At 63.4% G+C, this 57671-nt stretch carries 48 protein-coding genes, 2 tRNA genes and 8 pseudogenes (1 of these 58 running past the window's edge); 39 read left to right on the forward strand and 19 right to left on the reverse strand.

Features of this window, described 5'->3' with window-relative positions; translation table 11 throughout:
* Positions 1-543 precede the first annotated feature (543 nt).
* The 4 genes from HALKA_RS0100010 to HALKA_RS0100020 form a co-directional block, all read right to left on the reverse strand.
* Positions 544-2382 carry a DUF8148 domain-containing protein gene (locus HALKA_RS0100010; protein WP_026190079.1) on the reverse strand — a complete coding sequence of 613 codons (1839 nt, stop codon included), beginning with the start codon at positions 2380-2382 and terminating at the stop codon, positions 544-546.
* Between the two features lie 608 nt (positions 2383-2990).
* A tRNA-Trp gene (locus HALKA_RS20610) sits at positions 2991-3171 on the reverse strand.
* Between the two features lie 53 nt (positions 3172-3224).
* Entirely contained in the window at positions 3225-3455 is a 231-nt protein-coding gene (locus tag HALKA_RS0100015; RefSeq protein ID WP_018256059.1) for a DUF5795 family protein, read from the reverse strand.
* Positions 3456-3515: 60 nt separating this feature from the next.
* Entirely contained in the window at positions 3516-4394 is an 879-nt protein-coding gene (locus HALKA_RS0100020; protein WP_018256060.1) for a DUF5794 domain-containing protein, read from the reverse strand.
* A gap of 25 nt (positions 4395-4419) precedes the next feature.
* On the opposite strand from HALKA_RS0100020, the gene HALKA_RS0100025 reads away from it, so the two are divergent.
* The 6 genes from HALKA_RS0100025 (at position 4420) to HALKA_RS0100050 (ending at position 10156) form a co-directional block, all read left to right on the forward strand.
* Positions 4420-4659, forward strand: coding sequence for a hypothetical protein (locus HALKA_RS0100025; RefSeq protein ID WP_018256061.1), 240 nt, complete (start codon positions 4420-4422; stop codon positions 4657-4659).
* 185 nt (positions 4660-4844) lie between these two features.
* Entirely contained in the window at positions 4845-6329 is a 1485-nt protein-coding gene (guaB, locus tag HALKA_RS0100030) for an IMP dehydrogenase (protein WP_018256062.1), read from the forward strand.
* A 64-nt stretch (positions 6330-6393) separates the two neighbouring features.
* A complete protein-coding gene (locus tag HALKA_RS0100035) occupies positions 6394-7125 on the forward strand; it encodes a prephenate dehydrogenase/arogenate dehydrogenase family protein (RefSeq protein WP_018256063.1) in 732 nt (243 codons plus the stop codon).
* Positions 7122-8534, forward strand: a complete 1413-nt coding sequence (locus HALKA_RS0100040; RefSeq protein ID WP_018256064.1) for a small ribosomal subunit Rsm22 family protein — start codon at positions 7122-7124, stop codon at positions 8532-8534. The genes HALKA_RS0100035 and HALKA_RS0100040 overlap by 4 nt, the downstream gene beginning before the upstream one ends.
* A 62-nt stretch (positions 8535-8596) precedes the next feature.
* Positions 8597-9388, forward strand: coding sequence for a 5'/3'-nucleotidase SurE (gene surE, locus HALKA_RS0100045; RefSeq protein WP_018256065.1), 792 nt, complete (start codon positions 8597-8599; stop codon positions 9386-9388).
* Positions 9389-9565: 177 nt separating this feature from the next.
* Positions 9566-10156 (forward strand): GNAT family N-acetyltransferase, encoded by a 591-nt coding sequence (locus tag HALKA_RS0100050; protein WP_018256066.1) that lies wholly within the window; start codon positions 9566-9568, stop codon positions 10154-10156.
* A gap of 81 nt (positions 10157-10237) precedes the next feature.
* Here HALKA_RS0100050 and HALKA_RS0100055 read toward each other — a convergent pair whose 3' ends face one another.
* Complete coding sequence (locus tag HALKA_RS0100055) at positions 10238-11011, reverse strand: HFX_2341 family transcriptional regulator domain-containing protein (RefSeq protein ID WP_026190080.1); 774 nt, start codon at positions 11009-11011, stop codon at positions 10238-10240.
* A 137-nt stretch (positions 11012-11148) separates the two neighbouring features.
* Here HALKA_RS0100055 and HALKA_RS0100060 point away from each other — a divergent pair, with 137 nt between their 5' ends.
* Complete coding sequence (locus HALKA_RS0100060) at positions 11149-11535, forward strand: winged helix-turn-helix domain-containing protein (RefSeq protein ID WP_018256068.1); 387 nt, start codon at positions 11149-11151, stop codon at positions 11533-11535.
* A gap of 704 nt (positions 11536-12239) precedes the next feature.
* Here the strand turns inward: HALKA_RS0100060 and HALKA_RS0100065 are convergent.
* Complete coding sequence (locus tag HALKA_RS0100065) at positions 12240-12551, reverse strand: cyclin family protein (RefSeq protein WP_018256069.1); 312 nt, start codon at positions 12549-12551, stop codon at positions 12240-12242.
* A 25-nt stretch (positions 12552-12576) separates the two neighbouring features.
* Positions 12577-12732 (reverse strand): hypothetical protein, encoded by a 156-nt coding sequence (locus HALKA_RS20615; protein WP_155119334.1) that lies wholly within the window; start codon positions 12730-12732, stop codon positions 12577-12579.
* On the opposite strand from HALKA_RS20615, the gene HALKA_RS0100075 reads away from it, so the two are divergent.
* Positions 12715-12798: transfer RNA gene (locus HALKA_RS0100075), tRNA-Leu, on the forward strand. The two genes, HALKA_RS20615 and HALKA_RS0100075, sit on opposite strands and share 18 nt — an antisense overlap.
* A 388-nt stretch (positions 12799-13186) precedes the next feature.
* Here HALKA_RS0100075 and HALKA_RS0100080 read toward each other — a convergent pair.
* Entirely contained in the window at positions 13187-13414 is a 228-nt protein-coding gene (locus HALKA_RS0100080; RefSeq protein ID WP_018256071.1) for a DUF7385 family protein, read from the reverse strand.
* 96 nt (positions 13415-13510) lie between these two features.
* Here HALKA_RS0100080 and cobT point away from each other — a divergent pair, with 96 nt between their 5' ends.
* The 3 genes from cobT to HALKA_RS0100095 all read left to right on the forward strand — a co-directional run bounded on the left by cobT (position 13511) and on the right by HALKA_RS0100095 (position 16191).
* Positions 13511-14521, forward strand: a complete 1011-nt coding sequence (gene cobT / locus HALKA_RS0100085) for a nicotinate mononucleotide-dependent phosphoribosyltransferase CobT (protein ID WP_018256072.1) — start codon at positions 13511-13513, stop codon at positions 14519-14521.
* A 72-nt stretch (positions 14522-14593) separates the two neighbouring features.
* Positions 14594-15403 (forward strand): diadenylate cyclase DacZ, encoded by an 810-nt coding sequence (gene dacZ / locus HALKA_RS0100090; protein ID WP_018256073.1) that lies wholly within the window; start codon positions 14594-14596, stop codon positions 15401-15403.
* Positions 15403-16191, forward strand: a complete 789-nt coding sequence (locus HALKA_RS0100095; RefSeq protein WP_018256074.1) for a mechanosensitive ion channel domain-containing protein — start codon at positions 15403-15405, stop codon at positions 16189-16191. Before dacZ ends, HALKA_RS0100095 begins: the two co-directional genes overlap by 1 nt.
* On the opposite strand, the gene HALKA_RS0100100 is transcribed toward HALKA_RS0100095, so the two are convergent.
* From HALKA_RS0100100 to HALKA_RS0100110, 3 genes are read right to left on the reverse strand one after another with little or no spacing between them, the layout of a single operon-like run.
* The gene (locus HALKA_RS0100100) at positions 16188-17729 is read right to left on the reverse strand and encodes a class I adenylate-forming enzyme family protein (protein ID WP_018256075.1); all 1542 of its coding nucleotides are present in this window, start codon (positions 17727-17729) and stop codon (positions 16188-16190) included. The two genes, HALKA_RS0100095 and HALKA_RS0100100, sit on opposite strands and share 4 nt — an antisense overlap.
* Entirely contained in the window at positions 17723-18760 is a 1038-nt protein-coding gene (locus HALKA_RS0100105; RefSeq protein ID WP_018256076.1) for a mandelate racemase/muconate lactonizing enzyme family protein, read from the reverse strand. The genes HALKA_RS0100100 and HALKA_RS0100105 overlap by 7 nt, the downstream gene beginning before the upstream one ends.
* Positions 18757-19707 carry a 1,4-dihydroxy-2-naphthoate polyprenyltransferase gene (locus HALKA_RS0100110; RefSeq protein WP_018256077.1) on the reverse strand — a complete coding sequence of 317 codons (951 nt, stop codon included), beginning with the start codon at positions 19705-19707 and terminating at the stop codon, positions 18757-18759. The genes HALKA_RS0100105 and HALKA_RS0100110 overlap by 4 nt, the downstream gene beginning before the upstream one ends.
* A 212-nt stretch (positions 19708-19919) precedes the next feature.
* On the opposite strand from HALKA_RS0100110, the gene HALKA_RS0100115 reads away from it, so the two are divergent.
* Complete coding sequence (locus HALKA_RS0100115) at positions 19920-20360, forward strand: DoxX family protein (protein WP_018256078.1); 441 nt, start codon at positions 19920-19922, stop codon at positions 20358-20360.
* A 54-nt stretch (positions 20361-20414) separates the two neighbouring features.
* Here HALKA_RS0100115 and HALKA_RS0100120 read toward each other — a convergent pair whose 3' ends face one another.
* Together HALKA_RS0100120 and HALKA_RS20620 are read right to left on the reverse strand one after the other, a co-directional pair.
* Positions 20415-21371, reverse strand: coding sequence for a 1,4-dihydroxy-2-naphthoyl-CoA synthase (locus HALKA_RS0100120; RefSeq protein WP_018256079.1), 957 nt, complete (start codon positions 21369-21371; stop codon positions 20415-20417).
* Between the two features lie 207 nt (positions 21372-21578).
* Positions 21579-22163: a hypothetical protein gene (locus HALKA_RS20620; protein ID WP_155119335.1), complete on the reverse strand. Its 585-nt coding sequence runs from the start codon at positions 22161-22163 to the stop codon at positions 21579-21581.
* Between the two features lie 394 nt (positions 22164-22557).
* Here HALKA_RS20620 and HALKA_RS20055 point away from each other — a divergent pair, with 394 nt between their 5' ends.
* The 18 genes and pseudogenes from HALKA_RS20055 (at position 22558) to HALKA_RS0100225 (ending at position 43751) form a co-directional block, all read left to right on the forward strand.
* Complete coding sequence (locus HALKA_RS20055) at positions 22558-23067, forward strand: helix-turn-helix domain-containing protein (RefSeq protein ID WP_080505769.1); 510 nt, start codon at positions 22558-22560, stop codon at positions 23065-23067.
* Positions 23068-23276: 209 nt separating this feature from the next.
* Positions 23277-23498, forward strand: a complete 222-nt coding sequence (locus HALKA_RS0100135; RefSeq protein WP_018256082.1) for a hypothetical protein — start codon at positions 23277-23279, stop codon at positions 23496-23498.
* A 108-nt stretch (positions 23499-23606) separates the two neighbouring features.
* Positions 23607-24553, forward strand: a pseudogene (locus HALKA_RS18795) (IS1595 family transposase).
* 106 nt (positions 24554-24659) lie between these two features.
* Positions 24660-25607 carry an IS1595 family transposase gene (locus HALKA_RS20625; RefSeq protein WP_018256085.1) on the forward strand — a complete coding sequence of 316 codons (948 nt, stop codon included), beginning with the start codon at positions 24660-24662 and terminating at the stop codon, positions 25605-25607.
* A gap of 6 nt (positions 25608-25613) precedes the next feature.
* Positions 25614-26737: pseudogene (locus tag HALKA_RS20630) on the forward strand (IS4 family transposase); the annotation flags it as partial.
* Positions 26738-26758: 21 nt separating this feature from the next.
* Positions 26759-27019, forward strand: a pseudogene (locus HALKA_RS22295) (outer membrane protein assembly factor BamB family protein); the annotation flags it as partial.
* Positions 27020-28555: 1536 nt separating this feature from the next.
* The gene (locus HALKA_RS0100160) at positions 28556-28873 is read left to right on the forward strand and encodes an SHOCT domain-containing protein (protein WP_018256088.1); all 318 of its coding nucleotides are present in this window, start codon (positions 28556-28558) and stop codon (positions 28871-28873) included.
* A gap of 228 nt (positions 28874-29101) precedes the next feature.
* Entirely contained in the window at positions 29102-29542 is a 441-nt protein-coding gene (locus tag HALKA_RS0100165) for a DUF302 domain-containing protein (RefSeq protein ID WP_018256089.1), read from the forward strand.
* 1 nt (position 29543) lies between these two features.
* The gene (locus tag HALKA_RS0100170) at positions 29544-30104 is read left to right on the forward strand and encodes a class I SAM-dependent methyltransferase (RefSeq protein ID WP_018256090.1); all 561 of its coding nucleotides are present in this window, start codon (positions 29544-29546) and stop codon (positions 30102-30104) included.
* A gap of 514 nt (positions 30105-30618) precedes the next feature.
* The gene (locus tag HALKA_RS0100185) at positions 30619-32463 is read left to right on the forward strand and encodes an IucA/IucC family protein (protein ID WP_018256093.1); all 1845 of its coding nucleotides are present in this window, start codon (positions 30619-30621) and stop codon (positions 32461-32463) included.
* 288 nt (positions 32464-32751) lie between these two features.
* Positions 32752-34122 carry a diaminobutyrate--2-oxoglutarate transaminase gene (locus HALKA_RS0100190; RefSeq protein WP_018256094.1) on the forward strand — a complete coding sequence of 457 codons (1371 nt, stop codon included), beginning with the start codon at positions 32752-32754 and terminating at the stop codon, positions 34120-34122.
* Entirely contained in the window at positions 34119-35630 is a 1512-nt protein-coding gene (locus tag HALKA_RS0100195; protein ID WP_018256095.1) for a pyridoxal phosphate-dependent decarboxylase family protein, read from the forward strand. Before HALKA_RS0100190 ends, HALKA_RS0100195 begins: the two co-directional genes overlap by 4 nt.
* Positions 35627-37432, forward strand: coding sequence for an IucA/IucC family protein (locus tag HALKA_RS0100200; RefSeq protein ID WP_018256096.1), 1806 nt, complete (start codon positions 35627-35629; stop codon positions 37430-37432). Before HALKA_RS0100195 ends, HALKA_RS0100200 begins: the two co-directional genes overlap by 4 nt.
* Entirely contained in the window at positions 37429-38058 is a 630-nt protein-coding gene (locus HALKA_RS0100205; protein WP_018256097.1) for a GNAT family N-acetyltransferase, read from the forward strand. The genes HALKA_RS0100200 and HALKA_RS0100205 overlap by 4 nt, the downstream gene beginning before the upstream one ends.
* Positions 38051-39400 carry a lysine N(6)-hydroxylase/L-ornithine N(5)-oxygenase family protein gene (locus HALKA_RS0100210; protein WP_018256098.1) on the forward strand — a complete coding sequence of 450 codons (1350 nt, stop codon included), beginning with the start codon at positions 38051-38053 and terminating at the stop codon, positions 39398-39400. The genes HALKA_RS0100205 and HALKA_RS0100210 overlap by 8 nt, the downstream gene beginning before the upstream one ends.
* Positions 39397-41172: an IucA/IucC family protein gene (locus HALKA_RS0100215; RefSeq protein WP_018256099.1), complete on the forward strand. Its 1776-nt coding sequence runs from the start codon at positions 39397-39399 to the stop codon at positions 41170-41172. The genes HALKA_RS0100210 and HALKA_RS0100215 overlap by 4 nt, the downstream gene beginning before the upstream one ends.
* A 59-nt stretch (positions 41173-41231) precedes the next feature.
* On the forward strand, positions 41232-42128 hold the full coding sequence (locus tag HALKA_RS0100220) for a polysaccharide deacetylase family protein (protein WP_018256100.1): 897 nt from the start codon (positions 41232-41234) through the stop codon (positions 42126-42128).
* A gap of 210 nt (positions 42129-42338) precedes the next feature.
* Positions 42339-43751, forward strand: coding sequence for an MATE family efflux transporter (locus HALKA_RS0100225; RefSeq protein ID WP_018256101.1), 1413 nt, complete (start codon positions 42339-42341; stop codon positions 43749-43751).
* A gap of 79 nt (positions 43752-43830) precedes the next feature.
* Here HALKA_RS0100225 and HALKA_RS18805 read toward each other — a convergent pair.
* Positions 43831-44406, reverse strand: a pseudogene (locus tag HALKA_RS18805) (ABC transporter substrate-binding protein); the annotation flags it as partial.
* A 90-nt stretch (positions 44407-44496) separates the two neighbouring features.
* Here HALKA_RS18805 and HALKA_RS22415 point away from each other — a divergent pair.
* A pseudogene (locus HALKA_RS22415) lies at positions 44497-44829 on the forward strand (ISH6 family transposase); the annotation flags it as partial.
* A gap of 73 nt (positions 44830-44902) precedes the next feature.
* A pseudogene (locus HALKA_RS22420) lies at positions 44903-45109 on the forward strand (ISH6 family transposase); the annotation flags it as partial.
* 104 nt (positions 45110-45213) lie between these two features.
* Here HALKA_RS22420 and HALKA_RS18810 read toward each other — a convergent pair.
* A complete protein-coding gene (locus HALKA_RS18810) occupies positions 45214-46131 on the reverse strand; it encodes a YndJ family protein (protein ID WP_018256103.1) in 918 nt (305 codons plus the stop codon).
* Positions 46128-46790 carry a DUF4166 domain-containing protein gene (locus HALKA_RS0100250; protein ID WP_018256104.1) on the reverse strand — a complete coding sequence of 221 codons (663 nt, stop codon included), beginning with the start codon at positions 46788-46790 and terminating at the stop codon, positions 46128-46130. The genes HALKA_RS18810 and HALKA_RS0100250 overlap by 4 nt, the downstream gene beginning before the upstream one ends.
* A gap of 249 nt (positions 46791-47039) precedes the next feature.
* Between HALKA_RS0100250 and HALKA_RS0100255 the strand changes: the two genes are divergently transcribed.
* The 6 genes and pseudogenes from HALKA_RS0100255 to HALKA_RS21730 all read left to right on the forward strand — a co-directional run.
* Entirely contained in the window at positions 47040-47912 is an 873-nt protein-coding gene (locus HALKA_RS0100255; RefSeq protein ID WP_018256105.1) for a ParA family protein, read from the forward strand.
* Positions 47912-48307: a DUF7970 domain-containing protein gene (locus tag HALKA_RS0100260; protein ID WP_018256106.1), complete on the forward strand. Its 396-nt coding sequence runs from the start codon at positions 47912-47914 to the stop codon at positions 48305-48307. Before HALKA_RS0100255 ends, HALKA_RS0100260 begins: the two co-directional genes overlap by 1 nt.
* 230 nt (positions 48308-48537) lie before the next feature.
* Positions 48538-49668, forward strand: a complete 1131-nt coding sequence (locus HALKA_RS0100265) for a tyrosine-type recombinase/integrase (protein ID WP_018256107.1) — start codon at positions 48538-48540, stop codon at positions 49666-49668.
* A 375-nt stretch (positions 49669-50043) separates the two neighbouring features.
* Entirely contained in the window at positions 50044-51459 is a 1416-nt protein-coding gene (gene tnpC / locus HALKA_RS0100270; RefSeq protein WP_026190087.1) for an IS66 family transposase, read from the forward strand.
* 71 nt (positions 51460-51530) lie between these two features.
* Positions 51531-52007, forward strand: a pseudogene (locus HALKA_RS18815) (IS6 family transposase); the annotation flags it as partial.
* 150 nt (positions 52008-52157) lie between these two features.
* Positions 52158-52289, forward strand: a pseudogene (locus HALKA_RS21730) (IS6 family transposase); the annotation flags it as partial.
* 462 nt (positions 52290-52751) lie between these two features.
* On the opposite strand, the gene HALKA_RS0100280 reads toward HALKA_RS21730, so the two are convergent.
* Positions 52752-54446 carry a glutamate synthase-related protein gene (locus HALKA_RS0100280; RefSeq protein ID WP_018256109.1) on the reverse strand — a complete coding sequence of 565 codons (1695 nt, stop codon included), beginning with the start codon at positions 54444-54446 and terminating at the stop codon, positions 52752-52754.
* Between the two features lie 90 nt (positions 54447-54536).
* On the opposite strand from HALKA_RS0100280, the gene HALKA_RS18820 reads away from it, so the two are divergent.
* Positions 54537-56033 (forward strand): potassium channel family protein, encoded by a 1497-nt coding sequence (locus HALKA_RS18820; protein ID WP_018256110.1) that lies wholly within the window; start codon positions 54537-54539, stop codon positions 56031-56033.
* 6 nt (positions 56034-56039) lie between these two features.
* On the opposite strand, the gene HALKA_RS0100290 is transcribed toward HALKA_RS18820, so the two are convergent.
* Positions 56040-57287, reverse strand: coding sequence for a cation:proton antiporter domain-containing protein (locus tag HALKA_RS0100290; protein WP_018256111.1), 1248 nt, complete (start codon positions 57285-57287; stop codon positions 56040-56042).
* A gap of 37 nt (positions 57288-57324) precedes the next feature.
* On the reverse strand, positions 57325-57671 hold the final stretch of the coding sequence (locus HALKA_RS0100295) for a thiamine pyrophosphate-binding protein (protein ID WP_044956449.1). It continues 1642 nt past the right edge of the window; only the last 347 of its 1989 coding nucleotides appear in the window; its start codon lies beyond the right edge, outside the window; it ends in the stop codon at positions 57325-57327.

The following is a 57671-nucleotide window of genomic DNA, read 5'->3' on the forward strand; positions in this document are numbered from 1 at the left end:
GCAGACTCTGCCCAGTCGTCGATCGCTTTTTCTTGCTTGGGAACTGTCCACTCGTCTTCGTGCCAGCTTTCGATAATTACCCAGTTTTCTGATTTCGGAGAGTATCCCACGACGTGGGCTTTCTCATTCCGTTCATTAGCCATAGAGATGGCGACACAAACGGGTTCTCCCTCGAGCATCAGAATAGAAAGCGGAGGGCCTTGTTTAGACGCAGTACAAATCGGCTCTTGCAGCGTATGCTCCGCGAACAGATCGACACGATGAGGCACTCAGGACAGGTTTTAGATCAACCGCAACGGCCCGTGACTCGCCGGTTGAGGAGCGTCTAAACACGGCCAAAGCGGAGTCAGTATAGCACCGTCCATTTCAGAATTAGCAAGAACATCTGCTTCTTCTAACGACAGTGGCCGTGAAGGTAGGGAATCAATGGTTCTTGAATTTGAATCTGACATATTCAATCGATCAATCGATAGGATCTATCTTAAAGATGATTCTATGCGTGGTGGAAGTAGAACTATAAGGTAGAACCGTACAGCGTTCGGTTCAGCCCCAGACATCAACGATAGGAGGATCGTTTTCTCGATCTACTACAGACATATCATCACTGTCGTCGGTACAATCCTCGAAAGCCTCGAGGTCCCGTTGACCGTCACCCAGCTGGTCGCTGGGGAGGTCCCAGTACGCATAGGCACCGATGTAGTCGACGACGCAGCGGAACGTGGCTTCCTCGGGAAGCGTTGAACGCACCTGCGGCTGTTCCACGTCGGAGATCACCCGCTCAACGGCAGCGTCGAGATCGTCGAGATTGTCCCACTGCCGACGCGCGAGGTCGTCGCGTATTTCGCTCTCACTTGCCGCTTGTACGGAGTCGAGCGAACACCAGCGGACGGCTTCGCGCACGTCGGGGTCCTCTGTATGGTCGTTCGGATCGATCCCTTCGGTGATCGACTCCGAACAGGACCAGAAGCGCCGGTTCGTCGCCCAGTACAGCGCGAGCTTCCACGTCGCCGCTTTGTCGGCGTACGACTCTCTGCCGTCGTTGCCCGCCTCGAAGGACTCCGTGGCGTCGAGCAACGAGCCGAACGTCGCGCTGAGGTACTTCCCGAGGTACGCGCCAGCTGTAGATTCCATTTCGTGGCCGTCGTCACCGAACTCAATCAGCTCGTGCGACCGAGTGCGTTCGCGCACCCAGTCTTCGCTGTGATCGTGGTCGCCGAAGCGGTACCAGTCGACGAAGCCCTCGTCGCTCTGGAACTCGGGTTCTAGGTCGTCGAGGTCGTCGCGGTAGGTCAGCGGATACACGTCAACAATCTCGCCTTGGCCGTAGTCGGCCCACTTCGCTGCCAGCTCGGGCTTGTCGCACAGCCACGGCATTCCGTTGGACTCGCGGGTGGGTACATCGAAAAACAGCACATGGACGTGGGGATAGCCCTTCTCGGTGAACTCTAAGGCCTTGATGTAGTCCGGGCGCTCTCGCGGTCGCCCGGTCACATCGTCGGCGAGATCGGGCCGCCAGCCGGATACGTCCTCATTTCGCGTGTCGGCTTTCGTCGACGGGTCCGAATCCAGATACGACAGCAGACGGTTGAAATTCGGATTGATCGTGTCGATACCATCGAGTAGGGACGCCTGCCGTTTGGGATCAGTCGTGAACGTGGCGACAGCGGCGTTGGCGGCGTGTTCGTAGGCCCATTCGAGCGCGTCGTTGAAGCGCGCGAACTGCTTCGAGACTCGGCCCTGGTCATTGAAACGGGTCTTGTAGTCCTTCGTCATCCGGCGGTTGGTCTCGCCACCAGTCCGACCCACGAAGTGAACGTCGAACAGCAGTCGGTAGTCTTTGATCCGATTCAGGTAGGATGTAAAACCGTCTTTCAGCAACTCCCGCAGGTCATCGTCTACAGAATCGACACGAGAGAGGTAGTTACGTAGAAACTCACGGTCATACGTTAGGCCCTCTGTCTGAGCCGTTTGAGTAATGCCTTCTGTAATCAAGTCAAGAAGGCGGAGGGTTGGTGTCACCATCAGAACGCCAGAGGAACGGGATTTTCGCACGTACGGCTGTTCGGGAGCTACGAGGTCATCGATAAACCGATATACAAACTGGTAGTCGGAATCAGAGCCGTCGACACGCTCGCAGGCCTCTGGCGAGACGCCTTTGATTACATACGAAACGACATGTGAGAGTGGCGTACCCTCTGGATGAGCCGCTATGAACTTCGCAACGCGAACTCGGTCAGTATCGCGTTCTGTAAGTGTACCGTCGATCAGTGGTCCGTGACCGAGGAGATCGCGTTCGTCAAGAAAGTCTGCCAGTACGGGAGTGTTACATCTATCGGCGAGGTCGAGGCCACCCAAATGTCCGGGCGGCTCGACAACGCTCATTTTCGACCATCGGGCTGAGCTGCGTGATCAGTGTCGTACTGCGCATCCCGCTGACGATACCCCTCACCCTCCGGGTTCGGGGAGAACGCTTGGGCTTCCGGGTCGACCCGCGAGGGGTCGCTTCCAGTTGGTCGAGCTGGTGCAGAGGTCGATTGGCGCTCGACCTCTGTTCCGGGATGCTCGCTTCGCTGCGCTTCCGGGCGGACCAGCTCTCCCGCGCCCTCGCTCGTGTTGTCGATCGAGGGTACGCGGTAACAGCTCTTGCACCGATTCGCTCTCGTCGCTGGATGGTCCTTCCTGTTGATGCAATTCGAGTTGCAGAGAGGACACCGATACTGGATATAAGAGGACCAGTCGATCACTGTTGACCACCTTCCTCAACCGCCTCGACCGCTCGTCGAACTTCGTCGTCAGTTGCTTCGAGGAGTCGGGACGCTCGAACGAACTCATCACGAGGATAGGGCCACTCGTCGGGGGAGAGCTGACGCTCTCTAGTCACCGACGATCACCCGAATTACCAGAAATTTGACTATGATTTTCGGCCTTTCTGAGAGTGCCGAAAACAGCGCCTACATGTCTGCTACCTTTAGAAAACTTGAAGGACGCTATGGGGTCGGAGGGATTTGAACCCCCGATCGGCTGATATCTCCGGTGTGTGCCTCGGAACTCCAGAGGGTCATCAACGCGAGCCGATGATCAGTCGGCCGCTCAGTATATCAACCCTGGAGTGTCGTCACCGGGCACGTTGCCTCTGGAGTCAGCCGCCTTCCCGGACTAGGCCACGACCCCGCACTCCGGCGTAAGCCCACCTGTATGAAAGGGGTTACGGTTGCGTCCGGAGGTTAGTCGTCGCGATCGGTCTCGCTCCAGTCGCAGTTCTGACACTTGAAGCCGGTGACGAACTCCGTGATACCGGGCATGTAGCCGACCGAGAGCACGTCTCCGCCGCAGTCGGGGCACGATCGGTCGGCGTCATCGATCGCTTCGGCGTCCATGACGTCGTCGTCTTCGATCAACTCGGCGAGCGACTCGGGTGTGACCATGCGGCCCTGCACGACGCGGTTGTCAGCCATAGCAACAACGGGGGCGCTGAGCAACCTAAGGGTTGTCACTTCGTGTCGCGCCGAGCGCGGTCAGAGCCAGGGCGCGCGGTCGTCGTCGTCGTCGACCGTCGGGTGGGAGCTGGCGTCGGTGGTGTCATGGTCGACCCCCTGGGACGCGCCGCCGTCGGCGAAGGCAGCGGTCACGTCGACGGCGTCGGGCTCGTAGTGCTCGTCGCGTTCGCGAGCGCGCTGTGGGTCCAGCGAGAGCAGCGTCGTGACCGCGAGGACGGCCAGTGAGACCGGTGCCTCGACCGACGTGAGGATGCTGATCGGCAGCACGCCCAGTGCGACGGCACTCCCGAAGCGGAAACGATCGATGTCGACGGCGTTGCGGAGCCACGGCGCGCCGACGGCGGCGGCGAGTGCGAACGCGACGCCGACGCCGGCAGCGGCGGCGGCTCTGAGCATGAGTTCGGGATCGGTCTGGACCACCAGCGAGAAGCCGGAGGCGTTGACGCTGGCGACGAAGCCGATGAGCAGGATCATCGACGGGCGCGGGAGCCAGTCGCCGATCTTCGCGCTGGCGGTCCGGCCGGCGATAGCGAGGATGATGATCGCCGCGAAGCGCTCGAAGACGACGGGATCGAGGACCGTCTGGATCGTCGGCGCGAGGGCGGCGACCACGACGGAGCCTGCGATCACGATCGCACCGACCGCGAGGATCGGAGTGGCGACCTCCCTGGGAGAGCCTTCCATCTCGGCGAGGATCACGGCGAGGGTGGCAGAGCCACCGAAGACCAGCAGGCCGACTTCGATGATGCCGGTCACCGACGCGAGTCCGCCAGCGAGGACGACGGCGGCGAAGACGCCGTCCAGCAGCGGGAGCAACATGACCGTCGCGAGCAGGCGGGTGGTACCACCGACGCGTCGCTCCAGCGCGAGCGCGACCGGATGTTGGGAGCTACTCATTTCGTGCTACAGTCTGCCCTCACCCGTGGGCGTCGGGTACTCGCTGCGTGGGGACGGTACTGCCGACGGCTGGAACGGCATCGTCCAACCGTTCGGGGACCGCATATTCCACCCCTTCGAGAACCCCTCGAAGCCTGTGTCTCCCATAAACCAGTTTGTGACAACCACGGAGTCGGTGGTCTGTCGACGAACGGAACCAGCGCTGGGAGACACAGCACAGTTCATGTTCATCATTATCTTTTGTCAGCGGATAAACGTTGTGTGAGATTGCGACTCATACACAACGGACGATAGGAGATGTCAGCGTCTGGATGGAGATTGTCCACGTTTCACACTCGATAGTTTCCATTTTTAGAGTGGGGCTCTCGTCGCGCCGTCTGCGTGTGACACCGATCGGCACTCGGGAGCAAATCTCGGAACGTTTTTCAGCACACGTCTGCCACCCTTGACATGGCGAACGAGTCCGAACCCTTCTCGGAGAAGCTCCGCGTTCCGGAAGCCCTGACGTTCGACGACGTACTGCTACGGCCCAAAGAGTCCCGCGTCGAGCCGGACGAGGCCGACACGGCCACACGCGTCTCGACGAACGTGGAACTGAACGTTCCGGTCCTCTCGGCGGCGATGGACACGGTCACCGAGGGCGACATGGGCATCGCGATGGCCCGACACGGTGGCCTCGGCGTCCTCCACCGCAACATGGACATCGAGACGATGTTCGAAGAGATCGAGCGCATCAAGCGCGCCGACGAGCTGATCATCCGCGACGTGGTCACGGCCTCGCCGGACCAGACCGTCCGCGAGGTCGACGAGATGATGGACCGACGCGGCGTCTCGGGCGCGCCGGTCGTCGGCGACGACGACGAGGTGCTGGGGATCATCTCCGCCACCGACATCCGCCCCTACCTCGAAGTCGGCGAGGATGATCTCGTCAGCGAGGCCATGACCGACGAGGTCGTCACCGCACCCGAAGACGTGACGGCGCGCGAGGCCCTGGAGCTGATGTACGAGCACAAGATCGAGCGCGTCCCAATCGTCGAAGACGGCGACCGCCTCATCGGCCTCGTGACGATGCAGGGCATCCTCCAGCGCCGCGAGTACGATCAGGCCGCTCGCGACGGCGACGGCGCACTGGTCGCCGGGACGGCAGTTGGCCCGTTCGAACTCGATCGTGCGCGCGCCGCAGACGAGGCTGGCGTCGACGTGCTCTTTATCGACTGTGCTCACGCGCACAACCGCAACGTCATCGACAGCGCTCGCGAGATCGAGGCGGAGGTCGACGCCGACGTGGTCGTGGGCAACATCGGGACCCGCGAGGCCGCCCAAGATGTCGTCGACTTCGCCGACGGCGTCAAGGTCGGCATCGGTCCGGGATCGATCTGTACGACCCGCGTCGTCACCGGTGCGGGCATGCCCCAGATCACCGCCGTCTCGCAGGTCGCCGACGTGGCCAGTCAGCACGACGTGCCGGTGATCGCCGACGGCGGTATCCGCTACTCCGGGGACGCGATCAAGGCGATCGCCGCCGGTGCGGACGCGGTGATGCTCGGTTCCTACTTCGCAGGCACCGACGAGGCCCCCGGCCGCGTCATCACGATGAACGGCAAGAAGTACAAGCAGTACCGCGGCATGGGATCGGTCGGCGCGATGAACGAGGGCGGCGGCGAGCGCTACCTCAAGGAAGAGGAAGAAGGCGAGGAGTTCGTCCCAGAGGGCGTCGAGGCCGCGACGCCGTACAAGGGATCGGTCCAGTCGGAGCTCCACCAGCTCGTCGGCGGGATGCGCTCTGGCATGGGGTACGTCGGCGCGGAGACGATTCCGGAGTTCAAGGACCGCTCGGAGTTCGTCCGCGTCTCCGCGGCGGGCCAGCAGGAGAGTCACCCCCACGACGTGATGATCACGGACGAAGCGCCCAACTACAGCCCCGACAGCAACTGATCGACGCGCCCGGCGATGTAGCGGACCGAACTGCTTTTGAGCGGTCGTTGGCTACCCCGTGCCAATGAGAGTCCTCGTCGTCGGCGCGGGAGCGATGGGACGGTGGTTCGCTGACAGCGTCGCGACGGCCGACGACGAGATCGCGTTCGTCGACGCCGACGAGACGGCGGCGACGGCGGCGGCCGACGCGCTCGGCGGTCGCGCGCTGACACCGCCCGTCGAAGAGCGCTTCGACCTCGTCTGTGTCGCCGTCCCGCTCCCGGCGGCTGCGAGCGTGATCGAGGAGTACGCCGATCGCGCGGACCGGGCGATCTGTGACGTGACTGGAAGCATGCGCGATCCGATCGACGCGATGCGAGCACACGCCCCCGAGATCGAACGCGTCAGCCTCCACCCGCTGTTTGCGCCGGAGAATGCGCCCGGCAACCTCGCAGTGGTGACCGACGCCGACGGTCCCATCGCCGAGACGATCCGCGATCGGCTCACGGCGCGGGGCAACGAACTGGTCGCGACGACGCCGGCCGAGCACGACGAGGCGATGGAGACGGTGCAGGCACGCGCCCACACGGCCGTGCTGGCGTTCGCGCTCGCGGCCGAGGACGTTCCCGACACGTTCCAGACGCCGATCTCCGAGGCGCTGTTCGACCTCGTCGAGCAGCTGACCGACGGCGAAGCGCGGGTCTACGCCGACATCCAGGCGGCGTTCGAGGGAGCCGACGACGTGGCGGCCGCCGCACGACAGATCGCGCGGGCCGACGACGAGACGTTCACCGAACTGTACGAGAGCCTACAATGAACGACGAGACGAGAGATTCGATCCGCTCGAACGCGAAGTACCTCCGCCAGGTCCGCCCGATCGATCCCGAGGAGATCTGTGAATACGTCGACGGTCGGCCCCACCCCGCCGTGGTTCGACGAGTCCTCCGAGAGGAGGCGTTCGATCTGGGGCTGGTCGAACGCGAGGACGGGACGTTCGAACCGATCGGCGACGAACCGCTGTCGCCCGCCTTCGAGGGAGTCGACGCGCTGCCGGCCGAGCACGTCCGCCGACTGGAGGACCTGCTCGTCGAGCGCGAGGGCGTCGGCTGGCCCGACGGCGAGAGCGGCGACCGGCTCCGCGACCGCATCCGGGCGATCAAAGAGCGGTACCTCCGGCAACAGCCCGTCGAGTACGACGACCTGACGGCGCTGGCGTACGCGATCTACCACCTGCCCGACTACTACGCCGTCACGCAGTACGTGATCGCGGACCTCCTGAGCGACGGGCTCCTCGACAGGCGGATTCGCGTCCTGGACGTGGGTGCCGGCGTCGGCGGCCCGGCGCTGGGGCTGCTCGACCTGCTGGGCGAGGAGTGTCTCGTCGACTACCACGCCGTCGAGCCGAGCGCGGCGGCGGACGTGCTGGGGGCGATGCTCGAAACGACGCCCCCGAGCGTCCAGACGACGATCCACCGGACGACCGTGGAGTCGTTCGAGCCCGACGACCAGTTCGATCTGGTGGTCTGTGCCAACGTCCTGAACGAACTCGACGAGCCGGCGTCCGTCGTCGAGCGGGCGCTCGACTGGCTGGCTCCGGCGGGGTCGCTGGCGGCGATCGAACCGGCCGACAGGAACACCGCGATCGGGCTCCGCGAGATCGAGCGGGCCGTCGCCGACGACGGGCCGGCGACGGTGTACAGCCCGACAGTCCGGCTCTGGGCCCACGAGTCTCCGACCGGCGAGTCGTGGTCGTTCGACGTACGACCCGACATCGACGTGCCGCCCTTCCAGCGCCGGCTGGACGAGGGTGCGAGCGGCCCGGACTACCAGCCCGGCGAGTTCGTCAACGTCGACGTGCAGTACGCCTACTCGATCCTGCGGACCGACGGACGGACCGCCATCGACGCCCGCGGGAACCGCTCGCGGGTCGCGAAGATGGCCGAGGCCGACTCCTACGTCACCGACCGGATCAACCTGCTGGGCGTGAAGCTGAGCGGCGATCTCACCGAGGCGGGCAATCCCCTCTACCTGATCGGCGACGGGAGCCAGTCGACGGACCACTTCGCCGTCCTCACCGAGGCGTCGATCCTCAACGAGGATCTCCGCGACGCCGACTACGGCGACCTCCTCCTCTTGGAGAACGCGCTGGTGCTCTGGAACGACGACGAGGGCGCGTACAACGTTGTCGTCGACGGCGAGACCGTCGTCGACCGCGTGCCGGCGTAGCCGATCGACCGAGCGGCTGCCGCCGCCGGAGTGTTTTTCCCGCTCTCGGCCCGACGGAACGTATGAACGACGAGCCGTCGATCCTCCTGACCAACGACGACGGGATCGACAGCGTCGGTTTCCGGGCGCTGTACGACGCACTGACCGAGGTGGGATCGGTGACGGCAGTGGCACCGAAGAGCGATCAGAGCGCGGTCGGGCGCGCGATCTCACACGAAGTCCCGGTCCACCAGCACGAACTGGGCTACGCCGTCGAGGGCACGCCGACCGACTGCGTCGTCGCCGGCACCGAGTCGCTGGTCCCCGAAACGGACCTCGTCGTCGCCGGCTGCAACCGGGGTGCGAACCTCGGTGCCTACGTTCTCGGACGGTCGGGAACCGTCAGTGCCGCCGTCGAGGCGACCTTCTTCGACGTGCCCGCGATCGCCGTCTCGATGTACATCCCGGTCCGCGAGGACGCGGCCTTCGCCGATGTCGAGGAGAACTACGACAGCTACGGCGAAGCAACCCGCGCCGCGAGCTATCTCGCCGATCACTCGATGAGCGCGGGCGTCTTCGAACAGTGTGACTATCTCAACGTCAACGCGCCGGTCGCCGACCGTGGTCCCGCAGAGATGGCGATCACCGAGCCGTCACGCGTCTACCAGATGGGAGCCGAGCGAAACGGCGAGACCGTGACCCTCCACGACCGGATCTGGGAGCGGATGGCCGAGGGCGACATCCCCGATCCGGAGGGGACCGACCGCCGGGCCGTCGTCGACGGCAAGGTCAGCGTCTCGCCGCTGACGGCCCCGCACACGACCGAACACCACGAGGCACTGGACGGACTCGCCGAGACCTACGACCGCTCGTGATGCTGCCGGCTGTAAGTCTGTACAGAATTTCGCGATCCCGTGGTCGCGAATATCTTGAAACAGTTACAGCCGGCAGTATGAAACGGGACGCGATCCGCGAGGAACTGACCGCGCTTCGATGACTCGGCGCACTCGATCTGTGGCAATTTAAGCGGCCACGGTCGATAGGGCGACACGATGAGCACCATCCGACGCGCTCGCCCCGACGACGCGACCGCGTGTGCGGACATCTACGCACCGTACGTCCGCGACTCGGCGGTCTCCTTCGAGGAGACGGCACCCGCCAGCGGGGAGATGAGAGATCGTCTCCGTGCGACCCTCGAAACGTACCCGTGGCTGGTGTGTGAACGCGAGGATCGAGTGGTCGGCTTCGCGTACGCCAGCGACCACCGGGACCGAACGGCCTACCAGTGGAGCGTCGAGCTCTCGATCTACGTCGACGGCGATCACCGCCGCGCCGGGATCGCGACCGCCCTCTACGAGTCGCTGTTCGCTGTGCTAGGCGAGCAGGGGTTCTACAACGGGTACGCCGGTGTGACACTACCGAATCGGGCGAGCGTCGAGTTCCACCGGGAGATGGGGTTCGAGCCCGTCGGAACGTACGAGAACGTCGGATACACTGCCGGGGAGTGGCAGGACGTGCAGTGGTGGCGCACACAGCTGCGCCACCCCGAGGACGACCCGGAGCCGCCAGTACCGTTCTCGGCGTTCCCGACCGCGCAGTTCGAGGCAGCCGTCACCGCGGGCGTCGACTCGCTCGACGCCTGATCCCGATTTTGACGACGGATCTGAGCGTCCGCTCTCACCGGGCAGTCCAGCGACCCGCCCAGCGACGAGACCGTCCCGCGCTCACTCGCCGTCCGACTCGGCGGGCAGCTTGTGCCGGAACGCCCGTAACGCGTTCCCCCCCGTCTCCGTCAGCGAGATCCGTTTGGTCCGTCCGACCGACTCGACGGCGACGTAGCCGTCTTCGAGGAGCGGCTCGACGATGCGGTTGTTCAGCAGTGCGAACTTCGCTTTGTCGTTGGCCGGGTCCGAGTCGCTGATGAACGCCAGCCCCTCCCGCTCGGCGAAGTCGATGAGCTCGCTCTTGTTCGGCGTGTGTGCAGCAGTATCGTGCTCGTCGACGTAGTTCAGTATTCGAACCTGGTCCGTCGTCGGCGTCTCCAGGGGATACGACGGGAGCTGCTCGGCCATGATCGTCTCGCCGGTCTGTGGCGTCTCGGCCACCGGGTGGAGGTGCTCGGCCGTCCGAACGTGGTAGCCGCTCGCGTCCGTCGCCATGCACGCCAGTGCAGCGCCGACGGTCGCGAGCTTCGGACCGCTGGAGACGTTCACCCGGACGATGTCTCCCTGGTGCTCGTCGATGAGGGTCGTGATCCGGCCCAGTACGTCGTACACGTCGTCGAGGTCGGTCTCGTGGTACGCCAGCGCGACGCCGTGGTCGGTGAGTTCCCGCTCCAGGCGCTCGTGGTACGCGGTCGTCTCCAGTTCACTGTCGGTCAACAGGTGGAGCGTGTCGACCCCGTACTCGACGACCGGGTCGCCGATGCGGTCGTACTCGTAGCCCAGCGGTGCGATGTGTACCTCCTCGACAGAACGAAGCGAATCCGAGCCGTGCATGTCTGGTACGTGTGTGCCTTCGATCGCTTCGTACAAATAGTTACAATAGTATCGATAGTTCAAATAGTATCGTAATAAACATGAATACGTGTTCGGAGCAACACCGAGTCGGGGCGCACGCGCGCCCGGATACATCGATGAGTAACTTCCCCGCTACCGATTGCCCGCTGTCTGGCCGCCACTCCGAGGAGACGGACGATACAACTCGCCCGACGGTTCCCGACGGGCAGGACCTGCTCGAACTGGTCGGCGATCCGTACACGTTCGACATACTGGACGCGATCGCCGACGAACCGATGGAGGCCCAGGAGATCGCCGAGACCACCGACGTGTCACAGCCGACGGTGTATCGTCGACTGCGACGGCTCTACCGGGCTGGCATCGTCGATACGGAAGTGAGCGTCGACGGGTCGAGCAACCACCCCACGCAGTTCGGGCTGGCCGTCACGCGCGTCACGCTGGTGATCGAGGACGACGGTATCGGTGTCGACGTCGAGTCTGCCGACGAACGGACAGCAGAGTGAACGAGTCCGGTGGTACCGACGCCCTCGCTACTCGACCGTGTTCGGGCCCATAACTTACATTACACGGCCTTGTTTAGACGCAGTACAAATCGGCTCTTGCGGCGTATGCTCCGCGAACAGATCGACACAATGAGGCACTCAGGACAGATTTTAGACAACCGCTACGGTCCGTGACTCGCCGATCGAGGAGCGTCTAAACACGGCCCATTACACTGTTTCGTGTACTTTACCGGTTTCTCGGTACGTGGGCTCATCTTTCCACCGAGCCAATAGGCTTGGTAGTGTTCAGAGGGTGGTGTTCAGATAAGAAATCAGGATCAGAAACCTCGAAGCACCGAAAGCCCTCGCGCAGTTGCGGTCCCGCGACTCGCTGCGCTCCAGTCGGTGCTTGCATCGTCGGGGTTCCCGCAACTGCGCTCGCCCTTTCATCCACCAGAGTCTAGACGGCTCAACGGCCGAATCCTGGCGTCTGTGCGAACAGGGTGAGCACAGGCTCAGGAGAGCGTGCTCTCCTGGCGGATAAAAGGGCGAGTCGTGGTCCGGCATTCTGTGGCGGCACTATCTGAACAAAGTGAAGATATCCGTCACAGAATGCCGGAGCGCGACGAGGGTTTTCGGTGTCTGCACCACTACGCTGACAGTCGCTTCTCTGAACACTACCTTCGTGACCGGCCGAACCTTTCGACGGAGTTCCGACGGCCCGATCACCAGTCCGGAGCGTCCAGCCCGGCGTCTTCGAGCAGTCCTTTCCACCGCTGTTGAATCGTCAACCGAGACACGTCCGCCGCGTCGGCGACGACGCGCTGTGACCGCTCCTGTCCGCTGACCAGCGCACCGACGTAGAGGCTCGCCGCCATCACCGCACGCTTGGAGCGTTCCTCTTCGACCGGCATCGACGAGAGAAACAGGTCGACCGCTCGGGACCGTGCCGTCCCCTCCAGGTCGAGTCGATCTGCCGTCGCTTCGAGATTCTCCAGCCACTCCTCGTGTTCCCGCCGGTCGCTCGCGCGGTACATACACCCGCGTTGGCCCCGATCGAACTTAAACGCTCGTCGATCTGTCGGCGACGATCTCACCGTCGTCGAACGGCTCGACGATCCGGACTCGCTGGCCGACGCCATCCGGGACCGCGCCGGAGAGCGTTAAGTACTTGAAGCGGTCGGGAATAGCCACTCTTGCGCGCGGGTAGCCAAGCACGGAAAAGGCGTAGCGCTTAGGACGCTATCCCGTAGGGGTCCGCCGGTTCAAATCCGGTCCCGCGCATGAGCGAACGGAGTGAGCGAAGAGCAGAATCGGATTTGAGCCCTGGAAGACGATCGAAGCGAGTCTTCGTCCGGTTCAAATCCGGTCCCGCGCATTTCTCTGTGAACGTGCTGGCTGATATAGCAACAATTGAAACGATTTACACACTGATCGCACTGCAGTCGTGCGATTGGGTGTGTATTGATTTTCAATGGCTACTATACTATCGGCTGTCTATCTGTGACCGATTTCCCCACCCCGAGGTGGCGAACCTCGCCGTGCAGTGACAGCAAACAGTATGATACGCGTTATCGTGAGCAGTTCTCCTCATACGGTTTATTGTAGTTGCGTACCGGTGATCGTCTACTCCGTGGCGACGATCACCGGTAAATCGCTACAATAATCCGTATCAGGGTTTGTGCGTGAAGATGACGACGTTGCCGTCGTCGATGGTCGTACAGAGGTCGAGATCCATGTCCAGATTGAGCGACGTGAACTCGTTCTTGCAGACGACCATGTCGTCGAACGGCTCTTCGCAGGCCGGGCACGCGACGGCGGTCGTGTTCTGGTACGACGAGATCGCGTCGTTGTCTTCTCTGGGGGTCAGCGACGAGACGAGTTCCTCGAAATCCTCCATACTGATGCGGGCGGTGGCCGCGACAATAAATTGTGGGGCGAACCGACTCGGTCGTAACCGACGCGTTCAAGTCCGCCTGTGCCGGGAACTGATGCAATGAGTACAGACGGTGGCACGCGACTGATCCTCGTCGCTGGTTCGACACGGACGGCCGAGATCGACGGTATCTCTGCGGCCGGGGCCGACGAATCGCTGCTGGCACACACACCCGCTGCCGACGCCGAGATCCTGCGCTACGGCGATGTCGTGCGAGCGCCGGAGGTCCCCCAGAGCCCGACCGGCTGTTTCACGCCCGCCGTCGTCACGCGTGCGGTCGTCGAGTTACTGGACCTGGACGTGACCGTCGTCGACGGCGGGCTCGCCGAGCCGAGCGGTGCGCCGACGGTGACGGTCGGCGCGAGGCCGGGCCGAGACGTTCGCGAGCAGGACCCGGTCCCGTCGGCACCGGGCGCGTTCGAGGCGGCCCGGCAGTACGGCCGCTCGCTGCCCGCCGACGAGGTCGTAATCGGAGAGACGATTCCGGGCGGGACGACGACGGCACTCGGCGTCTTGCGGGCGCTGGGCGAGCGCGGTGGGGTCTCCTCGTCGCTCCCTGAGAACCCGGTCGACCAGAAGGAGTCGGTCGTCGAGGAGGGGCTGACCGCGAGTGCGATCGAACCCGGCGAGGCGGCCGACCAGCCAAAGCGGGCTGTCCGCCGGATGGGCGATCCGGTGCTGGCCGTCGCCGCAGGGGTCGCGATCGGTGCGATCGAGACCGGGCGAGCGGTGACGCTGGCCGGCGGGACCCAGCTGGCGACCGTGGGCGCGCTCTTGCGCCACGCCGGCATCGAGGGGCCGCTGTCGCTCGCGACTACGTCGTTCGTCGACGACGATCCCTCGGCCGACGTTCGCGGACTGGCGGCGGATCTCGACCTCGACCTGACGGTGACCGATCCGGCGTTCGATCGGGCCGACCACGTCGCGATGGAGCGGTTCGTCGCGGGCGAGGCCAAGGAGGGCGTCGGGATGGGCGGTGCGCTGGCACTGGCCGATCGGGCCGAACTCGATCCGGCGGTGGTTCGTGACCGCGTCGCTGCGATCGCCGACGACCTCGCGTTCGAGCCCTGACGGCGGACAGTCGTCTGACTCGCGTCAGACGGCCAGCAAACCTTTTTGACGCACCCCAGCAAAAGGAAAATGATGAACGCGTTGCGCGAGTTCCTCGACGACATCGTCGCCGACACCGACGCGGTGTTTCTGTTCTCTCCGAGCGCGTCGCTGTACCAGTCGTTCGAGGACGACGACACCGAGGTCGTGGTGATCGCTCCGGAAAACACGGTCGACGCGGGGACGTTCGTCGAGTTGCCCCTGGAGTTCACCAACATGGCCGACCGGATTCGCTTCGGTGTCGAAGGTGCGCTCGAACAGGAGTACGTCGAGGAAGACGCCGACGTGGTCTGTATCGGTGACGTGTTCGACGACACGCCGGATTCGATCGTTCGCGTCCAGGTCGCCGAGTTTTCCCCCTCCGGCGTCTACGGGCTGTTCGTCAACTCCCGAGCGGAGCCGTCGGTCATCAACGACGTACTGGACGTGGCCGTCGAACTCGGGAAGAAAGGACAGAAGGGCAAGCCGGTGGGCGCGCTGTTCGTCGTCGGCGACGCCGGCAAGGTGATGAACAAGTCCCGCCCGCTGTCGTACAATCCCTTCGAGAAGTCCCACGTCCACGTCGGCGATCCGATCGTCAACGTGATGCTCAAGGAGTTCTCCCGGCTCGACGGTGCCTTCGTCATCTCGGACGGCGGCAAGATCGTCTCGGCCTACCGGTACCTCGAACCGTCCGCCGAGGGCGTCGACATTCCGAAGGGGCTGGGCGCTCGCCACATGGCCGCCGGTGCGGTCACCCGAGACACCAACGCCATCGCCATCGTCCTCTCGGAGAGTGACGGACTCGTCCGGGCGTTCAAGAGCGGAGAGTTGATACTCGAGGTCGATCCGGAGGAGTACTGATGCAGTTCGACTGGCCGGCGATCGTCCGCAGCCTGTTCTCGCGTGAGGCCGTGACGGCGGTCGCGATCAGTATCCTCGTCCTCGGGGTGTTACTGGCGTATCTCGCGTGGCGGTACATGCACTACTTCCTCAGCGACGCCGGCATCGACGAGGCCGTCGAGGGGACGGCGTTCGAGCGGACGGCCCAGCGGTTCGGAACGTCGACCGTCGGGCTGATCGCCACCCTCGTCGGCATCTCGCTCTACATCGCCGCGATACTGCTCGCCGGGGCCGTCTCACAGCGATTCCGGGACGTGTCGCTGTGGTCTCCGTTCGTCGCCTACCTGCCGAATCTCTTCGTGGCGCTGTTTGCCCTCATGATCGGGCTCATCGCCGGAGACAAGGCGAAGCTCTCGGTCAGCGAGAAGTTCCGGAGCATCAAGTTACCGGAGGCGGAACTGCTCCCCGAACTGGTCAAGTACAGCATCATCTTTCTGGCCGGACTCGTCGCGCTCGGCCAGCTCGGGGTCGCGACGGAGGCGCTGTTGATCCTGCTCGCCGCCTACGCGTTCGGTCTCGTGTTCCTCGGCGGACTGGCGTTCAAACAGCTGCTGTCGGCCGGGGCTGCGGGCGTGTATCTCGTCCTCAGCCAGCCGTACAGCATCGGCGACGAGGTCCGCATCCAGGGCCAGCAGGGCATCGTCCAGGAGGTCGACGTCTTCGTCACCCACATCGAGAGCGAGGGCGAGGAGTACGTCGTCCCCAACGATCAGGTGTTCGCTGGCGGCATCGTCCGGATCCGCGGCTAGTCGTTCCCCGACCGGCCGAGCAGGGCACGCAGCTGCTGTCTGTCGACCGTCCCCGACTGTGTCCTGGGTAGCGCATCGACCAGCGTGACGGTCTTCGGGACGGCGAAGTCCGCGAGATCGTCTGCGACTGCCTCGATCACCGCAGGGGCCGTGAGTTCGTCCGTCACGGGGACGACCGCTGCGGCCACGCGCTGGCCCCACTCCTCGTCCAGGATGCCGACGACCGCCGCGGTTTCGACGGCCGGCAGTCGCTCGATGGTGCGTGCGACGCGTGCCGGCCGGACGTTCTCGCCGCCCGTCACGATCATGTCGTCGGCGCGGCCGACGACGAAACAGCGACCGTCGTCGTCGCGGTAGCCCAGATCACCCGTCCGGAACCCCCGCTCGTCGAAGGCGTCTGCCGTCTGGCTCTCGTCGAGGTAGCCCGGCGTCACTGTCGGTCCCGAGACGACCAGCTCGCCCACTTCACCGGGCCGGCACGGATCGCCGTCGTTCAGGACGGTGACGGTCGTGCCGTCCAGCGGCCGCCCGACGGTCTCGGGCTGTTCGAAGGCCTCTGACGGCGTCGCGGTCGTGATCTGTGACGCCGTTTCCGTCGTTCCGTAGGTGGGGTACACCGGCACCTCGGCGTCCCTGCAACGCTCGATCAGCGCCGGCCGTGCGGGAGCCCCGCCCAGCAGGACGAACCGGAGCCCGTCAGCCGGCCGCCACCCCTCGTCGAGGAGCCGCGTGAGCATCGTCGGGACCAGCGAGACGCCGGTAATCGACGCCGCCCCGAGGACGCGTGCGGTCTCGGCCGGGTCGAACGAACGCTGTAGCACCGTCGCGGTGCCGTACAGCGTCGAGCGGACGATCGGGGCCAGTCCGCCCATGTGGTACATCGGTAGACAGACGAGCCAGCGGTCGCTCGCAGAGACGCCGAGTCGCTGGGCCGAGCCGACGGCGCTGGCGATGAGGTTCCCCCGCGTCAGCCGGACCCCCTTCGGCGTGCCGGTCGTCCCGGAGGTAAAGAGGACGAGCCGGTCGGTACCGGCGTCGGCTTCGGCGGGCGACCCGGCGGGCTCGGCCGGTTCGAAGCGTGCCACGTCTTCGGCCGACGGCTCCCCGATCGAACAGACGGTGGCCTCCGAAGGGGCGACCGCACGGGCCGTCGACTCGGTGGCGGGCGAACAGAGCACCGCGTCGACACCTGCCGTGGCGGCCTGGCGGGCGACGGTCTCGGTCGCCTCGCGGACGTTCAGGGGCACCGCGACACCGTTCCGGCGGGCGATCGCGAACAGCGCCGTCGCGAACGCCGGTCCCGTCGGGAGTACGAGCCCGATCCGGGGCGCTGGCTCGTCGACCAGCGTCGCCAGCCCGCCACGCCACGCCTCGACTCGGCTGTCGAACTCCGCGTAGGTCCACGTGTCCCCGCCGTCCGCGTCGATCAGTGCCGTCGCGTCGGGGGTCGCGCTGGCACGCTCGCACAATAGGTCGTTCGACCGTTCGGGGAGCGGGTTCTCGACTGGCCACTCCTCGGGCTCGGGCAGCGTCACCATCCGACCTCCTCGGGATCGACGCCGAGGCCGTCGCCGTCCGGGACGGCGATGCGGCCGTCGCTCACCGGGGCCGGATCGTCCGTCAGGTCGTCCGCGAGCGCGTCGGCAGTCGCGAGCCCGCAGGGGTCGACGGCCGGAATCGCGGCCGCGACGTGGACCGCCGCCGCCCGCGCGACGGCGGCGTCGATCGTCGTCGTCACCACCGGCTCGATACCCGACTTTCGGGCCCGCATCGCGATCGTGTGGGCGTTTCCGGGGCCGCCAAGCACCATCGGCTTGAGGATCACGGCGTCGACGTCGGCGGCCAGCACCTCGGCCGCCGTGTGCTCGCAAAAGCCCTCGTCGATGGCAACGCCGACGGCCTCGTTCCCGAGGGCTGCGTGGCCGTCGAGATCGGTGGCCGGCAGCGGCTGCTCGACGTAGGAGACGCCCAGCGGGGCGAACGCCTCGAACGCCCGCCGGGCGCTGTCTCGGTCCCACGCGCCGTTGGCGTCGACTCTGATCGTCACGTCGTCTCCGACGGCAGCACGGACCGACCGCACGCGCTCGACATCGTCTTCGACCGAGCGTACGCCGGCTTTCAGCTTCAGGCAGTCGAACCCGTCGTCGACTGCCGCTCTGGCCGCCCGCGTCGTCTCTGCGATGCTCCCGTCGCCGACCGTCGCGTTCACCGGCACCGAACCGGTCTCGGCGTCCGGATCGAACCACCGGGCGAGGGCCACGCCGTCGGCGCGGGCGTCGGCGTCGAGCAACGCCGTCGCGATGCCGTGGCGCGCCGCCGGCACCGTCGCCGCGTCCAGTTCCAGCAACGCCGCGCTGTGGCCACGCTCCGCGTAGATCTCCAGTGCCGTCGTCAGCGCCGCCTCACACTCGTCGAGTGACTCCGTCCAGTCGGGCAACGGCGTCGCCTCGCCGACGCCGACCGCTCCGCGGTGCTCGAACCCGACGACGAATCCCTCTCGGGACTCGATCCGACCGTGGGCAGTCGACAGCGGCGTCGCGAGCGGGAGCGTGAATCGGTTCAGCGTCATGCTGTCAGTGCGAGGCCGAGGGCGAACAGTACCGAGTGGGCGAACACCGTCTGGCCGACCCGTTCGAGGGCCGGATTGAGCGCCTCTCCGTCGGTGCGACGCAGGACCGTCTTCGACACGGAGACCGCAAGCGGCAGCGAGAGGAGCGGGGCCAGCGCCGGGAGCCCGAACGCGCCGTCGAGAGCGAAGCCGATCGGGACGACGTAGGCCATCCCCACGAGCGCCAGGAACTCCAGTCGGCTGAAGCGGTAGCCGAACATGACCGCGAGCGTTCGCTTGCCGGCCTCGGCGTCGGTCTCGCGGTCGCGGACGTTGTTCACGACGAGGATCGCCGTCGAGAGGCCCGCGGCGGGGAGGCTGGCCACCACCGCCGTCGCGAGGCCGATCTCCGAGGGGAGCCACGTCGGGAACAGACCGGCGTCGCTGGTGGCCACCGCCTGGACGTAGTAGCTACCGGTGACGGCCACGACGCCGAAGTAGACGAACACGAACAGGTCCCCCAGTCCGCGATAGCCGTAGGGGTAGGGCCCGCCAGTGTAGAGGATCCCGGCGGCGATACTCGTCAGGCCGACGACGAGGATCGGCACGCCACCGACCGCGACGAGGTAGACGCCGACGACCACCGCGAGTCCGTACGCGGCGGCCATCGCGTACTTGACCTGTCGTGCGGGGATGAGACCGCCCGCGGTCACTCGCGTAAAGCCCTCCCGGTCGTCCGTATCCGCGCCGTTGACCGCGTCGTAGTAGTCGTTCGCGAAGTTCGTCCCGATCTGGAGGAGCAACGCCCCCGCCAGCGCTGCCAGCCACGGAAGCGGCGCGAACACGCCGTCGTGGAGTGCCAGTCCGGCCCCGACGATCACGGGTGCCGAACCGGCCGGCAACGTCTGCGGGCGGGCGGCCATCACCCAGGCTCTCCGTTTGGACACGTCCGCCGTCGCCGTACTCATTGCTCCGTATTCGGGCTGGGAGGCCCAAAGCGACTGCGGTTCGCCCGGGTCGGGAGCGACACGATCGGACGCGGCGTCGCGGTGGGACGCCCCCGTGACACGGATGTCACCCGGTAACTGCAATGTCGCCAAATCGATATATGCGGCACCGGCGTAGCTGGTAACGTGATGAAAGTAGATAACTTCACGAAATGTCGATGTAGGGTGGTCGCATGATCCCGCTTCAATCGGAGCTCTTCGCCAGCGCCGGCAGTGGCGAGCTGTTCTTGCTCGCACGCCTCCTCTTTGGCGGCGTCCTCGCGTTCATGGGGATGAACCACTTCACGAACACGGCGGACATGGTCGGTTACGCCCAGTTCAAGGGCCTGCCGGCCCCGAAGCTCTCCGTCGTCGGTTCGGGCGGCCTGCTCCTGTTCGCGGGAGCGGGGATCGCCGTCGGCGCGTTCCCGGTGCTGTCGGGCTTCGCGCTCGGGCTGTTCTTGCTGCTGTCGGCCGTCACGATGCACGACTTCTGGTCGATGGACGACCCCGAAGAACGGCAAAACGAGATGACGAGCTTCCTGAAGAACCTGTTCGGTGCCGGCGGCGCGTTCGCGTTCGCGGCCCTCGGTGCGATCGCCTGGCCCTACAGCGTCGGGCTGGCGCTGTTCTAGATCGCTGGCTCGCGTCGGGTGGCGAAATCGGTCACAGATGGACAGCCGACAGTATCAGTAGTGCCAGGGGTAGTCGTCGAAGTCCGGGTCCCGTCCCTCGTTGAACGCGTCCCGCCCCTCCTGGGCTTCGTCGGTCATGTACGCCAGCCGCGTCGCCTCACCGGCGAACACCTGCTGGCCGACCATCCCGTCGTCGGTCGCGTTGAAGCCGTACTTCAGCATTCGCATCGCCGTCGGTGACTTACCGTTCATCCGTTCGGCCCACTCCAGTGCCGTCGCCTCCAGTTCCTCGTGGGGGACGGCCTCGTTGACCATTCCCATGTCGGCCGCCTCCGCGGCGTCGTAGGTCTTCCCGAGGAAGAACACTTCGCGCGCCTTCTTCTGGCCGACCTGCTTGGCGAGATATGCCGAGCCGAAGCCGCCGTCGAAACTCCCCACGTCGGGATCCGTCTGGAGGAACTTCGCGTGGTCGGCGCTGGCGATGGTCATGTCACAGACGACGTGCAGCGAGTGGCCGCCGCCGACGGCCCACCCCGGGACGACGGCGACGACGGGTTTGGGGATGTGGCGAATCTGGCGCTGCACTTCGAGGATGTGGAGGCGGCCGACGTTGTCGGGTGCGTCCTCGCGAGACCCATCGAGCGAGGGCTCGTCGGTCGCGTCGCTGCCGACGGCGTCCTCGCTCCCGATATCTTCGTCAGCTTCGTACTCGTAGCCAGACTCACCACGAATCGACTGGTCGCCGCCCGAGCAAAAGGCCCAGCCGCCGTCTTTCTCCGAGGGACCGTTGCCCGTCAAGAGGACACAGCCCACGTCGGTCAGGCGCTTGGCGTGGGACAGCGCCGTCGACAGCTCGTCGACCGTCTCCGGCCGGAAGGCGTTGCGGACCTCGGGGCGATCGAAGGCGATGCGGACCGCGCCGGTCTCTCTCGCCCGGTGATAGGTGATGTCCGAGAAGTCGTAGCGGTCGATCTCGGCCCACTTGTCGGGGTCGAACAGCTCCGAAACCATGACCCAACGTGCGGTTTGTCGACTTAAGTAGATAACGTGACTGCGGGAATGATTACTTCGATAGGTACTCACTCACCTCTGAGTCATCAAGCCGAGTGAGTGCATTCGACAGAATTATATGGACCAAATACAGATCTATACTTACCAATTGAGCTGCGATATTTCCAATAGTTGTTCACTTAACACACATTCAATGGTTATTATTCCCTATTCAACAGTAAATTCCTCAGCAATTGCTTGAACTCTCCTCTCTTCATTGATACCAAAGTGAATAAATCTGTATGTACCTTTAATTATCTTCTGACAAAGAGTCAGGCTATCCATACTATGTTTCATGCCTTCCCTGGATAGATTGAATTCCCATGTAAAACCACTGCCTGGCTTGTGAATCTTTTCTACACTTGTCCATAGAATTTGCTCTTTGGATTCGTAAATTGGATGCCACTCTGAGCCTATTTTCTTTTCTATTGTATATTTCCCATTATGCCCAGTTCCTTTCTCAGAATTGCTTATGTTTACGAGTGATATAGCTATATCATCTCCTAGACTTACACTATCTCTGTTCGATTGAATTTGCAAACCATTGTGTTCTGAATACACAACATTATCAACGCGCTCAAACCGGTCAACTTCCGAGCAGTTTGGAGTCCCATTATTGTCTGCGTTTGTACCTTGGTCAGTATCTTTGATTGGTGTATTGTCCCTCATACTCGGAGTATTATTTGTATATAGACATCCTGAAATAAAGACGCTTCCTGTACAAATTTGGGCTACGAACTTCCTTCGGTCCATACCAAAGCCAACACTCCAAATTCATATATATTTTCTTTATGCTCTACTATCAACAAAATGGCAGCCATGGTAATACCTCAAAAGGGGTAGAGTAACTGATGTGCTTATTTGATTTTATCTTCTCGGTGCTGGATGTTTGCCGAGTTTGGTTTCAGTTTATACTGCCGTGTTGAATAGCGGCCTCTGAGCCAAGGTGAAGGGACACTGATTTTGAGACCTCTGGTATCAGCCCCTGACAAGCCGACTCAAATTTCGACTGTCCCGGCCAACACCGCTATTCAACAGAGCAGTTTATACTTCGTCGAACGAGTCGAATCGAAGATTCGCCGGCTCGATCCGGCTTACTCATACAGTCGTGCGAAAGTATTTGCCAGCGTAGACTCAATTTGCGGTAATGGGACGGTTAGACGATATCACTCTGGAAGAGCTTCAGGAGCTCCGTGAACAAACAGAGGGTGAGGTTCCTCGAGAACGTGTTCTTGCTGCAATCGGCCGAAAGCAGGGCGATGAACACGAGACACTAGCTGAACGACATGGTGTCGTGGAGAAGACGATCCGCAACTGGCTCGATCGGTTCACTGAAGAACCGATCGAGCAAGCTCCCTACGACGAATCCAGACCAGGCCGCCCCTCGAAGCTCGACAAACACGAACGCAAACAGTTCTTCGAGCGGCTCCAACAATCGCCGACAGAACTCGGCTACGAGCAACAAGCGTGGTCGCCGAAACTGCTCCTTCACCATGTCAAACAAGAGTACGGAGTCGAATACAGCGAAGGCCACGCTCGGAAACTCCTGGGAAAGGCCGGGCTGTCCTGCCGGACAGCACGGCCGCGAAATCACGAGGCTGATCCAGAACAAGAAGCCGAATTTCAACAAACAGTCGAAAAAAACGGCCGAAACTGACCAACAAAACCGTTGTCGCTCTTGCTCAAGCTAGCGAAAAGACTCCGCTTGGGCCGTGTTTAGACGCTCCTCAACCGGCGAGTCACGGGCCGTTGCGGTTGATCTAAAACCTGTCCTGAGTGCCTCATCGTGTCGATCTGTTCGCGGAGCATACGCTGCAAGAGCCGATTTGTACTGCGTCTAAACAAGGCCCTCCGCTTTCTATTCTGATGCTCGAGGGAGAACCCGTTTGTGTCGCCATCTCTATGGCTAATGAACGGAATGAGAAAGCCCACGTCGTGGGATACTCTCCGAAATCAGAAAACTGGGTAATTATCGAAAGCTGGCACGAAGACGAGTGGACAGTTCCCAAGCAAGAAAAAGCGATCGACGACTGGGCAGAGTCTGCTTACGATGAAGCGGATGTAGATCACTCATTCATCAACGTCTGAACGGATATTCTAAATCGCTCTTGCTCAAGCTAGCGAAAAGACTCCGTTGTATGGAAAGCATCCCGTCTCCTGCTATCAGCTGTGACCAAACAACCAGCATTCGGCGGGATGCTTCAGCAACTTGTATCGCTTGGCGCTTTGGAGTTTCGGCCCGAGCCGCTCGACGCCATCGTCGAGCGGCGTCTCAAGACCATCTGGGAACAGGCACCCTGTCCTGATTGTGGCGCGACAACCATCCGAACCTACGACGATCTCGACCGTATCTGGTGCCGTGGCTGCGGCTTCATGAGTACCTACACGCTCGGTACACCGTTCTACGACGCGGAACTCGCCCCCGGCGAGTTCCTCGTCGCCTTCGTCCTCTACGCTGATTCGTTGCTCAGCATCAATCAAATTGCTTCCCTACTTGATCGGGCGTACAACACGATTCACTCGGCGATTCGTGACGTGGAAGCCGCGTTCCAGCGCGGCTTCCCCGTCGTCTGGGATCGCATCGATCACACTCTCGACGGGCCAACGCAGGTCGATGAAACCCAGCAGGTCTGCTCTGGGTACAAGAGACGCGACCCACCGCGGGACGGTCTGTCCCGCGGCGGTCGCCAGAGGGCGGTCGCACACGCTGGAGCGGTGAGCAGGGTGATGAACTGACGCTCGTCGCGGCCTGCCGCGACGTGCTTCGCGTGGTTTCTGCTGAGGAAGGAACGAAGTTCAAGGACGAACTCAAGCCAGTGATCGAAGAAGCTGAAGACCTCTCCCAGCGACTGGAGGAGGTCTGGACGGATGAGTACCCGCCGTATCAACAGATGGAGCACGACCACAGAACGGTGGTTCACGACGAAGCATACGTCTCAGATGCGGGTGTTCACACCAACCAAGCTGAGTGTCTCTGGTCGTTGTTGCAACCGTGGATCGAGAAATTCCGCGGCCTGTCCAAGCAGGGCTTGGAACAGGCCGCTCGTACCTACGGCTTCCTGCGGTCATTGAATCTCGCTGGCGCACCAATCCACGGACTCGTTGACTGCTTCGCTGCCGATATTTTTCGCCAGTCTACGTAAGAGCGTGCAGAGTCGCTCTTGCTCAAGCTAGCGAAAAGACTCCGTTGTATGGAAAGCATCCCGTCTCCTGCTATCAGCTGTGACCAAACAACCAGCATTCGGCGGGATGCTTCAGCAACTTGTATCGCTTGGCGCTTTGGAGTTTCGGCCCGAGCCGCTCGACGCCATCGTCGAGCGGCGTCTCAAGACCATCTGGGAACAGGCACCCTGTCCTGATTGTGGCGCGACAACCATCCGAACCTACGACGATCTCGACCGTATCTGGTGCCGTGGCTGCGGCTTCATGAGTACCTACACGCTCGGTACACCGTTCTACGACGCGGAACTCGCCCCCGGCGAGTTCCTCGTCGCCTTCGTCCTCTACGCTGATTCGTTGCTCAGCATCAATCAAATTGCTTCCCTACTTGATCGGGCGTACAACACGATTCACTCGGCGATTCGTGACGTGGAAGCCGCGTTCCAGCGCGGCTTCCCCGTCGTCTGGGATCGCATCGATCACACTCTCGACGGGCCAACGCAGGTCGATGAAACCCAGCAGGTCTGCTCTGGGTACAAGAGACGCGACCCACCGCGGGACGGTCTGTCCCGCGGCGGGTCGCCAGAGGGCGGTCGCACACGCTGGAGCGGTGAGCAGGGTGATGAACTGACGCTCGTCGCGGCCTGCCGCGACGTGCTTCGCGTGGTTTCTGCTGAGGAAGGAACGAAGTTCAAGGACGAACTCAAGCCAGTGATCGAAGAAGCTGAAGACCTCTCCCAGCGACTGGGAGAGGTCTGGACGGATGAGTACCCGCCGTATCAACAGATGGAGCACGACCACAGAACGGTGGTTCACGACGAAGCATACGTCTCAGATGCGGGTGTTCACACCAACCAAGCTGAGTGTCTCTGGTCGTTGTTGCAACCGTGGATCGAGAAATTCCGCGGCCTGTCCAAGCAGGGCTTGGAACAGGCCGCTCGTACCTACGGCTTCCTGCGGTCATTGAATCTCGCTGGCGCACCAATCCACGGACTCGTTGACTGCTTCGCTGCCGATATTTTTCGCCAGTCTACGTAAGAGCGTGCAGAGTACTTCCGCGACCTCGTCGAGCGCAGTCTCGACGAGGTCGCTGTTCCTAACGCTGTTGACGCTGATATCGACCGGTTCAGAGACGTGATGATCGCTGATGGAACGGTGTTGCGGTTACACGAATTTCTCTCAGATCAGTTCGAAGCCCGCCACGAGGAGCAGGCTGGAGCGAAGCTCCACCTGCTCCATAATACCACAGAGCAGACAGTTAGACGGATCGATACTGCTAATGAGAAAACGCACGACAGCACCCTGTTCGAAACAGGGCCGTGGCTTGATACGGAAAGTTGTAGGTCTTTACCAGATCGATCGCACGCCGTCGTGCGGTCGACTGGGTAAACGCCTACAACCGTCCGTATGAGAACCGCCTCATGTTGTTCGATCTCGGCTACTTCAAGTACCGGCGGTTTGCGCTGATCGATGAGAACGATGGCTACTTCGTGAGTCGGCTGAAGCAGAACGCAAATCCGGTGATTACAGCGGAATTACGGGAATGGCGCGGCCGCGCCATTCCCTTAGAGGGCAAGCAGCTCCGAGTTGTTCTCGATGATCTCGATCGGAAGTACATCGATGTAGAGGTCGAAGTAGAGTTCAAACGAGGACCGTACAATGGGACGCGTTCACTGGATACGAAGCGATTTCGTGTCGTCGGCGTCCGCAACGAGGACGCCGACGACTACCACCTGTACATAACGAATTTGGCGAGGAAGGAGTTCTTTCCGGCGGATTTAGCGGAGATCTACCGCTGTCGGTGGGAAGTTGAGTTGCTGTTCCGCGAGCTGAAGACGCAGTACGAACTGGATGAGTTCGACACAAGCGACGAACACGTGGTGAAGATCTTATTATACGCAGCGCTGCTGTCGCTGCTTGTAAGCCGCGATTTGTTGGATTTAGTTACCGAGCAGGCGGATGATGAGCTCGTGTTTCCGACAGAGCGCTGGGCGGCGACCTTCCGGTCGCACGCCCAGCTCATCCTCCACGAACTCAGTGAATACCTCGGCTACTCACCACCGCCACTGCTTGAACGGTTGATCGAAGACGCTCAAAAGATCCACAAGCAGCGACCGATCCTACAAGAGACACTCGCTACCGCTACACAACCAAGGTGTGAGGCTTAACTAAAGACGGATGGGGGCCTCTCTGCTCTGAATGCCGACTCGGGGGATGTCCTGTGGCAGTACGAGGGTGAGACACTATTTAATCCATCACCGTTGGTCGTCGAAGACACTGTTTTTGTCGGCGGCCGAGATGCTCAAGTCCACGCGGTAGACGCAACCGATGGCACAGGGCAGTGGACCCTCGAAACTGCCGGTGAGGTGAAAGCGCCACCTGTTGCTGCCGATGGAACACTCTACGTTGCCGGTGGGAGCCATCTATACGCTCTCAGTGCAGACGAGTGAACACAGCGTTCGAACGCAACATTGGTCAAAAGAGAAGCCATCGTTCGAGATCGTCAAAGAAACAGACACAAACGGTGGTTCGTTCTGTGCTATCCAGCGACTCGAGACGTGTGAACAGTATTCGTCTGAGTGACGCCACCGTATGCGCACGCTGATAGGACAAATGGGAATAATTCAGTGATCGGAAGACTCAGTAAATGTCATCTACCTCCTGATTGGAAGCGATATCAATGACTAATTTAAACCCGGATCAAGGAGAGCAGGCTGAAGATCTCCTCGAAAAAAAAACGCCACCGGCTGAGGCTTCGAAAGTCAAATTTCGAAGAAGGAGGGGTAGAGCGCGAGTTGTCGAGTTTCTTCAGCGGTATTGCCGGTAGTGACGCAATATCGGTATATTGGAACCCGCGGTCGGTGACAGAGATGCCGCGAGGGAGGCTTTTGCCGATGCCACGATGTCAACGTCGAAGACATCTACTGGAATCAGGTGCCCAAGGTAGATCCCAATGCTGATAATATGGAATGGAATGCTCTGTTGAATCCGCAGACGGGACTGGGATCGAGGCTGAAGACACAGTTATCAGGCTCCATTGGTGACGAATTCTCACAACCGACCTTCGATTGATGGGTCAGCTTTGGAGAGCGAAAACAGATTCTGACTCGCTATCTGTTGCCGACTCCATCTGACACACTGGACGCTACCCCGTCGACTCGGCCGCAGTCACCGGATTCAACGGAGCAGATGTGTACTGTTCACAACATCAAGATCGCTGAAACCGTGAAATCAAGCTACATCTGGCGGTTCACCACAGTCCCGAGTTCTAATATGGGCCTATAATGGCCGTGTTTAGACGCTCCTCGATCGGCGAGTCACGGACCGTAGCGGTTGTCTAAAATCTGTCCTGAGTGCCTCATTGTGTCGATCTGTTCGCGGAGCATACGCCGCAAGAGCCGATTTGTACTGCGTCTAAACAAGGCCGCCTATAATAACAATTGAAACGGTTGACACATCGATCGCACTGTTGTCGTGCGATCGGGTGTGCATTGAGTTTCAATGGCTACTATAGCAACCTGTGGTGCAGGCAATTCCGCACGCTCAAGACCACTGAGTGTGGGCACCCGGACTTCGAGTTCCCGCACTAGTTTCTCCGCTCGAGGGCTGTTGTGAACTTCTCGTTGGGGGCTTCGTCATAGTAGTACTGCCGGTTACTCAGTCTGAAATGATTAAATCAGCTAGTACAGTTGCTGCTTGATACGATGAGAGCGTCTCCGTAATCCTCCAACGAATCCGGTTGCTGGTCCTGTAAGTCACCATCCCGAATTAGCTCGGTGGAGAATGCGTTCGGCCTCAGTGATGAGACCACCTGGAGTTGCGAACGCCCCGGAACAGTTACGACCGAGGGCACGACGTAATTCATTCTAGACATTCTTGTACAGGGGCCGAGACAGTACTCCTGTATATCTGAACGGGTTCATCGATACGCGCCAGAGAGTCCCACTGGCCGAACCGCCGTCGCAGTCGTCGCGTCTCTGATTGGCGTGCCGGCAGCGGTCGTCGGGTTCTTCGGACTGGTCGGTAACCTCGTGGCCGGATTCTTGCTCCTCGTCCCCGCTCTGGCGATGCTCTACATCGCCGCGCAGCTAACAGTCGGTGTCGTCAAGCAGGCGAACGACGCCCCGAAACCCCGATTTCACGACGAGCGAGACGACGCGGCCGAGACACCAGCCGAAACCCTCCGACGGCGATACGCCGAAGGCGAACTGAGCCACGAGGAATTTCGGCAACGCCTCGATCACCTTCTCGACACTGAGACGTCGAAACGAGCGGCCGACGAACGTGACCGGCTCCTCGAATAGATTTTCACCGGTACTACAATATTACTTCCCGATTCGATCGCCTCTCTTCGACAGCCATCACGCTATCGTACCGACGAACAGTCTCTACCGTCTCGTTCGTTCGTGTCGAGAAAGCGGCCAACGAAGTCGCATTTCTTGGCGTCACATCGTTCGCAGTCGCCGATCTCGCTCGCCGCGCTGGGACGACGGCGAAAGAGTTTTTCTGAGTGGCCCCAATATTCGACAGGAATGACGCTCCCTATCGACCCGACACAGATCGATCCCGACGACATCGGCGAGGCCCAGACGACCCTGGAGATGGACCACGAGGACGCCATCGAACACGTCCGAGAGGTGTTTACGGCTGCGGGCTTCGGCGTTCCGGTCGAGTTCTCGCCGTCGGAGATGCTCAACGAGAAGGTCGACGCGGACCGGGACCCCTACTACGTCCTCGGTGCCTGCAACCCGGCCGTCGCGGATCGGGCGCTCGACGCAACCGACAACCGACTCGGCGCGCTCATGCCCTGCAACGTCGTCGTCTGGGAGGAAGCGCCCGGCCGACAGCGCGTCTACCACGTCTCGATCATGCGTCTCGCGCGCCTGGTGGGCATGGCCCCTGACGACGACGTGATGGCCGATATCGTCGCCGACACCGGGGAGATGGTCGACGAAGCCTTCGAGAACCTCTGAGATGGGATTTCACACGTTCGACGCCGCGCGGGCGGACAAGCTTGAGGACGCGGCCCGCCGGTACCGCACTCTCTCGGCCGAGGAACTGCTCTGGGCGCTCTCGCTGGACGGCGACGACGTAATCGCGGACCTCGGCAGCGGGACCGGCTTCTACACCGACGACGCTGCCGCCATCGCCGACACGGTGTATGCCGTCGACGTACAGAGCGAGATGCACGACTACTACCGGGAGAAGGGCGTTCCAGACAACGTCGAACTGGTGACCAGCGGCGTCGCAGACCTCCCGCTGGCCACCGACCGTCTCGACGCCGCGTTCTCGACGATGACGTACCACGAGTTCGCGGACGGGGCTGCCCTCACGGAGATTGCACGGGTACTGACCGACGGCGGGCGACTCGTTGTCGCCGACTGGGCGGCCAGTGGCAGCGGCGACGCCGGTCCACCTCTCGACGAGCGCTTTACCGCGTCGCAGGCGACGGACGCACTCCGAGACGCCGGCTTCACCGTCGAACACGACGCCGTTCGCCCGGAGACGTTCCTCGTGATCGCCACGAGACAGTAGGCCGAACTCCGTTCTGCTAGATATTTTCGAGCGGCCGAACAGTTGCCCGGTGGGGAATCGTCGCTCTCACCGACGGTTCTGGATCGTCCTTTCAGCCACCCGAAGCCACTGTACGGCGCTGTCACGTTCGCCAACTGGCGTGGTTTTTAGGCTGTCCTAAAATCGAAGGCCATTTATTATTTTAGGCTGAGCTAAAAGATATAGTGAAAGACGACGGAGACGAGGCACGACCGACGCGAAGAAAATGCATATTGGCGAGTGGCCGGGCGAGGTCACCGCCGACGAGCTGCCGACGATCTCAGAGGACGAACAGCTGTTCGACCGCGAGGCGCTCGCAGCGGCCGTCACCGGGTCGAACTAACCGCTGATCCGCGGTCTTTTCGCTGTCTCGCTGCACCGATCGATCCGGCGTTCCAGTCGCTCGAAATCACCGGACGACGACCCGACGGGCACGATCGAGAGAAACACTTATTACGTTTTAGGCTAGCCTAAAAACCAACGGGTGATATCCTACATGAGAGACGAGGCCAGTCGTGGCGTTTCGAGTACAGCGGTCGAGCGGCTCCGGACGACCCTGCAGACGGACCGCTGGCAGAGCGCCGATCGCGCGCTGCTCGCGAAGATGCTCGCGGAGTTTACCTACGAAAAACTCCTCGACCCCGAGGAGTACGCCGTCGACGGCGACTGGCGCGTCTATCGCGTCCCGCTGGGCGACACCACCTACGAATTCCGGGCACAGGAGCGGGTCTTCGACAGCTACCGCGTCGATTCGTCGTCGATCCGGAAACGCGTCGGCGACGGTGCGTGGACGGCGGCGAGCGACGCGATCCAGTTCCTGCTCGACGCTCGCGAGACGCTGGGAATCGACGATCAGACGGCGAGTTACCTCGTCCGGGAGTACAACAACACGCTCCTGGCGGACACACACATCGACGCCGACGCCGCCGACGCCGCCGACAGTATCCTGGATCTCGACGCGATAGAGATCGAAGGGGAAATGCGGGGTCACCCGTGGTTCACGGTCAACAAGGGGCGTATCGGTTTCGACTACGAGGACTATCTCCGGTACGCGCCGGAGAACCAGCGTCCCCAGTCACTGCAGTGGGTCGCAGTTCGCCGGTCCGAGGCGACGTTCGCGAGCGTCGACGGGCTCGATTACGACGGGCTGATGGAGACACACCTCGGCGACCACGTCGGCGAGTTCGAACGCCTCGTCTCGGAGCAGGGTCTCGAACCCGCCGAGTACTACCTCATGCCCGTCCACGAGTGGCAGTGGCGGGACACGCTGGCCCAGCTGTTCGCGCCCGCGATCGCGGCCGACGAGATCGTGCCACTCGGAGACGGCCCCGACACGTACCTCCCTCAGCAGTCGATCCGGACTCTGACTAACCGTTCGGACCCGACGAAACCACACGTCAAGCTCCCGATGCGGATACTGAACACGATCGTGTATCGCGGTCTGCCGGGCGAGCAAGCGCTGGCCGCGCCCCGCGTGACGGCGGCGGTCAAGGAGATCCGCGATCGGGACGCGTTCCTCAGTGACGAGTGTGACCTCATGCTCCCCGGCGAGATCGCGAGCATCAACTACGAGCACCCCCAGTTTTCCCAGCTCTCGGGCGCGCCCTACCAGTACCAGGAGCTGCTGGGAGCGGTCTGGCGCGAGAGCGTCCAGTCGTTCACGACGGCCTCCGAGCGGGCGGTGCCACTCTCCGCGCTGTTGCACCGCGACATCGACGGCTCGCCGATCGTCTCCGAGTTCGCCTCTCGGGCGGGGCTCTCGCTGTCGGACTGGATCGACGAGTTCCTCGACGTCCTCTTCGAGCCGTTGCTGCACTACCTGTACAAGTACGGACTGGTGTTCATGCCACACGGGACGAACGTCCTCGTGATCCACCGGGACGGACGCCCGGTCCGGATCGCGGTCAAGGACTACGCCGACGAGATCGCGCTGAGTGACGAACGCCTCCCCGAGGCGTCCGTGATTCCCGACGATCTGTACGACCATCCCGACATCCTCCATCAGAAGGGGCCAGAGGCGCTGTGTCAGCACATCTTCGGGACCGTGTTCATCTGTGTCCTCCGATACGTTTCCGACCTCCTCGAACGGGAAGTCGGCTACGAGGAGACGACCTTCTGGCGGCAGGTCCGGGACAGCATCGAGCGGTACCAGTCGGCACACCCGGACCTGGAGCAGCGCTTCGACCGCTTCGATCTGTTCGAACCCGAGTTCACCCGCCTCTGTCTGAACCGCGGCCGCCTGACCGACTACGGCTACAGCGACGATCCCGAGCCACCGGGGGTGACCGCCCACGGGACCGTGACGAACACGCTCGCCGAGTTGGGCGACGATCGCCGGTAAGCGACGACAGTAAACCGTCTGAAGCGGTTCGCTTACCGATCGACTGCCGTCGCGCTCGGCCGTGCAGTGACTTTCGACGGTTCCAGTCCATCCGCCGGCTGCTGACAGTCGGTTAGCTCTCGGCATATTATTTCAACATTTCGATCTTTTAGGGTATTTTCGCGACTTTTTACTAGAACTCTAACTATTACCAGTAGCTTTTTATTTTTAGGTATACCTAAAACAACTGATGACGAGCCATCACACGCTGTCCGGAGGGATGGCCTCCCGGACTGGAGGTGATCGTGAGTGAACTACGCTGACGCGACGGCCGACCAGTTGCTCGCCCAGCAGGCAGATCGCGAATCGAGCGCGCGGACCTATCCGCGATATCTTCCGCTGGCGATCGAGACCGCCTCGGGACTGACGGTCGTCGACGTCGACGGCAACGAGTACTACGACTGCCTCGCGGGGGCGGGGACGCTCGCTCTCGGACACAACCATCCGGCCGTCGTCGAGGAGATGGAGCGCGTGCTCGCCGACGGGCGAGCCATCCACACGCTGGACATCACGACGCCGGAGAAAGAGCGGTTCGTCGACACGCTGTTCGACTGTCTCCCCGACGAGCTGACAGACACCGCGAAGGTCCAGTTCTGTAGCCCCGCCGGGACCGACGCGGTGGAAGCGGCACTGAAGCTCGTCAGAACGGCCACCGGAAATCGGCCGATCCTCGGCTTCCAGGGCGGTTACCACGGGATGACTGGCGAGGCGTTGAGCCTCATGGGCAACACCGGGCCGAAAGAACCTCTGCCCGAACTGCCTTCGGCCGTCCACCACCTCCCGTACCCCTACACGTACCGGTGTCCGTTCGGGGCGGGCGGCGACGAGTGCTGGCGAACCAGCGCCCGGTACGTCGAACGGGTGCTCGACGATCCCGCGAGCGGCGTCGTCTCGCCCGCCGGCATGATCTGCGAGTCGGTCCAGGGCGAAGGAGGGTCCGTTCCCGCGCCGGTCCCGTGGCTGCGCGAGATCCGGCGTCTCACCGACGAGCACGACGTGCCGCTGATCGCCGACGAGATCCAGACCGGGCTCGGTCGCACCGGAGAGCTGTTCGGCTTCGAGCACGCCGACATCGTCCCCGACGTGGTCACCGTCTCGAAGGCCGTCGGCGGGGGGCTCCCGCTCGCGGTCGTCGTCTACGACGAGGAACTCGACGGGTGGGAGCCGGGAGCGCACGCGGGGACGTTCCGTGGCAACCAGCTCGCGATGGCGGCCGGGACGGTGACGATGCGACACGTCCTCGACAACGACCTCGACGAGCACGCCGCAGCGATGGGCGAGCGGCTCCGCGAGCGTCTCGAAGACACCGCTGCGATCAGCGACGCGGTCGGGGACGTTCGGGGACGTGGCCTCATGCTGGGCGTCGAGTTCGTCGACCCGGCCGGCGAGCCCGGCCCGCAGGGCCATTACCCGCCCGACGGCGACCTCGCAGAGCGCGTTCAGGCCGAGGCGTTCGATCGCGGGCTCATCGTCGAGACCGGCGGGCGCGACGGCGCGACCGCTCGGTTCCTCCCGCCGCTGGTCGTCTCCCCGAGACAGGTCGACGACATCGCCGAGCTGTTCCACCGCAGCGTCCGCGCGGCGATCGACGCCGACGAACGCGCGGAGGTGCTCGCATGAGCGGCGGGGCTCCCGACGCGACGGAGCGCCTGGACCAGCCGCCGGTCGACGACGCGTTCCTCGGGAGCGACGAGGGAAACCGCGCGTACGCGGCTGCGGCCGACGCGGCGACGCGCGCCGTCGTGACCGCGACCGACCGCGCGACGCCGTACTCCGGCGCTGACCCCGACACGCTCCGCGACCGGTTGGCGGGACGGCGTGTCCTCCCCGAGCGCGGGCAGTCTGTCGAAGAGACGCTCGGCGAGGTCGCGGACGAGGTGCTCTCGTCCGTCGTCGGCGTCTTCGACCCGGACTGTGTCGCTCACCTCCAGTGTCCGCCGACGATCCCCGGACTCGCGGCCGAAACGCTCGTCGCGGGGACGAACCAGTCGATGGACTCGTTCGACCAGGCCCCAGCGCCCTCCGTCTGCGAGGAGCGGGTCGTCGACGCGCTCTGTGACCTCCTGTCGTTCCCTGCCGGCGCTGACGGCGTGTTCACGAGCGGCGGCACCCAGTCGAACCTCCAGGGCCTGCTCTTGGCCCGGGAGTGGTACTGTCGGGAGCGACTGGACTGTGACGTACAGACCGAGGGACTCCCTGCCGACGCCGACGACCTCCGGGTCGTCACCTCCGAGGCGGCTCACTTCACCGCGGCCCAGGCCGCGGCGCAGTTGGGTCTCGGCGAGGACGCCGTCGTCGAGGTCCCAACTGACGACGGCTACCGGATGGACCCGGACGCGCTGGACGCGACCCTCGCGGATCTCACAGCGGCGGGGTGCCGACCGTTCGCGCTGTTCGGGACCGCAGGGACGACCGACCACGGTGCCGTCGATCCGCTCCCGGCACTCGCCGACCGCGCAGCCGAGCACGACCTCTGGTTCCACGTCGACGCCGCCTACGGCGGCGCACTGCTGCTCTCAGAACGCGAGCGGTCGACGCTCGACGGGATCGACCGGGCTGACTCCGTCGCGGTCGACTTCCACAAGCTGTTCTACCAGCCGATCAGCTGTGGGGCCTTTCTGCTCCGAGACGGCAGCCAGTTCCGGCTACAGGACCGCAACGCGGCGTACCTCAACCCCGAGGCCGACGACGAGGCGGGCGTCCCGAACCTCGTCGGGAAGTCCCTCCAGACGACCCGTCGGTTCGACGCCCTGAAACCGTACGTGACGTTCCGGACGCTGGGACGCGAGCGCCTCGCCGACTGGGTCGAGTACGTCGTCGACCTCGCGACCGCCGTCGGCGACGACGTTCGTGACCACCCCGAGCTCGAACTGGTGTGTGAACCACAGCTGAGCACCGTCCTGTTTCGCTACCGGCCCGGCGAGGGCGATCCGGACGAGATCAACCCGGCCATCCGCGATCGGCTGCTCCGGGCGGGGCGGGCGGTGATCGCCCGCACCGAAGTCGACGGGACGGCGACGCTCAAGTTCACCGTGCTGAACCCGCGCGCGACGCGCTCGTCGCTCCGCGCGCTGCTCGAATCGGTCGTCGAACACGGCACCGAGATCGAACGAGAGAGATCGACATGACGCGACTGACACGACACCACGACGACTCGGCGCGCGAGATCGCGCGCCACGCCACGACGCACAGCTTCCTGAACTGCTACTGCCACGAGACTGCCAGTGGGGCGTTTCGACCCGCCGACGAGACGCCGATCGACACCGAGGGGACCGTCCTGTACTGTCCCCTCGAAGCCCAGGGCATCGACCTGTACGCGCGGGTCGCACACCGCTCGCCGACCGGGCGTCACCTCTTCGAGACGCCGGTGCAGTACCGCGTCGAGGGGACGATCCACGACTGTGACTACCTCACGCTCGCGACGCTCCTGACCAAGGAGCTCGAACTGACGCGCGGGGGCGACGCCGATCGGGACGAGCTGCTCGCCCGTGTCGTTTCGAGCTGTCGGGCGACGGCGCGGTTCGTCGATGCCCGCCGTGGTGACGACGCGCTCACCGATCCCGAGGCGACGTTTCGTGAGGCCGAACAGTCGCTCGTGTTCGGACACCTCATGCACCCGACCCCGAAGAGCCGGCGCGGGATGGGTCGAGACGGGCCGCGCTACGCGCCCGAGCTCGGGACGAGCTTCTCGCTGCACTACGTCAGCGCCGATTCGGCCGTCGTCGAGCAGGCGTCCACGCGCGAGCACAGCGCCGCCGAGTGGGTCGCGTCGGCCCTCCGAGACGATCCGACCGTCTCCGACGACGTCGTCGACCGCCACGTCGACGACGGGCGCGTGCTCGTTCCGCTTCACCCCTGGCAGGCCCAGTACCTGCTCGACCGGGATCCGGCACGGAGCTTGCTCGCTGACGGGCGTCTCGAATCGCTCGGAGCGATCGGCCGCGAGTTCGCACCGACCTCCTCGGTGCGGACGCTGTACGCGCCCGAGTCCCCGTTCATGGTCAAGGGCTCGCTGGCGGTCAAGATCACGAACGCCGAGCGGACGAACAAGCGCCCGGAGTTGGACCGCGGCGTCGCGATCTCGGAGCTGCTCGACACCGAACTCGGGGACGCGATCGACGATCGATTCCCCGCGTTCGACGTGATCCGAGACCCCGCCTATCTGACCGTCCAGAGCGAGAGCGCCGAATCCGGGTTCGAGGTCGTCCTCCGAGAGAACCCGTTCGCTCCGTCGGGCCGGCGGCGAGCGACGCCGGTCGCGGCGCTGTGTCAGGACGCCATTGCGGGGGCGTCCCGCCTGGAGCGGGTCGTTCGCGACATCGCACAGCGAACGGGGCAAAGCCCCGACGCGGTGAGCGTCGACTGGTTCGAGCGGTATCTGGAGACGGCGATCCGGCCGGTCCTCTGGCTGTTCCTCGAATGGGGGCTCGGACTGGAGGCCCACCAGCAGAACACGGTCCTGACGCTCGATGACGACGGCTATCCGGACCGCGCCTTCTACCGCGACAACCAGGGGTACTACTTCCCGGAGGGTGCCTACGATCGGATCGACGCCGTCTGTCCCGGCGTCGGCCAGCGGGCCGACACGATCTGCCCGGACGCCGTCGCCGACGAGCGGATCCGCTACTACGTCGTCCTGAACAACGCCTTCGGCGTGATCAACGCCTTCGGTACCGCCGGGCTGGTGGACGAACGTCGGCTCCTCGAACACCTGTACGACCACCTCTCGTCGCTCCGGCAGTTCGACCGTCCGTCCTCGTCGCTGCTCGACCCGCTCTTCGAGTCCGAGACCGTCCCACGCAAGGCGAACCTGCTCACGCGGTTCCGCGGACTCGACGAACTCGACGCCCCCTCGCTGGACGACCAGTCGGTGTACGCTGCCGTCCCCAATCCGCTGATCGAGGAGTTCTCACAGGCGGTGATGCGATGACCGCGCCCGCCATGTCGGTCGGCCGCGACGACAGCTTCCGGCTCCACGACGAGACGATCGACCGGACGATCGCGTTCCGTCCGGTCTCGCTGTCCGAGGATCTCGGCCGGCTGCACGCGTGGCTCAACGCCGAACACGTCCAGCCGTTCTGGGACCTGGCAGAACCGCTGTCGGTGTTTCGCGAGACGATGGCGGGGAAGCTGGCGACCGAGGGCGTGGGCTGTTACGTCGGATCGGTCGATCACGTCCCGATGAGCTACTGGGAGTGCTACTGGGCGACAGACGACGAGGTCGGCGAGCACTTCGACGCGAACCCGACCGACCAGGGGCTCCACCTCCTCGTCGGCCCGCCGGAGTTCGTCGGACAGGGGCTGGCCGTCCCGCTCGTCAGAGCGATGCTGCGCTTTCAGTTCACACACGCCGAGACCGACCGGATCGTGGTCGAGCCCGACGTTCGCAACGAGGTCGTCAGACACGTGTTCAGTCGCTGTGGGTTCGAACCGGTCCGAGAGATCGCCATGGACGAGAAAGACGCGCTGCTCATGTACTGCCACCGCGAGACCTTCGAGGAGACGATCTGGCCCGACGGCCACGCGGCAGTGGCGGAGGTGAGAGCGAATGACTGAAATCGACCGTGGTCACGTCGACGTCCTCGGTGTGGGACTCGGACCGTTCAACCTCGGGCTCGCGGCCCTGCTCGCGGACACGGACGTCGAGGCGGCGTTCCTCGAACAGGCGTCGGCGTTCGCCTGGCACGAGGGGATGCTCATCGAGGGAGCGACCCTCGAAGTGCCGTTCCTCGCGGATCTGGTCACGCTCGCCGATCCGACCAGTGAGTACAGCTACCTCAACTACCTGCGCGAGACCGACCGCATCTACGAGTTCTACTTCTACGAGACGTTCCAGGTGCCTCGTCGGGAGTACGACGCCTACCTCGGCTGGGTCGCGGATCGACTCGACAGCTGTCGGTTCAGCCGCCGGGTCACGAGTGTCACCGAGATCGATGCAGGCTTCCGGGTCGAAGCCGTCGACCCGGAAACCGGCGAGCGGTACGCGTTCACTGCCGACGACCTCGTCGTTGGCGTCGGCTCACGGCCCTACGTTCCAGAGCAGTTCCGCGACTGTCTCGGCGACGCCGTCTTTCACACCGCACAGTACCGCGACCGCCGCGACGGCGCTCTCGACAGCGACGCGATCGCCGTCGTCGGTTCCGGCCAGAGCGCCGCCGAGGTCGTCCTGGATCTGCTCGAACGACAGGCCGATCACGGCTACCGCCTCGACTGGCTCACCCGGTCGGACGGTTTCTTCCCGATGGAGTACTCGAAGCTCGGCCTGCAACACTTCACCCCGGAGTACACGCGATACTTCTCCGACCTCGATCGGGAGACCAGAGACGAGACGCTCTCCGAGCAGGACCTCCTGTACAAGGGGATCGACGTGCAGACGAGCGCACGGATCTACGACACGCTGTACGAGCGGTCTATCGGTTCGCGCGATCCCGACTTCGGGATGCTCGCGACGACCGCCGTCGAGGATATCGAGGCGACCGACGACGGGTACCGTCTCACGTGCCACCAGACCCAGCAGGACGAGCGATTCGTCCACGAGGCGGCGACGGTCGTTCTCGGGACCGGCTACCACCGGCCGACGCCGTCGTTCCTGGGACCGCTAGAAGACGCGCTCGAACGCGATCCGAAGGGGCGGCTCCGTATCACCGAAGAGTACCGCGTCGAGAGCGACTGTACGGGGCGGCTGTTCGTCCAGAACGCCGGGGTCCACACCCACGGCGTCGGCACCCCGGATCTGGGTCTGGGCTGTTACCGCAACGCCGTCATCGTCGAACAGCTCACCGGCCGCGAGGTGTATCCGATCGACGAGGACACGGTCTTCCAGGACTTCGACGTCGAACAGTTCCTCGCCGATACGTCCGCCGAGCGCGTCGGCAACCACTACGGAGGCCGCCGATGAACGCGAACGAACGTGCGAGGGCCGCCACGACGCACAGTTTCCTCAACTGCTATCTCCGTGAGACGGGTGCGTACGATGTCCGCTCGGCAGAGAATACCCCGCTCGACGCGGATCCCGAGGAGGCGATCCACGTCCGCTTCGAGACGCAAGGCGTCGACCTGTTCGTCCCGCTGGCGTACGAGTCCCCGACGGACCGCCACCTGTTCGACCTGCCCGGCGTCTACCGGCTCCCGGACGGTGAGGTACTGAAACTCACCTATCCGACGCTCGTCACGCTGGTGACGACGGAACTGGCAGCGGCGCGGAGTGGCTCGGGTGCCGCCGACGAACTGCTACTGCGGGTCATCCAGAGCTGCAAGAACGTCGAACGGTTTGTTGAAGCACGCCGTGGTGACGGGCTCGATAGCTTCGAGACGACGTTTCTCGAAGCCGAACAGTCGCTCGTCTTCGGCCACCACCTCCACCCGACGCCGAAGAGCCGGGAAGGGATTCCACCACACAAGCGCGAGACGTATGCACCGGAACTCGGCGGCTCGTTTCGATTGCACTACTTCGAGGTAGCCCCTTCGCTCGTAGAGCACGGCTCGGCGCTGACCGAGAGCGCGCCGGAGTGGATCGAACGGACGCTCCGTGCCGACGATGCCGTCGACGAGTCCTTCGTCGCCGACCACGTTGACGGAGACGGCATCCTGATCCCGGCCCATCCCTGGCAGGCTGACTATCTTGAATCACAGCCACACGTTCGGGAGCACCTGGGTGATGACATCGTCTCGCTCGGCCCGGTCGGTCAAGTTTTCCATCCGACCTCTTCCGTCCGGACGCTGTACAGCCCAGACGCGCCGTTCATGGTCAAGACATCTCTCGGCGTCCGGATCACGAACTCCAAGCGAGTGAACAAGCGGCGCGAGTTGGACCGAGGAGCCGCCATCACAGAACTGTTCGATACGGCACTCGGACGGACGGTAGACCGAAAGTTCCCGTCATTCGACATGCTCCACGACCCGGCGTACCTGACAGTGAACGTGGGAGACGGGCCGGAATCCGGATTCGAGACCGTCCTCCGGAAGAACCCATACCGGGACGACGCCGGGGCAAACGTCATGCCAGTCGTCGCCCTCTGTCAGGACGGCGTCGCCGGCACCTCACAGCTGGAGACGATCGTCCGGACGCTGGCCGAGCGTGAGGGCCGTACGACCGAGGCGGTCAGCAAGGACTGGTTCGAACAATACCTGCAGACGGCAATCCGTCCCGTCCTCTGGCTGTACCTCGACTGCGGACTCGGCGTTGAAGCCCACCAGCAAAACGGCGTGCTCGAACTCGAAGACGGCTATCCCACGAGCTTCGCGTACCGCGACAGCCAGGGGTACTACATCCCAGAGTCCGCGGCCGACGACCTCGACGCGCTCCTGCCAGGCGTGTGTGATCGAACGGACACCGTCTGTCCCGACGCCATCGCGGACGAACGCGTGCGCTACTACGTCGTCCTGAACAACGTCTTTGGCGTCGTCAACGCGTTCGGGACTGCAGGTCTGGTCGACGAGCGGGCCTTGCTCGACGTATTCCGGACGGAACTGGAGCACCTCCGACAGTACGACCACGCAGCATCGTCACTCCTGACTGACCTGCTCACTGCAGAAACGATCAGTTGCAAGGCGAACCTACTGACGCGGTTCCACGACATGGACGAACTCACCGGGTCGCCCGAGACACAGTCGGTCTACACCGAGATTGACAACCCACTTGTCGCGACACAGGAGCCACGTCAGCCGTGACTCGGAGAGCCGACAACCGACGACCGACCGAGCGAACGACCACTTCACCGGAGAAACCGATGACAAACGACACCACAGTAGCCACCGACGGATCGACCGGCGAACAGCGCGACCTAATCGACGAGGGCGTCCCGTGGGAGACCGACCAGGATCCCTGGCCAGACGACTACCAGGCGGCCGCAACCTTCACGTTCGACCTCGACGCAGGCGAATTGTGGCGAGCGGCAGGGAGCGTCGACCCGGAGTTCGCACGGATCAGCTATCGGGGAGAGTACGGCCCCAAAGTCGGCGTCCCGCGGATCCTCGACGTGTTCGACCGCCACGATGCTCAGTGTACTTTCTTCGTCCCTGGGAAAGTCGCTGCCGACTGGCCGGCCGTCGTCCAGCGAATACACGCGGCCGGTCACGAGATCGCACACCACGGATACACCCACGACTCGCCACGGAACATGCCCCCGGAACGTGAGGAGCGCGAGTTCAAGCAGGCACTCGACCTGTTCGACGACCTCCTCGGGGAGACGCCCACCGGCTACCGGACACCCGGTGGCACGACGGACCAGACGATGGAACTGGTCCTGGCCGCCGGAATGACATACGACGCCTCCTCGCAAGCGACGGACGTACCGTATCTGCGCGACAGCGGCGACCTCGTCGAAATCCCGAACTGCTACCTGCTGGACGACTTTGTCTACTGGGGGTACAACATGTCCCCGGCGTTTGAGTTCCAGGCAGGAATCACGCCGGTTCAGCAGGTGTTCGAGGCCTGGCGGGCCGAATTCGAGGGACTCTACGATCGCCGTCGGCTGTTCGTTCCGACGATGCATCCCCAAGTCGTGGGCCGAGCGAGTCGCGTAGACATGCTCGACCGCCTGCTGGAACGCGTGCTCGCCACCGACGACACCTGGGTCGGGACGTGCGCGGACGTTGCCTCGCACTGGCACGAATCAGTCGTCTGAACGGACAGCCATGGAACTGACAACGACGACAGACCGGGACGGCAGCGAGAGCCAACCGGATCGGTGCCGCGTGTCGACTGATACTGCCGGCTATCACTGTTTCAAGATATTCGCGACCACGAGGTCGCGAAATTCAGTACAGACGTACAGCCGGCAGTATGAGCACCGGCGGGAGGCGTTCGCGACGACCTTCCCCAACGGGTATCCGACATGACTCTGTGGGGGCGACTCCGTGCTCTCTTCGACGGCCCGACTGACGACCTAACGACCGGCGGGATCGCCAGGCCGTTGCTCTGGCTTGCCATCCCTATCGCCGTGACGAACGCGCTCCAGACGGCGTACAACCTCACTGACACGCTCTGGATCGGCCGATACAGTACCACGTCCCTCGCCGCGATGAGCTTCGCGTTTCCGATGGTGTACCTGCTGTTGTCTCTCGGTCTCGGCGTGTCGGTCGCCGGGAGTGTCCTCGTCGCCCAGCACACGGGCGCTGAAGACACAGAGGAAGCCAACTTCGTCGCCTCGCAGACGATCACGTACGCGACCATCGCCTCCGTCGTTCTCGGTGCGACCGGCTACCTGTTCGTCGACGACCTGCTGGCGGTACTGGGTGCCTCGGGGGCCGTCCTCACCGAAGCGACCGCGTACCTCCGGATCATCTCGCTGGGCATCGGGTTCTTCTTCACGTTCGTCGTGTTCATCTCGCTGCTTCGGGGCTACGGCGACACAGTCACGCCGATGCTGGTCATGTTCGGCTCCGTCGTCCTCAACGTTGCCCTGGACCCGATCCTCATATACGGATGGGGTCCAGTGCCCGAGCTCGGAATTCGGGGTGCTGCGTTTGCGACGGTCGCCTGTCGTGGACTCGCGGCAGCCTTCGGCGTCGGTCTCCTCCTGTACGGGACGCAGGGGTTACAGATTCGGCCCGCAAAGATGATCCCCGACATCGAATTCGGCAAAAAGATCGGTCGTGTCGGGCTGCCGTCTGCCGTCGAAGAGGGTGCGCGTGCGCTCGCTATCAACCTCATGCTGTTCATCGTCGGACTGTTCCCAACGGCCGTTGTCGCGGGCTACGGCGTCGGCATCCGCGTCTTCTCGCTGGTGGTCCTCCCCGCTGTCGCGTTCGCGAGCGGCGTCGAGACGATGGTGGGACAGAACATCGGCGCGAGAGAACACGACCGCGCCGAGCGGACCGTCTCGTTCGCGGCGGTCGCCCTGCTCGGTGTGCTGACGTTCGTCGGGCTGGTCGTGTGGGTCGGTGCACCTGCCATCGTGGACGTGTTCACCCGAGATCCGGATGTCGTCGCCGCCGGGGCGACCTTCCTTCGATTCGTCGCTCCGACGTTCGGATTCATCGGGGTCCGGCGGGCGTTCAACGCGGGCTTTCGCGGTGCCGGCAAGACAGGTACCGCCGCGATCATCGTCGTCGGCGTCCTCGGCGTCGTTCGCCTCTCGACAGCCTACGGCGCGGCCGACATCCTCGGACCGACCGGGATCTGGCTCGGGTTCGCACTGTCGAACGTCGTCGGCGGCCTCCTTGCGTTCGCCTGGTACTCCCGGGGGACGTGGCGGGGCACCGACCTGATGGGAGACGCCGGCCCAGAGCCGGCGGACGACGACTGACGGTCCCACACCCTTTCAGGCGGGAACAGCTCGTGAAAAGAGAGTCACTCCCGCTCCATCACCGAAGACTCGCGGAGGATCAGACGCCGTCCGTGACGATCTCGGCGACGCGCTGGTGGTCGAACAGCTGGTCCTCCGTGAAGATGTCTGGGAAGAACGACTTGGCGAACCGTTCGAGCAGGAAGAGGTTGTGGAGCGGCCCCGCGTAAATCGGACCGCCACGGAACACTGTCTCGTTCTCGACGGCAGTCAACTGGCTGGCGACGGAGTGCTCTCGCATGAACGAGAGGACCGTGTTACGGAACTCTTCTCGGGACTTGTCGCCGTGGCCGCGGAGGAGGATTGCGTCGGGGTCGATTTCGAGCAGCGTCTCGTAGTCGAGAGCGCCCCGGTCCGTGGTCGAGAGACCGTCGCCGCCGGTACCAGCGAACGCGTCGGTGATCCCGAGCGTGTGGAAGTGCTCCTTGTTCGCGCCCTTCCCAGAGAGCCGGTACGGATAGAACTCTTCGGGCTCGTCCTCGCCCTGCCACACCAGCGCAGCGTTCGGCCGCGCGTCCGGCCCCGGCACCCGAGCTTCGACATCGGCGACGACGCCGTCGCGAATGGAGCGGATCGCCTCGTAGCGATCGCGTTCTCGGAAGATCGCCGCAACTTTTGGTCGTGTCGCAAAGCTCTCTAGAGTTCAGTAGCAACTGGCTCCCGTGAGGAACGGGTCGCTTCTGGTGTCCAACCTACGAGGCAACCCATGCACGCCACAATCGACGTGCGGTTCACGATTAGCATCGACGAGGACAAAACGGTACCGCTCGCCACGCTTGCCGAGTTCGTTACCGAGCAGAACGTCGAGTCAGTACTGCTCGAATCGATGGTCGAGAGCCTCGATGCGAGCCGCGTCGAGGCGCTCTGTGGGGAGAAACACGCTCACGGCAACGGTGACCAGCGGTTCCAACGAGCCGGCACCAACACCCGTACAGCCGTCACAACCGCCGGTGAGCACGAACTCGACCTTCACTACGTCGAAGATACCGACGCTGACCACGACGAATCCAGCTACTTCCGGCCCGTCGAACGGCTCATACGGATTATTGTAGCGATTTACCGGTGATTGTCTACTCTGTGGCGACGATCACCGGTAAGAAACTACAATAAACCGTATCATGGGCGAAGTCAGCAAGCGGTGTAAGAACCAGTGGATGCGATGGACGGCAGAGGGGTCAGAGGCGCTGCTCCAACTTCGGCTGGTGAAGTACGCTGATCCAGCCTACTACGAATCGTTTCTCGACAAACTGCTTCACCGTTCGATCAAAACAGCAATGAGCTGTGACTTCTCAATTGAGAGTATCGGAGGCAAAGTCTAGACCGCTTTGCGACGCGACCCAGATATTTCGTCTTGTCCATCTCCGACGCCGCTGACGGGGATGAAGCTATTCTTGATGCGCATACCGTCAGTGCCCGTCGACGGCTACCGTGCTTCGCTCGCCGTGGGACGAGCGAGTCGCCAACCCACGAGCCCACAGATGGCGAAGCCGAAGGCGTTGAGCGAGCCGTGAACCGTGACCATCTGCCCGATTGGCAGTCCGAGCGGGCTGGACCCAGTGTAGGCGGCCAGCCCGTAGCCGAGGGCCAACACCATCGACCCTGGGAGCGCGAGCGCCGACACCGTAAGCATCGCCGCCTGCCGGCGTGGCCGTGTCGGCACCACCCGGCTGAGCAGATAGCCAGCGAGCAGCGTTACTCCGAGAGTGAACAACCCAACTGCGAGCACCTCTACCAGCGGCGAAAACGAGATTCCGATTCCGATGAGTGCGGGCCCACCGAACACGACGAACGCGAGCGGGCGATACCAGCCGCCGGGCGCGACCCGGCCGGACAGCCCCGTCACGACAGCCAGCGCGAACCCCGCGAAGTTGAAGTGAACGAACGTGAGCAGGATGATGACCGGCGCGAACCAGAGCGTAAGGTCAAGATGGAACATGACGAGTGCGACGGCCGCGACGTTCAGATACGCGAGCCCGACATCGACGACCCGATCGGCGAGTGGCGCGAAGCCGCGATTGCGCGCATCGAGCGTCCGGGTCGCGCCCGCAACTCCGAGTGAGAGTGTCACCGGAAGCCAACAGGCCGCCGCGAGCGCTGCCGCCAGCCCGTCGAGAGCGGTGACCGACGCGAGCACCGCGAGTGCGCCGACAGGCTGGAGGGTGACGCCCACCCGCCGAAACCGCTCGCTGCGCCCGTCGAATTCTCCGACTGCGGAGAGCCCGAGTGGGACGACGACGAGCGGTGCGAGTGCGACCGCACGCTCGATCGGGCCGAGCCAGCCGACCGCGAGCGCGCCACCCCAGACGACCGCGCCGGCGACTGCACTCGCATCGGAGTTCATGCGGGGAGCGTCGTCGGCGTCGCGCCCGGGCGAAGCGAGTCCATATCCCGAGATTCTGTCTTCTGGGTGAACGTCCCGCTGTAGCCGAGAATCTCACCGACGAGTGGGTTCGTCACCTCCGCCCGGACGCGAAAGCGATCTTCGCTGTCGAGGAAGTTGTCCCGCACCTCAACGGTGGCGGCCATCGGCCCGGCGAGTGGGAGATACTGACCAGCAACACGCACCCACTGCTTGCCGCCCTCAATGACGAGTTCGCTGGATTCAACGCGCGGGTGGAGTTCGCTCACGATGTGGCCGCCGCGTCCGAGGAAATCGAACAGTCGGTCACGGTCGTCGTCGTAGACGGTCAGCGAGTCGAATCGTCGGGTCGTCGACTCGAAGGTGAATGCGCGCTGGGTGATGAGCGCCTCGCGGCCCGCCACCTCGACGCCGGCCGTCGTCACCGTGAACGGGACCGCCTCGCCCCGTTCGGGAAACAACAGATTCCAGTGGGGCATCGCGTACAGTCCGGGGAGGAGGAGCGTGCCACGAGTAATATCCATCTCGCCGCGACCGACACAGACGTACTCGTCGGTCGACGCGAGCGCGTACCGGTCGCGCACACGTTCGTGGAGGTGGTCGGTCTCGTCGGCGAGTTTCGCCGCATACACACCAGTCATTGTCTCTGTAATTTCGTGCGGGCGAGCTATGAAACTTCGGGGAATCGGAGGATCCCGCTCTTTGCGGTCTCCACTGGACGATCCCCCTCGTAGGCGACCACCTACCCGTGGTCTACGGTCTGGGGCTTGTACACTGCCCACTGTTCCAGCACCTTCTCCTCCTCACCTACCTTAGGTAACTAAGCTACGCTACCTAAGGTAGGTGAGTTGGGTAAGTTATATGATGTACCTACCTCAAAAGAGGCACGTATGACACCGGAACCTCGCGCCGTCGCCGTCGGCATCCTGAAAGGGGGCTTCGGCAAAACCACCACTGCGCTGAATCTGGCGCGGGAACTGGCGCACAGAACCGAATCGGCGCTCGTCGTCGACCTCGACGACAACGGCCACATGACGCTCAACCTCGGGTTCGACGAAGAGTACAGAGGCGACTGCTGGGGCACGAACCACACCGCGGACGTGCTCCTGGGCGACAGCGATCCACGTGAGCACATCGTCACCGTCACCGACGGGCTCGACCTCTTCCCTGCCCACGTCGACCTTGAGGACGTCCAGTCGGGCCTCAAGGAGGCGACGATGGGCACGACCCGACTGAAAGAAGAACTCGTCGACGGACTCCTGGGCGACGAGTACGACTACATCGTGATCGACTGCCCGGCCAACCGCGGCAAGCTCAACGACAACGCGATGTACGCGACGGGCAACATCATGATCCCGCTTCGACCGGAGAACGGCTACGAGACTGGTCTCACGAACACAGTCCAGCGACTGATCCTCGAAGCCCGCGAGTACTTCGAGCTGGACATCCTTGCCGTGCTGCCGACTGACCTCTCGGATCGGATTGACCAGGACACACGCGATCGGCGACTCCTGCGAGAAATGACGACTCGCGACGGCGTCGCCAAGCACGTCCCGAACTTCGCGTATCTCTCTGCCGACGACTGGGACCAGATCGACAACGGGGAGTACGACGGCCCGCTGCCGGGAATTCGCCATCGAGCGGCGATCGACAACGCCAACGACCAGGGGCTGCCGCTGCGGGACTACGACGCCGACTGTGACCAGCTCGACCACTATGCCGAACTCGCCCAGATCGTCGAGGCCGGGGAGGTCGATCGGTAATGGGCTTCGACGATCTCGACAACGCCGAGCAGGAATCAGACGACGACCAGTCCGAGGCGACGCCGGCAGATCATGACTCGACGCCAACGCACGAATCCATGTCTGAGACCACAACCGAACCCGAACACGAGTCGGAATCTGAATCCGAATCTGACTCGCTCGATGAGCCCGCGTTTGCCTACGACGACGTCAAGCAGGACGCGATCTACGCTCGCGAATCGTCGCTGAACGAACTCGGCGACGCACTGGCCGAGTTGGATCTCAAGCTCCGGAAGCGCGATCTCCGCGATGTTCCGAAGCGCGAGAAACACGACGCGCTCGCCCGACTGGCGGGTGATCACGTCGACGAACTTGCGGATCTCGTTGAGGCTGCTCGGGCCGGCGAATCTGAATAGCCGGTTTTCTCTTGCCTGAAGCTGTCTAGAGCCAATTCCTGTATAGATGAATATGCGAAGATTGCGTATAGCATTATGAGATTTATCGCTTGTGTGTAGGCCGATATTCAGACGGTACAACGGCTATACTTCCGCAATTCGGACGATAAGCAGCGCCAACCAATTTACTTGTGCTTACTCACGGAAGGGTATGTACTCTTTTGGACCCCCGCGCCGTACAGACGGCACGGATGGTCGAACAGACTCAGACCGACGCGAACCCGACCCTCACAGCCGCGAAAGACCAGTTCGTCGACTCGCGGCGGAAAGGCAGCGCCGGGCGCTACGCGACGGAACTCGATCGTGTACTCTCGGCGTGGCTCGTGTGGTGTGAGGATCGCGGTGCGACGGGCACCAGCGATATTTCTGACCGACTCTTGGCCAACTACGCTCAGTACCTCGGCCGGCGCGTCAGCGCTCGCGTGAGCGATCCTGACGACGATGACGGCATCTCCGGTCGGACGGCCCACCAGTACTGGGGCTACATCCGCTCGTTTCTCTCGTACTGCGTCGAGTGGGGCTACATCGACCAGAACCCGGCAAAGCAGGGCCACGTCGTCGACGAACTCCCGGAGGAAAGCCTCGGCAGCAACGATGACGCCGAACAGACGTGGTCGCCCGACGAACGCCGGGCGCTTCTCGACTACGTCGACGAGCAGGCCCGCGACGCGATCGACGCAGACGGCCTGGACGCTACTGGTCCAGTCCGCGACCGGGCAATCATCACTCTGCTCGCGTACACGGGCGCTCGTGGGGCCGAACTGTTTCGGGATCCTGATGACGATCGTCGCGAGGGACTCCGGTGGTTGGACATCGACTTCGAGAGCAACCGGATCATGGCGCTCGGGAAGTCACAAGACTACGAGGCCGTCCAGTTTCCTGAGGCCGCCCACAGTGCGCTCCGGCAGCACAAGCGCGTCCAGCAACCACCAGACGATGACTGGCCGGTGTTCCCGACGCGCCACCGACCGACGCTCGCCCAGCTCGAAGGCGACGCCGACGGCGACCGTGGCGACCAGCCACTCGCCGACTACCTGCACGAGCACGGTATCGAACCGCCGTCGATCACGACGACCGGCGTCCGGTCGGTACTTAAACGGCTCTGCAAAGACGGCGAGATCCCGGTCGAAGGCGACCACGAGTATCTGAAACCCCACGGTGCCCGGCGCGGGATCGGGAAGGCTCTGTACAAAAATCACAGCCACGAGGCGGCGCAGAAGGCGCTTCGCCACCAGGACCCAGCGACGACGAGCGAGATGTACGCCGACATTGAGGCCGGTGAGGTCGCGGCGATCGCCGACGACGTCCTCAAAAACGAGTAGCGCTACCCGTCTAACTTCTCTTCCAGCACCTCAACTCGCTCCCGTAGCTGCCCGGTCTTGTCGGTCTCGCTGTGGAACTTCTGGAGCCGCTCCTCCTCGATGACGAGCCCCGAACCAACGATGACCGCGACGACCGAGAGGTCTATCTGGAGGCGGAGCAGGCCGAATGGCTTGAGGCTTTTCGATGCCGTCGCGGTCGCGTTAAGTTAGAGGTACGTGTTTAGCCCCAGCTGATTTCGTCACTGTCTCGTAGGAGGTGGTCTATGACAGACACATGGTCCGTCAGCAGAGAGTGAGTTTGTTTCCACAGGGATGGTCTCCGCTCCTCGGAGACCATCCCGTTGGCTCTGCTGGTGTCAATTCGTGGTGGGAGTGGTGAACGAGGACGATCTCACCAAGGACGAACTTCTCTCACGGTTTCTCCAGATGGAGGAGAAAATCCACGAGTTAGAGGAGAAACTCGACCAGAAGGATGAGCGGATCGAAGAACTCGAAACACGCCTGCGGAAGTACGAGAATCCGCACACGCCTCCCAGTAAGCGACGGTCGGGGACCGATGAGTCCCCGACCGAGCAAGACGACGAAGACGACGATGTCCGAACTGACGGTGGCACTCCTGGTCGGAAGGACGGTCACGACCCGGAGTGGCGTTCGACAGCTGATCCCGACGAAGAAGTCGAGGTCACCTGCGATTGTTGTCCTGAGTGTGGCGACCACTTCGACGAGTCGGTGGGCGTCAGCCCCCGACTCGTCGAGGAAATCCCGGACCCACAGCCACCGGAAGTCACCCAGTACAACCGCCACTGCTACCAGTGCCATTCCTGTGGAACGGAGACAGTTGCGACTCACCCCGACTGCCCCGATGAGGGGCAGTTCGGGGTGAACGTCATCGCCCAAGCAGCACTGTCTCGGTACGATTATCGCCTTCCCCACCGGAAGATCGCTGATCGCTTTGAGCAACTACACGGACTGGAGTTGTCGGGCGCGTCCGCGTGGCACGCGACCGAGCGCGCTGCGCGCGCCGGTCGCTGCGAGTACGAGCAGCTCCGACAAGAGATTCAAGATGCTGACGTGGTTCACATCGACGAAACAGGCGTCAAACGCGACGGTGAGCAAGCGTGGATTTGGACGTTTCGGACAGGCAAGCACACGTTATACGCGGTTAGACAGAGTCGTGGGAGTGATGTTCCCGCAGAAGTCCTCGGCGAGGACTTCGCGGGAACGGTCATCTGTGACGGATGGACGGCGTATCCAGCCTTCAGCAGTAATCTTCAGCGGTGCTGGGCACATCTTTTCCGGGAAGCCGAAGACGCTGCGAGTGACCACGAGGAGGCAGAACCGGTGTACCGATATCTCAAGCAGATGTTCGTCGGTCTCCAGTCGTGGCTGGAGACCGACCCGAGTCCTCGTGAACGAGCGCAGATGCATCGCTCATGCCAGAACGGACTCAGATCGCTCGTTGAGCGGTCAGTGACCACCGAATCAGTGGTAACACTGCTCGGGAAAATCGAAGGTGGGATCGACCACTGGCTCACCTTTGTGGGTGAGCCAGCGGTCTCCCCGACGAATAATACGGCTGAGAACGCACTTCGTGAACCTGTTGTTCTCCGGAAAATCATCGGCACGCTTCGGAATGACCGAGGAATGTTCGTTCACGAGACGGTCTTGTCCCTGCTGGCGACGTGGCGCCAGCAGGGACGCAATCCCTACCAAGAGCTTCGTCGAGTCGTCAGCAGCAATGAGATGATCTCACGCGCTCACGCTGTGCCGGCTGTTGAGACCTCCGGGTAAACACATACAGTTAGAGAATAACGCGGACGAGTTCTGAGTGTCTATGAGAATCCGACCGCCTCAGCGGAAGTATCGAGTGGGTAGACTTGTCGTTTGTGGAGCGAGACCGGACTCCCGAGTGGGCGATTCAAGTGGGTATCCGGTGTCACTTGTCAGGTATGTCACTTCGGGAGGCCAGTCAACATCTCGATGAGTTGGGAGTCGAGCGGAGCCACGTTGCGATCCACGAGTGGGTTCACAAGGCAGATCTACAGCCGATCTCGACGGTGACTGCGGATCAGCTCGCGGTTGACGAGAAGGTGATCCGCCTGCACGGTCAAGATCACTGGCTGTACGGCGCTGTTGATCCCAATACGAACGAAATTCTTCACGTGAGCCTGTTTTCGACCACAACGAAACAGACGACGCGGTGGTTTCTGGACGAGCTACAGCACCGCTATCACCTCGACGACGTGGTGTTTCTCGTCGACGGTGCGGATTATCTTGGACCAGTTCTTGTTGAAGACGGCTACCGATTCCAGGTGATTTCACATGGGAATCGGAATGCTATCGAACGGCCGTGTTTAGACGCTCCTCAACCGGCGAGTCATGGGCCGTTGCGGTTGATCTAAAATCTGTCCTGAGTGCCTCATCGTGTCGATCTGTTCGCGGAGCATACGCCGCAAGAGCCGATTTGTACTGCGTCTAAACAAGGCCCTATCGAACGTGTTTTTTGGGAAGTAGAACGACGAACATCATCGTTTGCAAATAGTTTTAGCCATGTCACGCTTGAGATAGCTGAATCTTGGTTCGAAGCCTTCGCCGTCTACCACAATTCACGCCAAACTTAACGCGATATCCAGAGGAGAATCCGTGGGGTCCTGTATTCGTCACGCTCGCGATCATCGGTGGCTCGCGGATTCATACGGACGGTTGTAGGCGTTTACCCAGTCGACCGCACGACGGCGTGTGGTCGATCTGGTAAAGACCTACAACTGTCCGTATCAAACAATCCACCTCAATGACCCGAGTTCGAATGGGTTTCCTGTGCTCTGTTGAATAGCGGTGTTAGCCGTGAGGGTCAAAATTTGAGTCGGCTTGTTAGGTGCTAAAACTAGTGGTCTCAAAATCAGTGTCGTTTCACGTGGCTCAGAGACCGCTATTCAACACGGCAGTTTCCTGAAACTTGATGGTGCCACCGGCGGGTTCTGGGTGTCGAACCTCACGAGTTGCTCGGTGAACGCGAAGAGTTCGTCTCGGTTGGTCGAGAGAGTGACTCGGGACTGCGTCGGGCAAGGACGACGTGTCCATCGTCATCGCCTAACTCCAGCGTACTCGACGCCGGTCAGCTCCGCGATCTCTCGCTTCCAGGTCGTCAGATCTCGACGCTCGAAACCACCGAGATCGTCGTGGCCACACGCACGGGCCATCACCTTCATCAACTCGACCGTCGCTTCGAAGAAGTTCTGGAGACCATTGGCGGCCGAATCGACGACGAGTCGGCTCCTGAGATCCTCGCGCTGTGTCGCGATCCCGACTGGGCAGTTGTTCGAATCACAGGCTCGCATCCCGAGACAGCCGATTGCCTGCATCGCGGCGTTGGCGACCGCGACGCCGTCTGCACCCAGTGCCATCGCCTTGATAAAGTCGGATTCGGTCCGCAGTCCGCCGGTCGCGATCAGCGTCACGTCGTCGGCCCCGCGGTCGTCCAGATGGTCGCGGGCGCGGGCCAGCCCCGCCATCGTCGGCACTGAGATGTTGTCTTTGAACACGTCCGGTGCAGCCCCGGTCCCGCCGCCGCGGCCGTCGAGAATGAGGTAGTCGGCACCGGCTTCCAGCGCGAAGTCGATGTCGTCCTCGACGTGCTGGGCCGAGAGCTTGAAGCCGACCGGGATATCGCCGCCGACATCGCGAACGCGGTCGGCCATCTCGGCGAAATCCTCGGGCGTCCGGAGGTCGGGGAACTGGGCGGGGCTGACGGCGTCGGTGCCCGGTTCGAGATCACGGACTTCGGCGATCCGGCCCTGGACTTTCTCGCCGGGGAGATGGCCGCCGGTGCCGGTCTTGGCCCCCTGTCCCGCCTTGAAGTGGAACGCCTGTACGTCCCGGACGTGGTCGATGTCCCAGCCGAACTTCCCGCTGGCGTACTCGTAGAAGTACCGCGAGTTGGCCGCCTGTTCCTCGGGGAGCATCCCGCCCTCGCCGGAACAGACACCGGTGCCGGCCCGATCAGCGCCCGTCGAGATCGCCACCTTCGCCTCCTCGCTGAGCGCGCCGAAGCTCATGTCGCTGACGAATATTGGGATCTCCAATTCCAGGGGCGTCTCGGCTCCGGGACCGACCACAAGTCCGGTGTCGACCGGTGCCTCGTCGGAAAGCGGCGTTCGGGCGAGCTGCGCGGTCTGGAGCTGGAGGTCGTCCCAGCTCGGCAGCTCAGTTCGGGGGACACCCATCGCGGAGATGTCCCCGTGCTCACCGATTCCCTCGGGACCCAACTGTGCGAGAGTCTGGATGTAGTGGGCGTGCGGTTCCTTCTCGTAGTCGGGTTCGCCGTAGAACTCGGGGTCGACCGAGCCGCCGTCGATGTCGTCGGTGGCCCCAGCCATTGCTCCGGCGTCCCCCTCGCCGGGCGTCGGGTCGTCGCGTGGCTGCGGGTGCCCCTCGGTCCACCCCGCCACCTCGTCGGCGTCGACGTAGACGGCGTCCGCCCCCTCGTCGACCGCGGCCGAGAATTCGGCGAGTTGCTCGCTGTTGTCGTACTCGCTGATGCCGGTGTCGATGCGGTAGTCCCAGCCGTGGACGCCACAGATGAGGTTGTCGCCCTCGACGTGGCCGTCGCCGAGGAGAACGCCGCGGTGCTGGCATCGACCGTACAGGACCGACACCTCGTCGTCGTATCTGACGACGACGAGATCGACGCCCTCGACGCGGGCGTGGGCCGGGTCGCGGTCGTCGAGTTCGCTCCACGTGGCGACGCGTTCGGGCTCCTCGAGAGGTTCCTTGGTCATCCAGCCAGACCTGCGCGTGACACCACATAAACGTGTCTTACCCGCGTGTTATCGGGGTTATAGGGGACTGCGGACGCTCTGGCTCGACGAATGGCCTGTGGATACGTCGCCGACCGGGACGCCGACCGGAGCCCCTGTCCGCGGCCGGTCGGCCCGGACGCCGAACGGTGTCCGTTCCACGCCGCGGAAGCGGCCGACACCGACGTTCGAGCCGCCGTCTGTGCAGACCTGCGCAGCGACGACGAGCGGAGACTGGAGTACGTGGACGTGGAACTCGACACGCTCGATCTCTCGGGGCTGGTGCTCGAAACGGACGGGCTCGCGGCGGTACGGTTCCGGGACTGTACGATCAGCGAGACCGTCGCTCTCTCCGGATCGGCGGTCGAACAGCCGATCGTCTTCGAGGGCTGCACGCTGGGTCGTCTGGACGCGAGCGACGCGACCTTCGAGGAGAGCGTGACGATCACTGACACCCGCATGGGCGAAAGACGAGACGGTACGTGTCTCACTTTCCGACGCGCGACGGTGGCAGGGTCGTTCTCGCTCGACGACGTGACTGCCGAGGGGAGCGTCGAGTTCGCGAGTCTCACGGCCGAGAGCTGGCTCGAACTCGATGGCGTCTCGGTGACCGGCAGCGCTCACTTCCCCAACGCCGCCATCGAGCGCGGACAGATCGTCGACACCACCTTCGGGCGCTCAGTCCAGTTCACCGGGCTGGACGCGCGCCGGTTCACCGTCGAGCGGGTCGCGTTCGAACGTCCGCCGAGATTCGACGACGCAGTGGTCGGGTCGCTTCGCTTCCGGCCTGTGGGGAGTGTCGAGTGTCGCCTCGCCGGTGCGACCGTCGACGGCGGCCGCCTCGATCAGCCCGACGACGGCCGGGCGTGCTACGACCTGACGGACGCGACGATCGGCGATATCGACCTCGACTGTTCCAGCGAGACGCTCGATCGCTACCGGTTCTACCGCACGCGCTTCGACGGGTTCCCCTTCGCCGCCTACCGGGAGTTCTTCCGGGAAAACGACTGGCGACTGCACGACTACGTCGGCGATCCGGTCGTCGAGGCCGACACTGCGGGGCTGGAACGCACCTATCTCGAAGCGCGCCAGGGTGCCGGAGCGGTCGGCGACGGCGAGAACGCGGCCGCGCTGTTCCTCAGGGAGATGGGATACCGCCGCCGTCGGTACGCCGATCACGCGCTGGACCCGGCGCGATCGCCCGGCCACCGCGTCGACGCCGGGCTCCGGTGGGCCACGAACGCGGCGCTCGACCTCGTCGCCGGCTACGGCGAGCGGCCACAGCGAACGGTGCTGGCGTCCATCGGGGTCATCCTCGGCAGTGCCGCGCTCTACCCGGCGGCCGGCGGACTCCGGGACGCCGGCTCCGTCGTCACCTACGGGACGGGTGGCGCGAGCGCGCTCGTCGACGCTCTCTATTTCAGCGTCGTCACCTTCACCACGCTGGGCTACGGCGACATCGAACCGGTCGGGGGGCTCGCGCGCGCTCTCGCCGGTGTCGAGGCGGCCGCCGGCGCGTTCCTCGTCGCGCTGTTCGTCTTCGCGCTCGGCCGACGAGCCACCCGGTGATCGATCTCATCCTGCGGTTCCGTCGGCGTCGCCCCCGGCCAGCCCGGTCAGGTCCAGCACCGCGGGCATGAGCAGCCCCTGGACGACCAGACTGAGGACGGCGACGCCGAACACCATCGTCTCCAGGGGGCGGCCGGCGGCGACCCCGTCGGGGACGGCGAGGACGAGCGCCACCGGGACGACCGTGTGGAGCCCGCTCCAGACCATGATGTGCTGGCAGTTGGTCGGGACGGAGTCGCCGAGCAGCCTGTTCGTCGCGGTGACGAGCGGGTAGATGGTGGCCGCCCGGACGAGGAGGACCAGGACCGCCGCGAGCGCGATCAGTCCTGCGTGGTCGACGAACTCGGCGAGTTCGACGCTGGCACCGATGAGGACGTACAGCACCGTCGTAACGAGGAAGGCCAGCGTGTCCCAGACCTCCTGGACGGTGTGTTCGGGGTCGCTCATGGCGTCGTGAGTCTCCGCGTGGGCACCCATCGCCAGCCCCGCACCGACCGTCGCCAGCACGCCGCTGAGGTGCAGGTAGTGTTCAACGACGAGAAACGAGCCGTAGGCGACGGCGATAGTCACCAGGAGGACGCTCATCGAGTCCGAGAGGCCCCGGACCAGCCGGTGGGCCAGGAGGCCGACGACGACACCGATCACGAGTCCGCCGCCGCCGACGACGGCGATGTCGGCCGCGAAGCCGCTCAGTCCGGCCACCGTTGCGATATCTGTGACTGACTCTCCCGAGGCCTGGATCGTGGCGACCAGCGTCGAGAAGACCACGATTGCGACGCCGTCGTTGAGGAGACTCTCGCCCTCGATGGTGACCGCGAGCCGCTCGGCCACGTCGAACTCCTCGAACATCGAGAGCACCGCTGCGGGGTCGGTCGGGAGGACGATAGCGGCAAAGAGCAGCGCGACAGACAGCTCGAAGCCGAAGGCGACGGTGCCGACCGTACCTAGGAGCGCGACGGCGAGCGGGAGCCCGACCAGCGTCAGGACGAGTACGAGCGGCGCGTCGTCCCGGAGCTCGCGCACGTCGATCTCGATCGTCCCCTGGAAGACGATCGGCGGGAGCAACAGTAGGAAGATGACATCGGCCGTCAGTTCCAGGCCCGGATCGAGGCCGAGCGCCGCGACCCCCAGCCCGACAGCGGCGAGTACGCTCGCGTAGGCGACTCGATCGCGGTGGCGTACCAGCAGGCGGACGACGAGCGCGACGACCAGCACCGCGAGGACGCTCGTCAGCGTCGCGGTGATCCCGCTCACGCGTCGTCCACCTCCAGTGTGACAGTGACACTCACGCTCACACCGGCTCCGAGTCGGTCAGTACTTCCACGAGTGCCGGCCCGTCGTGGTCGATCGCCCGTTTCAGTGCCGAATCGAGGTCGTCCTCGGCGTCGACCTCGATCCCCAGTCCGCCGCAGTTCTCGGCGAACTCGGCGAAGCTCGGGTTCACGAGGTCGGTCTGCCAGACGTCCCAGCCGCCGGTGCGCTGCTCTTTGCTGATCTTGCCGAGTTCGTCGTCGTTCAGCAGGACGTGCGTGAGGTCCATGTCGTACTTGACGGCGGTGGTGAACTCGCTCATGTACTGGCCGAAGCCGCCGTCACTGGAGACCGACACGACGGGGCGACCGGCCCACGGGGTGTCGG

Origin of the sequence: Halomicrobium katesii DSM 19301 (assembly GCF_000379085.1) — an archaeon.
GTDB classification, from domain to species: Archaea; Halobacteriota; Halobacteria; order Halobacteriales; family Haloarculaceae; genus Halomicrobium; species Halomicrobium katesii.

Excerpts from the sequence above, each read along its gene's own strand:
- HALKA_RS0100010 (WP_026190079.1), bottom strand. The coding sequence starts at position 2,382 with ATGAGCGTTGTCGAGCCGCCCGGACATTTGGGTGGCCTCGACCTCGCC.
- HALKA_RS0100015 (WP_018256059.1), bottom strand. The coding sequence starts at position 3,455 with ATGGCTGACAACCGCGTCGTGCAGGGCCGCATGGTCACACCCGAGTCG.
- HALKA_RS0100020 (WP_018256060.1), bottom strand. The coding sequence starts at position 4,394 with ATGAGTAGCTCCCAACATCCGGTCGCGCTCGCGCTGGAGCGACGCGTC.
- guaB (WP_018256062.1), top strand. The coding sequence starts at position 4,845 with ATGGCGAACGAGTCCGAACCCTTCTCGGAGAAGCTCCGCGTTCCGGAA.
- HALKA_RS0100035 (WP_018256063.1), top strand. The coding sequence starts at position 6,394 with ATGAGAGTCCTCGTCGTCGGCGCGGGAGCGATGGGACGGTGGTTCGCT.
- HALKA_RS0100040 (WP_018256064.1), top strand. The coding sequence starts at position 7,122 with ATGAACGACGAGACGAGAGATTCGATCCGCTCGAACGCGAAGTACCTC.
- surE (WP_018256065.1), top strand. The coding sequence starts at position 8,597 with ATGAACGACGAGCCGTCGATCCTCCTGACCAACGACGACGGGATCGAC.
- HALKA_RS0100050 (WP_018256066.1), top strand. The coding sequence starts at position 9,566 with ATGAGCACCATCCGACGCGCTCGCCCCGACGACGCGACCGCGTGTGCG.
- HALKA_RS0100055 (WP_026190080.1), bottom strand. The coding sequence starts at position 11,011 with ATGCACGGCTCGGATTCGCTTCGTTCTGTCGAGGAGGTACACATCGCA.
- HALKA_RS0100060 (WP_018256068.1), top strand. The coding sequence starts at position 11,149 with ATGAGTAACTTCCCCGCTACCGATTGCCCGCTGTCTGGCCGCCACTCC.
- HALKA_RS0100065 (WP_018256069.1), bottom strand. The coding sequence starts at position 12,551 with ATGTACCGCGCGAGCGACCGGCGGGAACACGAGGAGTGGCTGGAGAAT.
- HALKA_RS0100080 (WP_018256071.1), bottom strand. The coding sequence starts at position 13,414 with ATGGAGGATTTCGAGGAACTCGTCTCGTCGCTGACCCCCAGAGAAGAC.
- cobT (WP_018256072.1), top strand. The coding sequence starts at position 13,511 with ATGAGTACAGACGGTGGCACGCGACTGATCCTCGTCGCTGGTTCGACA.
- dacZ (WP_018256073.1), top strand. The coding sequence starts at position 14,594 with ATGAACGCGTTGCGCGAGTTCCTCGACGACATCGTCGCCGACACCGAC.
- HALKA_RS0100095 (WP_018256074.1), top strand. The coding sequence starts at position 15,403 with ATGCAGTTCGACTGGCCGGCGATCGTCCGCAGCCTGTTCTCGCGTGAG.
- HALKA_RS0100100 (WP_018256075.1), bottom strand. The coding sequence starts at position 17,729 with ATGGTGACGCTGCCCGAGCCCGAGGAGTGGCCAGTCGAGAACCCGCTC.
- HALKA_RS0100105 (WP_018256076.1), bottom strand. The coding sequence starts at position 18,760 with ATGACGCTGAACCGATTCACGCTCCCGCTCGCGACGCCGCTGTCGACT.
- HALKA_RS0100110 (WP_018256077.1), bottom strand. The coding sequence starts at position 19,707 with ATGAGTACGGCGACGGCGGACGTGTCCAAACGGAGAGCCTGGGTGATG.
- HALKA_RS0100115 (WP_018256078.1), top strand. The coding sequence starts at position 19,920 with ATGATCCCGCTTCAATCGGAGCTCTTCGCCAGCGCCGGCAGTGGCGAG.
- HALKA_RS0100120 (WP_018256079.1), bottom strand. The coding sequence starts at position 21,371 with ATGGTTTCGGAGCTGTTCGACCCCGACAAGTGGGCCGAGATCGACCGC.
- HALKA_RS20620 (WP_155119335.1), bottom strand. The coding sequence starts at position 22,163 with ATGGACCGAAGGAAGTTCGTAGCCCAAATTTGTACAGGAAGCGTCTTT.
- HALKA_RS20055 (WP_080505769.1), top strand. The coding sequence starts at position 22,558 with ATGGGACGGTTAGACGATATCACTCTGGAAGAGCTTCAGGAGCTCCGT.
- HALKA_RS0100135 (WP_018256082.1), top strand. The coding sequence starts at position 23,277 with ATGCTCGAGGGAGAACCCGTTTGTGTCGCCATCTCTATGGCTAATGAA.
- HALKA_RS20625 (WP_018256085.1), top strand. The coding sequence starts at position 24,660 with ATGCTTCAGCAACTTGTATCGCTTGGCGCTTTGGAGTTTCGGCCCGAG.
- HALKA_RS0100165 (WP_018256089.1), top strand. The coding sequence starts at position 29,102 with ATGACGCTCCCTATCGACCCGACACAGATCGATCCCGACGACATCGGC.
- HALKA_RS0100170 (WP_018256090.1), top strand. The coding sequence starts at position 29,544 with ATGGGATTTCACACGTTCGACGCCGCGCGGGCGGACAAGCTTGAGGAC.
- HALKA_RS0100185 (WP_018256093.1), top strand. The coding sequence starts at position 30,619 with ATGAGAGACGAGGCCAGTCGTGGCGTTTCGAGTACAGCGGTCGAGCGG.
- HALKA_RS0100195 (WP_018256095.1), top strand. The coding sequence starts at position 34,119 with ATGAGCGGCGGGGCTCCCGACGCGACGGAGCGCCTGGACCAGCCGCCG.
- HALKA_RS0100200 (WP_018256096.1), top strand. The coding sequence starts at position 35,627 with ATGACGCGACTGACACGACACCACGACGACTCGGCGCGCGAGATCGCG.
- HALKA_RS0100205 (WP_018256097.1), top strand. The coding sequence starts at position 37,429 with ATGACCGCGCCCGCCATGTCGGTCGGCCGCGACGACAGCTTCCGGCTC.
- HALKA_RS0100210 (WP_018256098.1), top strand. The coding sequence starts at position 38,051 with ATGACTGAAATCGACCGTGGTCACGTCGACGTCCTCGGTGTGGGACTC.
- HALKA_RS0100215 (WP_018256099.1), top strand. The coding sequence starts at position 39,397 with ATGAACGCGAACGAACGTGCGAGGGCCGCCACGACGCACAGTTTCCTC.
- HALKA_RS0100220 (WP_018256100.1), top strand. The coding sequence starts at position 41,232 with ATGACAAACGACACCACAGTAGCCACCGACGGATCGACCGGCGAACAG.
- HALKA_RS0100225 (WP_018256101.1), top strand. The coding sequence starts at position 42,339 with ATGACTCTGTGGGGGCGACTCCGTGCTCTCTTCGACGGCCCGACTGAC.
- HALKA_RS18810 (WP_018256103.1), bottom strand. The coding sequence starts at position 46,131 with ATGAACTCCGATGCGAGTGCAGTCGCCGGCGCGGTCGTCTGGGGTGGC.
- HALKA_RS0100250 (WP_018256104.1), bottom strand. The coding sequence starts at position 46,790 with ATGACTGGTGTGTATGCGGCGAAACTCGCCGACGAGACCGACCACCTC.
- HALKA_RS0100255 (WP_018256105.1), top strand. The coding sequence starts at position 47,040 with ATGACACCGGAACCTCGCGCCGTCGCCGTCGGCATCCTGAAAGGGGGC.
- HALKA_RS0100260 (WP_018256106.1), top strand. The coding sequence starts at position 47,912 with ATGGGCTTCGACGATCTCGACAACGCCGAGCAGGAATCAGACGACGAC.
- HALKA_RS0100265 (WP_018256107.1), top strand. The coding sequence starts at position 48,538 with ATGGTCGAACAGACTCAGACCGACGCGAACCCGACCCTCACAGCCGCG.
- HALKA_RS0100280 (WP_018256109.1), bottom strand. The coding sequence starts at position 54,446 with ATGACCAAGGAACCTCTCGAGGAGCCCGAACGCGTCGCCACGTGGAGC.
- HALKA_RS18820 (WP_018256110.1), top strand. The coding sequence starts at position 54,537 with ATGGCCTGTGGATACGTCGCCGACCGGGACGCCGACCGGAGCCCCTGT.